Here is a 57268-nt window from a genome sequence, read left to right as displayed (position 1 = left end):
CGGCTGGGAAGGGCGCCGAAACTTACGGGCTGGACGTGTCGAAAGTGGCTATCCGTGCAGCAGCAAAACGCTACTCAGCGGTAACGTTCTGCGTGGCCTCCAGCCACCGCCTGCCGTTTGAGGAAGCGAGTATGGACGCCGTGGTGCGTATCTATGCCCCGTGCAAGGCAGAGGAGCTGGCGCGCGTCGTTAAGCCCGGCGGGTGGGTTATCACCGTTACGCCGGGACCGCGTCATCTGCTGGAGCTAAAAGGGCTGATCTATGATGAAGTTCACCTGCATGCGCCGCACTCTGAACAGCTGGCGGGCTTCGCGTTAAAGCAGACGCAGTCAGTGGCGTATGAGATGACGTTGCAGGGAAGTGAAGCGGTGGCGTTACTGCAAATGACGCCGTTTGCGTGGCGGGCAAAACCAGAGGTGTGGGAAACGCTGGCAGCACAGACAGAATTTCGCTGCCAGACGGATTTCAGCATCCATTGCTGGCAGCGCGAAGATTAACCCGCGAAGTGTGCCCAGAGTATTTGGGCACCAATTCCGATCAACACGATACCGCCCAGAATTTCGGCGCGTTTGCCTAACAGCGGGCCAATGAACCGCCCCACCATCATCCCCAGCGTTGACATAATCAGCGTGGCGCAGCCAATCGCCAGCGCGGTGGCGATAATATTGACCTGCAAAAACGCCAGACCGACACCGACGGCCATTGCGTCCAGGCTGGTTGCGATAGCGGTTGTCACCAGAAGCCAGAAGCCGTGGCGTTGCAGCGGCGCATCATCTTCATCGCTGTTGCCACGAAAACCTTCAATTACCATGCGTCCGCCGAGGAACACCAGCAGCACGAAGGCGATCCAGTGGTTCCACTCCAGCACAAACTGGCTGGCGAGCATCCCCAGACCCCAGCCAATAAGCGGCGTCAGCGTTTCGATTGCGCCAAAGATGAGACCGGTGCGCAGGGCTTCGGAAAATTTAGGTTTATGGAGGGTGGCACCTTTACCGATAGAGGCGGCAAATGCGTCCATGGACATGCCAAAAGCCAGAAGGATCGTAGCGGAGATATTCATAAGTGCGTCCAGACCGGGGATATCCATATGACACATCACTGCCCCCAGTAAACAGCAGTTGATGTATCTATGGTCTCGCCTGATCGCTTTTGGCACAGTAAGTGTGCTGAATACGATCCGTACGCGCCACGTTTTGCAACGAGTATGTTGACACGTACATTTCCCGCAGGCAGGAAATCGGCTACTCCCCAACGACGGGCGCAACCTTAACATATTTTGAGAATATAAAACAACAACGAAGATGGCTTTATATAGCCACTATATTGATAACGATTTTCATTTAGGTTTATGCGTAAAAGTATCGTTAATAAATATAAGTTAATTCGCAGGGGAGATATAGCATCGGCTATATTGCTGGTTTGAGAATAATACAATACATAGCCGATGCTATAAAATTAATTCATTGAGTTTTAAGGAGTAATTTGTAGATTTTTTCCAGGTCGTCAATATTTTTGACGCGAATGAGCAGGCGGCGTTGTTCTAATTGCATCACCAGAACTCCGTCTTCGGATAAATTCATCTCTTTAATGCGGTTATATTCTATCCAGACATTGGCGAAGAAGAATCCGTGTTTTTTAAAAATGAGTTTTGGCGAGCGGATCCAGAACAGGTAAATCGCCATTAATGCCAGCGCACATAATAACCATGTGGTTAATATTGCGCCGTGGCTGGTCACATTATTGTAAATCAGGATGACTACCAGACCGGCGAAGATAAACGCATCAATGCGCCCACGGCGTAAGAGGGGAAGGGTCAGCAGCGTCTCGCCGTGGCGGCGAGGCATAATGAACTCGTCATAGATCGCGTAAGCCAGAAGGGCAACAATAAATAAAACCAGTACGGTGTCCGTGACAGTCATTCATCCTCCAGATAAAAAGACCGGGGGCAAGCCCCCGGTCGGTAACGCATTTTATTACAGACCCAGCAGGCCGACGGCGTAGCCCGCGATACCGATGACGAAGAAGCCAACGATGATCCACAGCGGGTTCACTTTCTTACGCAGCAGCCACATACAGGCGAAGGTTAACAGCAGCGGTACCAGGCCAGGCATCAGCTGGTCCAGAATGGTCTGCACGGTGGTGACGCGCGTCTGACCATCCTGACCGGTGATCGTCGATACCACCAGCGGGATGTTCACGTGCGTCCACTTGTTAACCAAAGCCCCCATTACAAACAGGCCGAGGATTGACGCCCCCTCAGTCAGTTTTTGCAGGAAGCCGCCGCCCATATCCTTAACGATATCCACCCCTTTACGGTAACCGTATGCCACGCCGTAGTAGCGGGTCAGCAGACGCACCGCGTTGAACAGGATAAAGAACAGCAGGGGACCAAGCAGACTGCCGCTCATGGCGATCCCGGCGCCCAGTGCCGCAAAGACCGGACGCACGGTACCCCAGAAGATCGGGTCGCCCACGCCTGCCAGCGGCCCCATCAGACCGACTTTAATACCGTTGATAGCACCATCGTCGATCTCAGCCCCGTTTGCACGCTGCTCTTCCATCGCCAGCGTTACGCCCAGAACAGGCGCCGCTACGTAAGGGTGAGTGTTGAAGAATTCCAGGTGACGCTTAATTGCCTGACGGCGTGCTTCGTTGTTTTCCGGATACAGGCGTTTGATTGCCGGCACCATGGAGAAGCAGAAGCCGAGCGCCTGCATACGTTCGAAGTTCCATGAACCCTGAAACAGGTTAGAACGGATGAACACGCCACGAATATCACCCGGAGTGAGTTTTTTCTCAGTGGTAGTTTTTGTCATATCAACCATTTCGCTCACCTGTTAGTCCAGTTCGTTATCGAGATCGTTGTTACCAGCAGCCTGCGCAGGGGCACCCGCGACACGGTTGTATTTCGGGCTGAGCTGGATATAAAGAATCGCCATCACCGCACCAATCACACCCAGCGCAACCAGGTTGAAGTTGGTGAATGCAGCGGTAACGAAGCCAAGGTAGAAGAACGGCATCAGATAGCCTGCGCGCATCATGTTGATGACCATCGCGTAACCTACGACCACAATCATACCGCCCGCGATATTCAGACCGCCGGTGACCACTTCTGGTATGGCGTTCAGCATACTTTGAACTTCACTGGTCCCAACGGAAATCGCCACGATAACGGCCGGAATAGCGATACGCATCGCCTGCAGGAACAGGGACGAGACGTGGATCCAGGAGAGCGCTGTCAGGTTGCCGTTATCGGCCGCCTTATCCGCCGCGTGCTGGAAGGCAACGGTGATGGTACGAACAATGATGGTCAGCACCTGGCCTGCCGCGGCCAGTGGAATGGCCAGCGCGATACCGGCACCGATACTCTGATGACCGGCGATAACCAGAACGGTCGAAATAATGGACGCCAGCGCGGCATCTGGCGCAACTGCCGCACCGATGTTCATCCAGCCGAGGGCGATCATTTCCAGGGTACCACCGATGATGATACCGGTTTTCATGTCACCGAGAACGGCGCCAATCAACGTACAGGCCACCAGAGGGCGGTGGAACTGAAATTCATCAAGTACGGACTCCATACCCGCAATACACGCGACGATGAACACCAGCACAATCTGAAGAGTAGTAATCTCCATTGCACTTCTCCTATTACATAAGCTCTATATGAAAAACCGGCCCGGGCTTATTTCCCCACTTTGCCGATCAAATCCATCATTTTCAGTTTCTGATCCGTGGAAACCTTACGGGCTTCCAGCTCGATACCGCGTGCATTCAGCTTGTTGAAGGCCTCGATATCTTTCGCATCCACTGAAATCGCGTTGTTGACCTGCGTTTTGCCCTGACGGAAAGCCATACCGCCAATGTTAACGGAGGTGATTTTCACGCCGCCTTCAACAATGCGTTCAACGTCTGTCGGGTTGGTGAACAGAAGCATCACGCGTTCGCCCGCATATTTCGGGTTGTTGTAAACGCGGATCATTTTGGCGACATCCACGACGTGCGCGGTGACGCCCGGCGGTGCAACCTGGGTAAGAAGGGTTTTACGGACAGTGTCGGCGGCCACTTCGTCACTGACCACGATGATGCGTTGTACGTTGGTCTCTTTGGTCCAGCGTGTCGCCACCTGGCCGTGGATCAGACGGTCATCAATACGCGCAAGGCCGATAACCATGTAATCGTTCGGACCCATTGGCTTCGCCGGTGCCGCGGCTTTTGGTGCAGCAGGGGCAGGGGCAGGTTTTTCAACCGGCTGTGCTTTCAGCGCCTTCACGCCTTCGCGACCGGTTTCCACCGCCAGCGCCACCAGCTCGTCAAAGCCTGGGTTGTCGTCACGCGCCATGAAGGTTTCCACCAACATTGGGATATTTACCCCGGCGACGACTTCATAATGCTCTTTATCGACGACAATGCGGCTGGCAGCGTTGAACGGGCTGCCGCCCCATGTATCCACGAGAAACAGCACGCCTTTGCTGGTATCCAGCTTCTCAAGCTGAGCAGTGTACTTTTCAATCAGCGTCTCGGCGTTTTCACCGGGAACGAAATCGATCCAGCCGACGTTTTCCTGCTCGCCCAACAGCATTTCTGCCGTTTTGAGTAACTGCTCCGCAGCCCAACCATGTGTGCCTATGACAATAGCAATGGTCACTTGCTACCTCCTATTATTATCATTTATACGTCTGCCAGGCAGGCGTACTGAGAATCGTATTGGCGAACCGAATCGATTCAGATAAGGGTTAGAGTTCTAAAAAACCAAGACTTCCGCGAATTATTTTAGATAGTGAAAAAATAATTTATGTGATGAAGATCCGTAATTTAGCTACGCCTTACAGATTTTTCTGTAAGATAAACCACGTGTGTTACAGAAGTTTGCAAAGGAACGTAAATCTTTGCTAAAAACCCATTGTCTCTGATATGTTTAGCGTCCGTTTAATTATTCAGGAGTATAGGGCTACAGCCCACTATATGGACCGTCACCGACGTCAGTCATCTTCCAGGCCATCCCGCGCCTTATTCACCGGCGACCATCGCCACGCATCGACCCCCATTCCCTTTGAAATGCCCGAAATTAGCGGGGCACCGTTTTGTCATTCCTTTAGCAGGAGCGTGTCATGGAATTCTTAATGGACCCGTCAATCTGGGTAGGCTTGCTTACGCTGGTCGTGCTGGAGATCGTTCTCGGTATTGATAACCTGGTGTTTATTGCCATCCTTGCGGATAAGCTGCCGCCGAAACAGCGTGATAAAGCCCGTCTGATCGGCCTCTCGCTGGCACTGATCATGCGACTGGGCCTGCTGTCCGTGATCTCGTGGATGGTTACGCTGACTAAGCCTCTGTTCACCGTCATGGATTTCACCTTCTCCGGCCGTGATTTAATCATGCTGGTGGGGGGGCTTTTCCTGCTGTTCAAAGCTACAACAGAGCTGCATGAACGGCTGGAGAACCGGCAGCACGATGATGGCCACGGTAAGGGGTATGCCAGCTTCTGGGTGGTGGTCCTGCAGATTGTGGTGCTTGATGCGGTCTTCTCACTGGATGCGGTGATTACAGCGGTTGGCATGGTGAACCATCTGCCGGTGATGATGGCGGCGGTTGTGATTGCGATGGCGGTAATGCTGCTGGCGTCGAAACCGCTGACGCGTTTCGTCAACCAACATCCGACGGTCGTCGTGCTGTGTCTGAGTTTCCTGTTGATGATTGGTCTGAGCCTGGTGGCAGAAGGTTTTGGTTTCCATATACCGAAAGGCTACCTGTACGCCGCGATTGGCTTCTCGATTCTGATCGAGCTGTTTAACCAGATTGCGCGCCGTAACTTCATTAAGCAGCAGTCGAATCAGCCGCTGCGCGCGCGTACCGCCGATGCGATCCTGCGCCTGATGGGCGGGCGTCGTCAGGTGAACGTGCAGGCGGATAACGAGAACCGTAACCCGGTTCCGGTGCCGGAAGGCGCGTTTGTGGAAGAAGAACGCTACATGATCAACGGCGTGCTTTCGCTGGCCTCCCGCTCCCTGCGCGGCATTATGACGCCGCGCGGTGAAATCAGCTGGGTGGACGCCAACCTGAGCGTCGACGAAATTCGCCAGCAGCTGCTCTCCTCGCCGCACAGCCTGTTCCCGGTCTGTCGGGGCGAGCTGGATGAGATCATCGGTGTGGTGCGCGCGAAAGAGATGCTCGTGGCGCTGGAAGAGGGCGTCAACGTCGAGGCCGTAGCGGCCGCGTCGCCTGCCATCGTGGTGCCGGAGACGCTGGATCCGATTAACCTGCTGGGCGTGTTGCGTCGTGCTCGCGGGAGCTTTGTTATCGTCACCAACGAATTTGGTGTGGTACAAGGTCTGGTAACGCCGCTGGACGTGCTGGAAGCCATTGCCGGTGAATTCCCTGATGCGGATGAAACGCCAGAAATCGTTGCCGACGGTGACGGCTGGCTGGTGAAAGGCACCACCGACCTGCACGCGCTCTCGCACACGCTGGGCGTCGAAAACGTGGTCAATGACGATGAAGACATCGCCACGGTAGCGGGGCTGGTGATTGCCGTTAACGGGCAGATCCCGCGTATCGGTGATGTGCTTGAGCTGCCGCCGCTGCAAATTACCATCGTTGAAGCCAACAACTATCGCGTTGATATGGTTCGTATTGTTAAAGAGCACTCTGTACACGACGAAGAAGAGTAACGCTATCTAGCGTAACGGCAATAAAGGCACGATGTGTCCGTTGTGACGGGCTGGCGGAGGGTTACTTTCCGCCAGCCATTTCGGAAACTCCCGCAGCGGCATCGGCCGCGCATACAAGTACCCCTGCAAAATATGTACGCTGTGGCGGCGCAAATAGCGTGACTGCTCCTCGGTTTCAACCCCTTCTGCAACCAGTTCAATATTCAACCTCTGGCCCAGCGCAATAATAATATCCGTTACCGTTGAGTTCACGGCGTCGGTGCCGATCGCGGTGGTGAAGGATTTATCAATTTTCAGCACGTCCGGGTGAAGTTTTTCAAGCCACGAAAGAGAACTATTGCCCGTACCAAAATCATCAATCGCAAGCTTCACCCCTTTGCGATGCAGCTCCCGCACGATGCGGTAATCCACATCGAGCAACGCATCGCGTTCGGTTAACTCTACAATCAACTTTTGAACAGGGTTCGCCTTAAACCAGATGCGGTTAAGATCCCGGATCAGCGCAGCGCGGCGAAAATGGCTGGCGGCCACGTTGATGCCAATATGGAAATCCCGTGAGGCCGGGAAAAAGCCTATCTGCCGCACCGTTTCGCTGATGACGTAGCGCGTAAGCGGAACAATCAGGCTATGTTCTTCAGCCAGGGGGATAAAGACATCGGGAGAAATCCAGCCCTGACGCGGGTTGTTCCAGCGCAGGAGGATCTCGACGCCAACGCATTCCCGGGTGCGGGCGTTTACCAGCGGCTGGCAGAAGAGTTCAAACTCCCGGGCAGCAATCCCCATATTAATTTCCCAGGTGAAACTTATGCGTCGCGCCGTGGCAAGCCAGGCGATATAGCCCATCAGTAAACTGAGCATCAACGCCAGCGGTAGCTGGGTGGGCAGATTTTTCAATGCCATTTGGCCTGCCCCAGGGCCGCTGACCGTGACGCTGAAAGGGTAGTGCTGTGAAGACTGTTCCAGCAGGGAGGCGTGTTCATCGAAGGTCGGCGTATTCGTCACCTGCTGCCCGTCGCGGAGAAAATTATCGCCTACTCTCAGGACCACGTCGGTGATTTGTGGCCGCTGTGGCTCCAGAATCATTTTGGTGATGAGATCGATATTCACTACCTCCATCAACCCGTCACTGCCGTCGCCCGCAAGGGGTGACCACTGAATCAGTACCGGACTACCCTTTAACAGCCACCGATCGGTCAACAAGATCAGCCTGGGTTCACTGGACGGAAGCATCGGCTCAATGTCACTGACGGGCATATTTCGGCTGCCAAATACGCTCGAGCAATACAGTATTCCGTCTTTGACGAGGGCGATCGAGCGCACGGTCTGGAGGATCGCCGCCTGTTTACGCAGAATCGGATTCGCTTCAGCGCAGGGCATATCAACCAGAAAACGTAGAGTTTCACGCTGGGTTTCTAACGCAAGAAGCACCTTATCAAGCGCACGCACGGTATGGTGAGTAAAGTCGTGGATCCGATCCTGATTTATGTTGCGCTGTGAAATAAAGCGAATGCCCAGCGTCAGGACGAGCGTAACGAGCGCAACCGTAACACAGACGATAACGCGCTTTCGGCGATAGTCTTTAATGATCGTTTGTGCAGTTTGCATGAACGGTCGCCTGATAAGCACCGGCCGGAAAAGCCAGACGCAACAGTGACAGTGTAGTGGGGAATACGTGAAGCGACGAGAGGCGGTGGGAAAATTCGCCCATCTGTTGCAGATGGGCGAAAAGGAAGGTTTAGTCGCACTGCACCTTAATGGCCAGACCGCCGCGCGAAGTCTCACGGTACTTCGCGTTCATGTCCTTGCCGGTTTCGTACATGGTTTCAATAACCTTATCCAGTGACACGCGTGGCTCGCTGGTACGGCGCATCGCCATACGCGAGGCGTTGATCGCTTTGACGGAGGCGATGGCGTTACGCTCAATGCACGGTACCTGCACCTGGCCGGCAACCGGGTCACAGGTCAGACCGAGGTTGTGCTCCATGCCGATTTCCGCCGCCACGCACACCTGCTCAGGGCTTGCGCCCAGCAGTTCCGCCAGACCGGCCGCCGCCATAGAGCAGGCCACGCCCACTTCACCCTGACAGCCTACTTCGGCACCGGAGATGGAGGCATTCATCTTGTACAGCGCGCCGATAGCGCCTGCCGCGAGGAAATAACGGATATAGATCTCCGGTGTCACGGGCTCAATAAAGTGATCGTAGTAGGCCAGCACCGCCGGAACGATACCGCACGCGCCGTTGGTTGGCGCCGTCACCACGCGACCACCCGCTGCGTTCTCTTCGTTAACCGCCAGCGCAAACATGTTCACCCAGTCAACCACATTCATCGGATCATTGGAGAATTTGTCGGTGGTGACAAGCATACGGCGAAGCGCAGAGGCACGACGTGGCACACGCAGTGGCCCAGGCAGAACCCCCTCGGTGTTCATCCCGCGGTCAATACAGGCGCGCATGGTTTGCCACACGTTAGCAAAATAGTCTTCGATCTCTTTCTTGCTGTGCAGCGCCAGTTCGTTCTGCATCACCATGCCGGAGAGGGAGAGACCGGTCTCTTTGCAATAGGCCAACATCTCGGTGGCAGATTTAAACGGATAGGGCACATTCACATCGCCCGCGCTCTCTTTGCCAAAGTGTTCTTCGTCAACGATAAAGCCGCCGCCGATGGAGTAGTAGGTTTTACTGTAGATCTCTTTTTCGCCGCTCCAGGCGTGGATGGTCATACCGTTTTCATGCAGCGGCAGGTTGTCGCTACGAAAACGCATCCCGTCATCCTGCGGGAAGTCCACTTCGTGCTGACCGTTAGCCAGCAGCAGACGACCGCGCGTTTCCACGTCGCGGATAAATGCCGGAATGGCATCAATATCAACTGTGTCCGGCATATTGCCCGCCAGACCCATAATAATGGCGATATCGGTGTGGTGGCCTTTACCCGTTAATGACAGTGAACCGTAAACGTCTACGGCGACACGGGTAACGCTTTCCAGTAATCCTTTTTCGACCAGATCATCGACGAACTGTTTACCGGCCTTCATCGGCCCTACAGTGTGGGAAGAAGATGGACCAATCCCCACTTTGAACATGTCGAATATACTAATCACTTTCACACTCCTGACAGGGTTACTGGGGTTCCAGTAACGATGTTATAACTGCGCATAGTGTAAGAGGGAACACTAACCTCGGCTTAACTATTCACATGAATTAAACTAATGGTTAACGATGGTTTAGCTAATAGCGCGACGCCGATCGCAAACCTGCCAGAAAAGGGTGGAATGTAAAGTATAGTCAAGGCTTCAGGCCGATTTGTAGCGCAAGCTCACGAATGATGCCTGCCGTCATGCCCCAGACAAAATAATGCTGATACCACGACAGCCAGACCCGATGATCGTGCCCGCGGCGGTGAATATCCAGAGGATGATAGCGGCCCAGACGAAGGGCCTCTTCAAGCGGCATTTCGAACACCGCTGAAACTTCATCGACGCTGGCGTGATACTGAAGATCGGGCGGAATAATGCCGACGACCGGCGTGACCTGAAAACCGGTTACGCTGTCCACTGGCGGCAGCACGCCAATTACCTCGACCGCCTCCGGGGGGATCGCCACCTCCTCATGCGCTTCGCGCAGCGCGGCGGCAATCAGGGAAGCATCGGTGCTGTCCACCGCGCCGCCCGGAAACGCAACCTGACCGGCGTGTTTTCGCATATGCGGTGAGCGCTGGGTAAGCAACAGACCCGGCTGTTCACGACGCACGACCGGGATCAGCACCGCCGCCTGACGTTGATTCAGCGCGGCGCGGTTAACCTGGGGCCGCAGAAGCTGAAAACGCGACAGAAAATCATCCAGCGTCAGGTTGTCTTTCTTCACCGTGAGTTCTCCAGTTGTTTCAGGATACGATTCACTTTATCAAAGGTTTCCTGATATTCCGCTCCGGCCTGGCTGTCGGCCACAATGCCGCCGCCTGCGGAACAGTACAGGTTACCGTCGCAGGCCGTCAGGGTGCGAATAGTGATGCTGGTATCCATGGTTCCGCACAGGCTCACATAGCCGATGCTGCCGCACCAGGCGTTGCGGCGATGCGGTTCCAGTTCGTCGATGATCTCCATCGCGCGGACCTTCGGCGCGCCGGTGATGGAGCCGCCCGGAAACGCGGCGCGGAGCAGATCGCAGGCGGTCCGCGAGGCCGGCAGGCGTGCAGTGATAGTACTGACCAGATGATGTACCGCCGGGAAAGGCTCCACAACGAACAGCTCCGGCACGCGCACGCTGCCCGGCTCGGCGACGCGGCCAATATCATTGCGCATCAGATCGACAATCATCAGGTTTTCAGCGCGATCTTTCGGCGAGGCCGCCAGCGTCTCCGCCTGCTGGCGGTCGGCGTTAGCATCGGCAAGGCGCGGCAGGGTGCCCTTGATCGGGCGGGTCTGAATAATACCGTCAGCCAGATGAATAAAACGCTCAGGCGAAAGGCTGAGGATGGCGCCGTGTTCAAGGCGTAAAAATGCGCTAAACGGGGCCTTATTGCTGGCATTGAGGCGGGTAAATGCCTGCCATTCGTCTCCCCGGTACGCCGCCTGGAAACGCTGGGCAAGGTTGACCTGATAACAGTCGCCGCTGTGAAGATACGCCTGCACGCGAGAGAATTTTTCCGCATATTCCGCCGCGCTCATGTTCGAGTGCCAGCCAGAGGTCAGCATAAAGTGTTCCGCTGTGGCGGGCCGTTGCGCCTCAAGCCAGGCCAGACGCGCCTGCACGTCTCGGTGGCTAAGCAGGGAAACCGTCTGCTTACGGTGATCCACGATTAGCGCCCAGTCATACAGCCCGACCGCCATATCCGGCAGGGAAATATCCGCCTGCGCATGCTCGGGCAGCTTTTCGAAACGGCGACCCAGATCGTAACCAAACAGGCCCAGCGCGCCCCCCTGGAAAGGCAGATCCGGATCCGGTGTGGCAGATAAGCCCAGAGCATGGATCTCGTTCTGAAGCCGCATCAGCGGATCGTCCGTGGGTGACAGCGCATCGGTCGTCAGCGTTTTAACCGGGTCGGCCACCAGAATATCAAAGCGGCTGTAGGGGTGATCCGCATGCCCGGAGTGCAGCAGCATGGCAAAAGGAAGGTGGCTCAGACGGGCAAACCAGAACTCGGCGGCGTCTGCACGCCAGGGTAAGGTCATAACAGTGGGGAAGCGCATGTTCATGTATGGCATACTACCGGGTAGCGTGAAATAATTAGCGCGAATAATTTAGCAGGAGTTAACGATGTTTGCAGGTTTACCTTCTCTCAGTCATGACCAACAGCAGAAAGCGGTAGAGCGGATTCAGGAACTGATGGGCCAGGGTATGAGCAGCGGAGAAGCGATCACCGTCGTCGCTCAGGAAATTCGCGCCAGTCATACCGGCGAGCGGATAGTGGCGCGATTTGAAGATGAAGATGAATAACCGGGCTTAAACTGCCGCGATAATCTTAATCTCCACCTTATACTCCGGTTTCATCAGCGTGGCCTGTACGGTGCAGCGTACAGGCGCGTGACCCGCCACTACCCACGCATCCCAGGCTTTATTCATCTCCGCGAAGTCGTCTTTATTCGCCAGGAAAATCGTCGCGTCCAGAATGCGGGATTTATCGCTGCCCTGTTTTTCCAGTACGGCGTCGATCTGCGCCAGGGTGTTAGCGGTTTGCTCGAAGGCGTCGGCGTCCAGATTGGCAGGGACACCGGTGTAGTACAGCGTCTGGTTGTGGATCACCACATCAGACCAGCGGGCTTCGGCATCAATGCGCGTAATTGTCATAAACGTATCCTCGTTATCTTTCATCGTCAGGCGGCAAGACTGCCATATTGTTCCGCCGTCGTCACTATTTGGGGTGGCACCGGAGAGAAGGGGCTGACATAATCCCTGTGCAAAAATACAGTGAGAGAACACCGTGGCAGACGATTTTTCCCCTGAAGGTCAGTTAGCACAGGCAATTCCCGGTTTTAAACCGCGCGAACCCCAACGTCAGATGGCGCATGCCGTCGCGCACGCCATCGACAAGGCGCAGCCGCTGGTTGTGGAGGCCGGCACCGGTACGGGGAAAACCTACGCTTACCTCGCTCCTGCGTTGCGGGCGAAAAAAAAGGTTATCATCTCAACGGGATCAAAAGCGCTCCAGGATCAGCTCTACAGCCGCGACTTACCTACGGTGGCGAAAGCGCTAAAATACAAAGGGCGTCTGGCCTTGCTGAAAGGGCGTTCTAACTATCTGTGTCTGGAGCGTCTCGAACAGCAGGCACTGGCGGGCGGTGACCTGCCGGTACAAACACTCAGCGATGTGATCGTCCTGCGCGCCTGGGCCAACCAGACGGAGGAGGGGGACATCAGCACCTGCGCGAGCGTGCCGGAAGACTCCCCGGCCTGGCCGCTGGTGACCAGCACCAACGACAACTGCCTCGGCAGCGACTGCCCGCTGTATAAAGACTGCTTTGTGGTGAAAGCGCGTAAAACGGCGATGGACGCCGACGTGGTGGTGGTGAACCATCACCTGTTTCTTGCGGATATGGTGGTCAAGGACAGTGGTTTCGGCGAGCTGATCCCGGAGGCGGAGGTGATGATCTTCGATGAAGCCCATCAGCTACCGGACATCGCCAGCCAGTATTTTGGCCAGTCGCTCTCCAGCCGTCAGCTTCAGGATCTGGCGAAAGATATTACTATTGCCTATCGCACCGAGCTCAAAGATACCCAGCAGTTGCAGAAGTGCGCGGACCGCCTGGCGCAATGCGCACAGGATTTCCGCTTACAGCTTGGCGAGCCGGGCTATCGCGGCAACCTGCGCGAACTGCTCGCGGACAAAAATATCCAGCGCGCGCTGCTGCTGCTCGATGATGCCCTTGAACTCTGTTACGACGTGGCGAAGCTATCCCTCGGACGTTCAGCGCTGCTGGACGCCGCCTTCGAGCGGGCCACGCTCTACCGTGGGCGGCTGAAGCGGCTGAAAGAGATCAAACAGCCGGGCTACAGCTACTGGTATGAATGTACCTCGCGCCACTTCACCCTGGCGCTCACGCCGCTGACCGTTGCCGATAAATTCAAAGAGGTGATGGCGCAAAAGCCCGGCACCTGGGTCTTTACCTCGGCCACGCTGTCGGTCAACGACGATCTGCACCACTTTACCGAGCGTCTCGGCATTGAGCAGGCTGAATCCTTACTCCTCCCAAGCCCGTTCGACTATGAGAAACAGGCGCTGCTGTGCGTGCCACGCAATCTGCCGCTGCCTAACCAGCCAGGGGCGGCGCGCCATCTGGCGGCCATGCTAAAGCCGATGATTGAGGCCAACAACGGACGCTGCTTTATGCTCTGCACCTCTCACGCCATGATGCGCGATCTGGCCGAGCAGTTCCGCGCGACCATGACGTTGCCGGTGCTGTTGCAGGGGGAAACCAGCAAAGGCCAGCTGCTCCAGCAGTTTGTCAGCGCCGGTAATGCCCTGCTGGTGGCGACCAGCAGCTTCTGGGAAGGGGTGGACGTGCGCGGCGATACGCTCTCGCTGGTGATTATCGATAAGCTGCCGTTCACATCGCCGGACGATCCGCTCCTGAAAGCACGCATGGAGGACTGCCGTCTGCGGGGGGGCGATCCGTTCGACGACGTCCAGTTGCCGGACGCGGTTATCACGCTTAAACAGGGGGTAGGGCGACTGATACGCGACGTCACCGACCGCGGAGTGCTGGTGATCTGCGACAATCGCCTGGTGATGCGCCCCTACGGCGCCACCTTCCTCGCCAGCCTGCCGCCTGCGCCGCGCACACGGGATATTAAACGCGCGGTCCGCTTCCTGGCGAACCCGACGGCGGAGTAATTCTTCCCGGAGTGTGTTAAGATGCGCGCCATTTTGTGACTGACCATTGCGAGAGCGCGACGACTGATGCGAATTCTGGCTATTGATACCGCGACAGAGGCCTGTTCCGTTGCCCTGTGGAACGACGGTACGACTTTTGCTCATTTCGAAGAGTGCCCACGGGAACACACCCAACGTATTCTGCCCCTGGTAAAAACCATTTTAACCGAGGGCAACACTGCCCTGACTGACCTCGACGCGCTGGCCTACGGCCGTGGCCCCGGCAGCTTTACGGGCGTACGTATCGGGATTGGCATTGCGCAGGGGCTGGCGCTGGGCGCTGACCTGCCGATGATCGGCGTCTCAACGCTTGCGACCATGGCTCAGGGTGCCTGGCGCATGACCGGTGCCAGCCGCGTGCTGGCCGCGATTGATGCCCGCATGGGTGAAGTCTACTGGGCGGAGTACACCCGTGACGAAAACGGCGTCTGGCACGGCGAAGAGTCGGAAGCCGTGCTTAAACCTGATGCCGTCACCGAGCGCCTGAAACAGCTCACCGGTGAGTGGGCGACGGTCGGAACCGGCTGGCCGGCATGGCCTGAGATGGCGAAGGACACCGGCCTTACGCTGGTGGACGGTAACATGCTCCTGCCTGCCGCCGAAGATATGTTGCCTGTTGCCTGTCAGCAGCTTGCCGCAGGAAAAACCGTGGCCGTTGAACACGCCGAGCCGGTTTATTTACGAAACACCGTCGCGTGGAAGAAACTTCCTGGCCGCGAGTGAATCTCAGTAACAGGAACTGAGAAAAAGGAGTCGCATCATGGCGGTTCAGACTAAAGTTGTACGCTTTTTTATGGCAGGCGCGGTTGCCATAGCACTGAGCGGGTGCGTCACCGTTCCTGATGCGATCAAGGGCACCAGCCCGACGCCACAGCAGGATCTGGTACGCGTGATGAATGCTCCGGAGCTGTATGTCGGGCAGGAAGCGCGCTTTGGCGGCAAGGTGGTTGAAGTGCTAAACCAGCAGGGGAAAACACGGCTGGAGATTGCCACCGTTCCACTGGACAGCGGCGCACGGCCTGTTCTGGGTGAAGCCTCGCGCGGGCGGATCTACGCTGACGTCAGCGGCTTCCTCGATCCGGTAGATTTCCGCGGGCAGCTGGTGACCGTCGTCGGGCCGATTACCGGTTCGGTGGCGGGGAAAATCGGCAATACGCCATACAAATTTATGACCATGCAGGTGAACGGCTACAAACGCTGGCGTATCGCCCAGCAGGTGGTGATGCCGCCACAGCCAATCGATCCGTGGATGTGGGGTCCACATCCGTATCGTTACGGCTACGGTGGCTGGGGTTGGTACAATCCAGGCCCTGCACAGGTTCAAACAATTGTAACTGAGTAAGTTACTGTTATTGTTAGGAAAGAGACAGCGGCTCAGCCGCTGTCTCTGTTTTTTTACGGATAAAACGAAAAAAAAGAGTGACGCGCTTCGCAACCTGCAATCTGAACAATTAATAAACTGGTACGCTGAGTTAATATAATGTTAACAAACTGTTTATTATCGGGGCTGTGATGACGACGAACACTCATTTCAGAGGTGATGCATTGAAAAAGGTTTGGCTTAACCGTTATCCCGCGGATGTCCCTGCGGAGATCAATCCTGACCGTTATCAATCCCTGATTGAATTATTTGAACACTCGGTACGGCGCTACGCTGACCAGCCCGCATTTGTGAATATGGGCGAAGTGATGACTTTCCGTAAGCTGGAAGAGCGCAGCCGGGCGTTTGCGGCCTATTTACAGGAAGGGTTGGGCTTGCAGAAAGGGGATCGCGTCGCGCTGATGATGCCAAACCTGCTGCAATACCCGGTGGCGCTGTTCGGGATCCTCAGGGCGGGGATGATCGTGGTTAACGTTAACCCGCTCTATACCCCACGCGAGCTGGAACATCAGTTGAATGACAGCGGTGCGGCGGCGATTGTGATTGTCTCCAACTTTGCCCACACGCTGGAAAAAGTCGTTGAAAGAACCCAGGTTAAGCACGTCATCCTGACGCGCATGGGCGACCAGCTCTCTACCGCGAAAGGTACGCTGGTCAACTTTGTCGTGAAATACGTTAAGCGGCTGGTGCCGAAATACCACCTGCCGGATGCCATCTCTTTCCGCCGCGCGCTGCATGCGGGCTATCGGATGCAGTACGTTAAGCCGGAGATCGTGTCAGAAGATCTGGCGTTCCTGCAATACACCGGCGGTACCACCGGCGTGGCTAAAGGGGCGATGCTGACCCATCGTAATATGCTGGCAAACCTTGAACAGGTGAACGCCACCTACGGGCCGCTACTGCACCCGGGCAAGGAGCTGGTGATCACCGCGCTTCCGCTGTATCACATTTTTGCGCTGACCATGAACTGCCTGCTGTTTATCGAGCTTGGCGGTCAAAACGTATTGATCACCAACCCGCGCGACATTCCGGGGCTGGTTAAAGAGCTGGCGAAATACCCGTTCACCGCCATGACCGGCGTGAACACCCTGTTTAACGCGCTGCTTAACAATAAAGAGTTCCAGCAGCTCGATTTCTCCACGCTGCATCTTTCTGCGGGCGGCGGGATGCCGGTTCAGCAGGCGGTTGCCGAGCGCTGGGTAAAACTCACCGGACAGTATCTGCTGGAAGGCTATGGTCTGACGGAGTGCGCCCCGCTGGTCAGCGTCAACCCGCATGACATCGACTACCACAGCGGCAGTATCGGTCTGCCGGTCCCGTCGACGGAAGCTAAACTGGTGGACGATGAGGGTAACGAAGTGCCTCACGGCGAACCGGGCGAGCTGTGCGTCAGAGGGCCGCAGGTGATGCTGGGCTACTGGCAGCGCCCAGATGCCACGGATGAGATCATCAAAGACGGCTGGCTGTACACCGGCGACATCGCGGTGATGGATGACGAAGGTTTTCTGCGTATCGTCGATCGCAAGAAAGACATGATCCTCGTTTCCGGTTTCAACGTCTATCCGAACGAAATCGAAGACGTGGTGATGCAGCACAGCGGCGTGCTGGAAGTGGCAGCGGTGGGGGTTCCATCCGGCAGCAGTGGTGAAGCGGTGAAGATATTTGTGGTCAAGAAAGATCCTTCTCTTACCGAGGAAGCGCTGATAACGTTTTGTCGCCGGCAGCTGACGGGCTATAAAGTGCCGAAGCTGGTGGAATTCCGCGATGAGCTGCCGAAATCCAACGTCGGGAAGATATTACGACGAGAATTACGTGACGAAGCCCGTGCCAAAGTGGACAATAAGGCCTGAGCTTCACGTTAATCGCCCAGACGCCGGTTAAGCCGGCGTTTTTTATGGGCGCAAACAAAAGAGAGTCCGATTTGAATTACCAGATGATCACTACCAACGACGAGCTGGCTTCGCTGTGCGAGGTGACGCGTGATTTCCCCGCTATCGCCCTGGATACGGAATTTGTACGTACCCGCACGTACTACCCGCAGCTGGGCCTGATCCAGATGTATGACGGCAAACACGTGTCGTTGATTGACCCCCTCGGCATTACCGACTGGGCGCCAATGCGCGAGCTGTTGCTTGATACCGCCGTGACCAAATATCTGCACGCCGGCAGTGAAGATCTGGAAGTCTTTCTCAACACCTTTGGCATCATGCCGCAGCCGCTGATTGATACCCAGATCCTCGCGGCGTTCAGCGGTCGTCCGCTCTCCTGGGGCTTCGCGGCGATGGTGGAAGAGTACACCGGTCTGACGCTGGATAAGAGCGAATCGCGTACCGACTGGCTCGCGCGCCCGCTGACGGCGCGTCAGCTTGAATACGCCGCGGCAGATGTATTCTACCTGCTGCCGATTGCTGGCCAGCTTATGAAAGAGGCTGAGGCGTCCGGTTGGCTGTCTGCCGCCCTGGACGAGTGCCGCATGACGCAGCAGCGTCGTCAGGAAGTGGTTGATCCGAAAGAGGCCTGGCGTGACATCACTAACGCCTGGCAGCTGCGCACCCGTCAACTGGCCTCTCTGCAACTGCTGGCTGACTGGCGGCTGCGTAAAGCGCGTGAGCGCGATCTGGCGGTTAACTTCGTGGTGCGTGAAGAACACCTGTGGGCGGTGGCGCGCTATATGCCGGGTAGCCTTGGCGAACTGGACAGCATTGGCCTTTCCGGGAGTGAGATCCGTTTCCACGGTAAAACGCTGCTCGCGCTGGTAGAGAAAGCTCAGCAGCTGCCGGAGGACGCACTGCCAGAACCACTGCTTAACCTGATGGATATGCCGGGCTACCGCAAGGCGTTCAAAGATATCAAAGCGCTGGTGCAGACGGTGGCGGGGGAAAGCAAACTGAGTGCCGAACTGCTGGCTTCACGTCGTCAGATTAACCAGCTGCTGAACTGGCACTGGAAGTTGAAACCGCAAAATGGTTTACCGGAACTGGTCGCCGGATGGCGGGGGGAACTGATGGCTGAACGCCTGAATACCCTGCTGGAAGGGTATCCGCGCTAAAGAATTGTAGCCCCGGTAAGCGCCGCGCCACCGGGGAAATTGCCGGGCGGTACGATGCTTGCCCGGCCTACAAAACCACAAACGGATTAACGCGACTCTTCCGCTTCCGGAAGCGTCACGTTCAGCTCCAGAATCGAAATATCCCCGTCTTTTTGCTCCAGCTGAACGGTGACCATTTCCGGGTCAATCTGCACGTATTTGCAGATCACTTCCAGAATGTCTTTGCGCAGCTGCGGCAGGTAGTGCGGTTCGGCGTCGCTACGACGACGTTCCGCCACAATGATTTGCAGACGTTCTTTTGCGATGTTGGCGGTGCTTTTTTTCCGCGAGAGAAAAAAGTCCAGTAATGCCATAACTTATCCTCCGAACAGGCGTTTGAGGAAACCTTTCTTCTCTTCTTCAATGAAGCGGAAAGGACGTTCTTCTCCCAGCAGACGGTCAACGGTATCCGCATACGCTTTACCCGCGTCTGCCTGTGTATCCAGGATCACGGGCTCACCCTGGTTAGAGGCGCGCAATACGGACTGATCTTCCGGGATCACGCCAACCAGTTTGATGCGCAGGATCTCCAGCACGTCTTCCATGCTCAGCATGTCACCTTTGTTCACCCGACCCGGGTTGTAGCGGGTTAGCAGAAGGTGCTCTTTGATCGGCTCCTGGCCATTTTCCGCGCGACGAGATTTCGAGGCCAGAATGCCGAGAATACGGTCGGAGTCACGTACTGACGAGACTTCCGGGTTAGTAGTGATGATGGCTTCATCCGCGAAGTAGAGCGCCATCAGCGCGCCGGTTTCGATACCGGCCGGGGAGTCGCAGACCACGAAGTCGAACTCCATCTTTTTCAGATCGTCGAGCACCTTTTCCACGCCTTCACGGGTCAGCGCGTCTTTATCACGGGTCTGGGACGCCGGGAGAATGTAGAGGTTCTCGGTACGCTTATCTTTAATTAGCGCCTGGTTAAGCGTGGCATCGCCCTGAATGACGTTCACGAAGTCATACACCACGCGACGCTCGCAACCCATGATCAGGTCCAGGTTACGCAGACCGATATCGAAGTCGATTACGACGGTTTTCTTTCCCTTCTGGGCCAAACCAGTAGCGATGGCCGCGCTGGAGGTGGTCTTGCCAACGCCTCCTTTACCCGAAGTCACAACAATAATGCGTGCCATAGAAATTCCTTGTTAAAAGGGATCAATTTAACGGTTGAACGGTCAAAGCGTTATCTGCCAGCTGCAGACGAGCCGCTTTGCCATAAAATTCGGCTGGGATTTTATCGCTCAGCCAATATTCACCTGCGATAGACACCAGTTCTGCCGTCAGGTGAGTACAAAAAATTTGTGCTTCTCGATCGCCGCTGGCGCCCGCAAGCGCACGCCCACGCATCATACCGTAAACGTGAATATTGCCGTCTGCAATCAGTTCTGCGCCCGCACTGACGTGGCTTGTAACAATCAGATCACAGTTTGGCGCATAAATGCGCTGACCGGAACGAACCGGCAGATCAATCAATCGCGTTTTTGTGACTGGGGCTACATTTTGCGCCGAAGGCGGGGGAGCGGGAACGGTTGCAGGCGTTGCGCGCGGGGATTTTTCTCTACCCTCGTTTAACAAGGGCAAACCCGCGCGTTCAATTTCGGCTTTTAACTCTGCGTCTTTACAGCCGCTTATACCCACGATGCGCAACCCCGTGGAGACGACGGCCTGCTGGAGTCGCTTCCAGTTAACCGGCCCCTCAAGGTCGCTTACATTGACGACAACAGGAGCATGCTTAAGAAAAGCGGGAGCCTGCGCGATTTTGTCTTCTAACGCCTGACGAATAACCTCGGGTTTTGCATCATGCAAATGAACCACTGATAAGGTGAAGCTACTGCCTTTAAGCTCGATGGGCGTATTTGACATCCTGGCCTTACTCAATTTGCTATTAACCGCAACACATCGCCGCGATATTCCGAAGAGTATCAGGCATGTTATAGTCAGGAGTATATTGAGGCAAGCAACCACCCATTAATTCAGAGTAAAAACATGTTTTGTGTGATCTACAGAAGTACCAGCCGCGACCAGACCTACCTTTATGTCGAAAAGAAAGACGATTTTTCCCGCGTGCCTGAGGAATTAATGAAAAGCTTTGGCCGACCGCAACTGGCGATGCTGCTGCCGCTGGACGGCCGTAAGAAGCTGGTGAACGCCGATCTGGAGAAAGTCAAAAAGGCGTTAACCGAGCAGGGCTATTATTTACAGCTTCCGCCGCCACCGGAGAATTTATTAAAACAGCATCTTGAGGTGAGCGGAAAGAAATAAGCCCGGGTCACTCCGGGAACAACTCATCAACCGATTAGGGGTCGACCATGTATCAACATCATAACTGGCAAGGTGCATTACTGGATTATCCCGTCAGCAAAGTGATCTGCGTGGGCAGCAACTATGCAAAACATATTCAGGAGATGGGCAGCGCCGTGCCGGATGAGCCGGTTCTGTTTATTAAGCCAGAAACCGCACTGTGCGATATTCGCCAGCCGCTGGTTCTGCCGCAGGGGCTGGGCTCGGTGCATCATGAAGTGGAGCTGGCGGTGCTGATCGGCGCGACGCTGCGCCAGGCGACCGAAGAGCATGTAGAGAAAGCGATTGCGGGTTACGGTGTCGCGCTCGACCTGACCCTGCGCGACGTCCAGAGCAAAATGAAGAAAGCGGGGCAGCCGTGGGAAAAAGCCAAGGGCTTTGACAATTCATGCCCGATTTCCGGTTTCGTTCCGGTGAGTGAATTTACCGACGATCCGCAGAATACGCCCCTCAGCCTGAAGGTCAACGGCGAGATTCGCCAGCAGGGGACGACCGCTGACATGATCCATAAGATCGTTCCGCTGATTGCCTACATGAGCCGCTTCTTCACCCTGAAACCCGGCGACGTGATCCTTACCGGCACTCCGGAAGGTGTGGGGCCGCTGCACAGTGGCGACGAGCTGGACGTCAGTTTTAACGGCCTGTCGCTGAAAACCCGCGTGCTGTAAAAGCACCTTGCCGCCTGAAAAGGGCGGCAAAACTTGCATCAACGTGCCAGACTCGTTATAAGGTGCGCTCTATTTTGACGTGTGGACATCCCGATGAACGACATTCCTTTCTGGCAAAGCAAAACTCTCGACGACATGACCGACGCGGAGTGGGAATCGTTGTGTGACGGCTGTGGGCAGTGCTGCCTACATAAGCTGATGGATGAAGATTCGGATGAGATCTATTTCACCAACGTAGCCTGCAAGCAGTTAAACATCAAAACCTGCCAGTGCCGCAACTACGAGCGCCGTTTCGACTATGAGCCGGACTGCATCAAGTTAACCCGTGAAAATCTGCCGACCTTTGAGTGGCTGCCGCATACCTGCGCGTATCGCCTGCTGGCGGAAGGTAAAGATCTGCCCACATGGCATCCGCTGTTGACGGGGTCGAAAGCGGCGATGCACGGCGAGCGTATTTCCGTGCGCCACATTGCGGTGAAAGAGTCCGAGGTGCAGGACTGGGAAGACCACATTATGAATCACCCTAATCGGTGATAATAAAAAACCCGCCGAGGCGGGTTTTTTATTGTGCGCAATTTTGTCGGGTGGCGCTGCGCTTACCCGACCTACAAAACTGACGTTGCCGTTTTGCTTTTACCTTCCAAAAAGATCGCGTTTCTTTGGCTTGAACGGCTGGGCAATCAGCACCAGCAGCGCTACCACGAAGTAGGCGACAAAAATGCCCACCAGCCACTGCGGCATCTCCAGCGTCAGAAACTCCCACTGGCGTACAGAGCAGTCACCGGAGGCCACAAACACCTGCGGCAGCCATTTATCAAGCGGCAGCCAGCTCGGGAAGCGGGCGGCAAAGTCGCAGGTCATAAACGGCGACGGGTGAAGCTGCATCTGGGTGTGCTCCCAGGCAAGCGCAATCCCTTTCCCGGCGCTGTACAGCCAGATGGCAATTGCGGCATAGCGTAACGGTGTTTTAGGTGCAATCGCACCTACCAGACCCGCGCCCATAATGCCGAACAGCGCACAACGCTCATAGATACACAGGACGCAAGGTTTCAGCCCCATCACATGCTGAAACCACAGCGCGACCATTTCCAGCGCAAAGGCGGTCAGGGCCATCAACAACCACGCTCCGCGACCGCGTGAGCACTGGTTCAAAAATCGCAACATAATCATTTCCCTGGAACATGCTTAGACAGCGCAGTGTAAACGAATTTTAATGCGCCGCAAGTATACCTGCTTGCAACAACCATTGCGTACAGGGAACGAGAGTAATTTTGATGCACAGCAAACCAACAAGGGTAAGCACCAGCGTGTACGGCAGCGCCATCCAGACCATTCTTCCATAAGAAAGTCGTATGAGTGGCGCCAGCGCCGAGGTCAGCAGGAAGAGGAAGGCCGCCTGACCGTTCGGGGTTGCCACGGAGGGGAGGTTGGTTCCAGTGTTGATCGCCACCGCCAGCAGCTCGAACTGTTCACTGCTGACAATCCCTTGCTCCATCGCGGCTTTGGCCTCATTGATGTATACCGTCCCGACAAAGACGTTATCGGATATAGAAGACAACAGACCGTTAAACAAATAGAACAGCGTTAGCTGAGAATCTGGCGTGGCCTGAAGCACAAACGCGATGATTGGCGCGAACAGATGTTGGTCAATAATCACCGCCACGACGGCGAAAAACACCGCCAGCAGGGCGGTAAACGGCAGCGCTTCGGTAAAGGCTTTTCCGATAGCATGTTCGTCCGTGACGCCGCTCAGGCTGGTTGCAAGAATAATTACCGACAGACCAATCAGCCCCACCTCGGCAAGGTGGAAGGCCAGCGCAGCGATAAGCCACACGCCGATGATGCCCTGTGCAATCAGGCGCAGCGTCTCCTGGCGCGTGCGTTGTTTGCGGCTCTGCTCGTCAAACTTATGCAGCTCCTGACGGACCTGATCGGGCAACTTCGCGCCATACCCAAAAAGGTTGAATTTTTCGACCAGCACGCAGGTCGCTAAGCCGCAGATCAGAACGGGCACGCTGACCGGCGCCATGCGCAGGAAAAATTCGCCAAAATGCCACTCAGCCGCTTTGGCGATAATCAGGTTTTGCGGCTCTCCGACCATTGTCATCACGCCGCCCAGCGCCGTCCCCACGCCCGCATGCATCATCAGGCTGCGCAGAAACGCGCGGAACTGCTCGAGCACATCGCGGTTGTGCGCCTCAACGTGGCTGTCGTCCTGTAAGTTATCGCCAGGACGAGACGAGGCGACCCGGTGGTAAATACCGTAAAAGCCGACGGCGACGCTGATCACCACCGCCACAACCGTCAGCGCATCCAGGAAGGCAGAGAGGAAAGCCGCGGCGAGGCAAAACGCCAGCGAGAGCAGCGTTTTCGACGGAATGCTCAGCAGCAGACGGGTGAAGATAAACAGCAGAAGCTGCTTCATAAAGTAGATCCCCGCCACCATGAAGATCAGCAGTAGCAGGACTTCAAGATTCGACGCAATCTCGTTTTTAACATGCTCCGCGCTGGTCATTCCAATGACCACGGCTTCCAGAGCCAGCAGCCCGCCGGGCAGCAGCGGATAGCACTTCAATGCCATCGCCAGGGTAAAGATAAACTCGGCGACCAACATCCACCCGGCAACGAAGGGATCCAGCAAAAAGATAACGGGATTAACGACCAGGAATACCAGTAGAGTGAGTTTGTACCAGTCAGGTGACTGACCTAAAAAGTTGCGCCACAGCGCGCGCCCAAATGAAATTTCCACGACAGACGTCCTTTCCCCGTCAAATAAGACAAGACATCAGTATACGCAAAAACGGCGGCGGAGAGGGGGGATAAAGCCATTTTGTAAATTTCATAAAAATGAAACGGCGATCCCTCTTTTCTGTCTCTGCTGCGCTATCTGCCTCTGCGCGCCTCTGGTATGATGAGTGCAATTTGCTAAAGCTGTGTAATGGAAATCTCACTATGGTCATTAAGGCGCAGAGCCCGGCGGGTTTCGCGGAAGAGTACATCATTGAAAGCATCTGGAATAATCGTTTCCCTGCGGGATCAATTCTACCTGCTGAACGTGAACTCTCTGAACTGATTGGCGTCACCCGTACCACGCTGCGAGAAGTGCTCCAGCGTCTGGCGCGCGATGGCTGGTTGACGATACAGCATGGCAAACCCACTAAAGTGAATAACTTCTGGGAAACGTCCGGGCTGAATATTCTGGAAACGCTGGCGCGTCTCGATCACGAAAGCGTACCGCAGCTGATTGACAATCTGCTTTCGGTGCGCACCAACATCGCTACCATTTTCATCCGCACCGCGTTTCGTCAGCATCCTGAAGATGCGCTGAAGGTGCTTGCCACCGCCAATGAGGTGGAAGACCACGCGGACGCCTTTGCGACCCTCGACTACAACGTGTTCCGCGGTCTGGCGTTTGCTTCCGGCAATCCGGTTTACGGTCTGATCCTGAATGGAATGAAAGGATTATATACACGCATTGGTCGTCACTACTTTGCCAACCCTGAAGCCCGCAGCCTGGCGCTCGGCTTCTACCATAAACTGAGCAAGCTCTGCACCGAAGGGCTGCACGATCAGGTCTATGAAACGGTGCGTCGTTATGGCCACGACTCCGGTGAAATCTGGCACCGAATGCAGAAAACCCTGCCGGGTGATTTAGCGATTCAGAGTCGCTGAAATAAAAAACCTCTCGATTGAGAGGTTTTTTTCGCCCGGTGGCGCTTCGCTTACCGGGCAAAAAAACTACAACGTATTCAACCGCGCCGGACACCGCTCCAGCAGCTCCACGCTGCCATCTTCATTCTGCTGCTCCAGCGACACGTCAAATCCCCACAGGCGATGCACATGCTTCAGCACTTCCTTACGCCCCTTATCCAGCGGCGCGCGGTTGTGAGGGATATAGCGCAGCGTCAAAGAGCGGTCACCGCGCAGATCCACATTCCAGACCTGAATGTTCGGTTCAAGATTGCTCAGGTTGTACTGAGACGACAGGCGCGAGCGGATCTCACGATAGCCCTCTTCGTTGTGGATCGCAGAGATCTCCAGGTAGTTGTTGCGGTCATCATCCAGTACGGTGAAGAAGCGGAAATCACGCATGATTTTCGGCGACATGAACTGGCTGATAAAGCTCTCATCCTTAAAATCACGCATCGCGAAGTGCAGCGTTTCCAGCCAGTCAGAACCGGCAATATCCGGGAACCAGTATTTGTCCTCTTCGGTGGGCGACTGGCAGATACGCTTGATATCCTGGAACATGGCAAAGCCGAGTGCGTAAGGGTTAATGCCGCTGTACCACGGGCTGTTATACGCTGGCTGGAATACCACGTTGGTGTGGCTGTGCAAAAACTCCATCATAAACCGCTCGGTGACTTTTCCTTCGTCATACAGGTGGTTAAGAATGGTGTAGTGCCAGAAGGTCGCCCAGCCTTCGTTCATCACCTGGGTCTGCTTCTGAGGATAGAAATACTGGCTCACCTTGCGCACGATGCGCAAGATCTCACGCTGCCACGGCTCCAGCAGTGGGGCGTTCTTCTCCATAAAGTAGAGCAGGTTTTCCTGCGGCTCGGAAGGGTAACGACGCGCCTCGGCGACGGTTTTCTCCTCCTCACGTTTCGGCAGGGTGCGCCACAGCATATTCACCTGGCTTTGCAGATACTCCTCGCGGCTCTTCTGCCGGGCTTTCTCTTCCTGCAATGAGATCTTCTGCGGACGCTTATAGCGGTCAACGCCGTAATTCATCAGCGCGTGGCAGGAGTCCAGTAGCTTCTCTACCTCGTCCACGCCGTAGCGCTCTTCGCAGTCGGTAATGTATTTGCGGGCGAAGATCAGGTAATCGACGATGGAGCTGGCGTCCGTCCAGCTGCGGAACAGATAGTTATTTTTGAAGAACGAGTTATGTCCATAGCAAGCGTGCGCCATCACCAGCGCCTGCATGGTAATGGTGTTCTCCTCCATCAGATAGGCAATACACGGGTTAGAGTTAATAACGATTTCATACGCCAGCCCCTGCTGTCCGTGCTTATACAGTCGCTCCGTTTCAATGAATTTTTTACCAAACGACCAGTGCGGATAGTTAATCGGCATCCCGACGCTGGAGTAAGCGTCCATCATCTGTTCCGAGGTGATGACTTCAATCTGATGGGGATAGGTGTCCAGACGATAGAGTTTGGCCACCCGGTCGATCTCCGCCAGGTAGACATCCAGCAACTCGAAGGTCCAGTCGGGTCCATCGCTCAGACGGGTGCTGTCCCTTGACATGGAATCTAGTGTAGCCATTAGCGCGCCCTCGTTGTTGGTCGCTCTCTCTGACTGGAGAGCCTCCTTTCAAGCATAGATCACCCCATTCAAATACGCGGGGCGCAGAAATTTTTTCTTTGCGATTTCCCGTTTTCGATACGGCAAAAAAAGCGGTGCTCGCAGAATTTTCTACTGGTTAAAAATAACGCGCAGCAGGAGATCCCAAATAAGCGCTATCCCCTGATACAGCGGGATATGTGAGTTGAGTCACCATAAAAAAGTCATATGTTGAATAATATTTTCAGCTAGGTTATCAATCTGTAATTAGATGATTGTTCTTTTGCTCATAATGGAGTGGCTATGCGTGTTGTCATACTGGGAAGTGGTGTCGTTGGCGTAACCAGCGCCTGGTATTTAAGTCAGGCGGGACATGAGGTTACCGTTATCGATCGCGAATCCGGTCCGGCGCTGGAAACCAGTGCGGCGAATGCGGGGCAGATCTCCCCGGGCTACGCTGCGCCGTGGGCGGCCCCGGGCGTTCCGCTGAAGGCGATCAAATGGATGTTTCAGCGACATGCGCCGCTGGCGATAAGCCTTGACGGCACGCAGTTCCAGCTTAAGTGGATGTGGCAGATGCTGCGCAACTGCGATACCCGCCACTACATGGAAAACAAAGGGCGCATGGTGCGCCTCGCAGAATACAGCCGCGATTGCCTGAAAGCGCTGCGTTCCTCAACGGGGATCGAATATGAAGGGCGCCAGGGCGGCACACTTCAGCTGTTCCGTACCGCGCAACAGTATGAAAACGCGACCCGCGATATCGCCGTGCTTGAAGATGCGGGCGTACCCTATCAGCTGCTGGAAGCCAGCCAACTTGCCCAGGTGGAGCCAGCACTTGCCGAGGTCGCGCACAAGCTGACGGGCGGCCTGCGTTTACCGAACGATGAAACTGGCGACTGCCAGCTTTTCACCCAGCGTCTGGCGCGCATGTGTGAGCAGGCCGGGGTGAAATTCCGCTTCAACACCTCTGTCGACAAGCTGCTGTCGGAAGGGGAGAAGATTTACGGCGTGAAGTGTGGAGAAGAGGTAATCAAAGCCGATGCTTACGTGATGGCGTTCGGATCCTATTCTACCGCGATGCTGAAAGGGATCCTGGATATCCCGGTCTATCCGCTGAAAGGCTACTCCCTGACCATTCCCGTGAAAGAGGACAGCGGCGCGCCAGTATCAACCATTCTTGATGAAACCTACAAAATCGCCATCACCCGTTTCGATAACCGGATCCGCGTCGGCGGCATGGCGGAAATCGTGGGCTTCAATACCGAACTGCTCAAACCACGTCGTGAAACGCTGGAGATGGTCGTCGGCGATCTCTTCCCGCGCGGCGGTTTCATTGAGCAGGCGACGTTCTGGACCGGCCTGCGTCCAATGACCCCGGACGGCACGCCGATTGTGGGCCGTACGCCATACAAAAATCTGTGGACAAATACCGGCCACGGTACGCTTGGCTGGACCATGGCCTGCGGTTCGGGCCAGCTGCTTAGCGACCTGATTTCCGGGCGGACGCCGGCAATTCCGTTTGACGATTTAAGCGCCGCACGCTATCAATCAGGGTTTACCCCCTCGCGTCCACAACACCTGCACGGCGCGCATAATTAAGGAGTCGTCATGTCCCGTCCCATTCTGGCCCAGCTGGATTTGCAGGCGCTGAAGGATAACCTGCAAATTGTTCGTCGTGCTGCGCCGGGTTCTCGTGTCTGGTCGGTGGTGAAAGCCAACGCCTACGGTCATGGTATCGACCGTATCTGGAGTGCGCTCGGCGCCACCGACGGTTTTGCCTTGCTGAATCTGGAAGAGGCCATCCTGCTGCGTGAGCGCGGCTGGAAAGGACCGATCCTGCTGCTGGAAGGATTCTTCCATGCGCAAGATCTGCCTCTGCTGGATAAGTACCGCCTGACGACCAGCGTTCACAGTAACTGGCAGATCAAGGCCATTCAGGACGCGAAGCTGCATGCCCCGCTGGATATCTATCTCAAAGTGAACAGCGGTATGAATCGTCTGGGCTTCCAGCCTGAACGTGTGCACACGGTCTGGCAGCAGCTTCGTGCGCTGAAAAACGTCGGTGAGATGACGCTGATGGCGCATTTTGCCGATGCGGAAAAGCCGGACGGCATTGCCGATGCTATGGTCCGCATTGAGCAGGCGGCAGAAGGGCTGGACTGTCCGCGCTCGCTGTCGAACTCAGCGGCAACGCTCTGGCATCCCGAGGCGCATTACAACTGGGTGCGCCCGGGGATCGTTCTGTACGGCGCGTCACCCTCAGGTCAGTGGCAGGATATCGCCAACAGCGGCCTGAAGCCGGTGATGACGTTACGAAGCGAAATTATCGGCGTGCAAACCCTGAAAGCGGGCGATACGGTGGGCTATGGCAGCCGCTATCGGGCAGCGGGCGAACAGCGTATCGGTATCGTGGCGGGGGGCTATGCAGATGGTTATCCGCGCATCGCCCCGAGCGGCACGCCGGTGTGGGTCGATGGCGTGCGTACGGGCACGGTAGGCACCGTCTCAATGGACATGTTGGCTATTGATTTGACGCCATGTCCTCAGGCGGGGATCGGCTCACCGGTTGAGCTGTGGGGCAACGAGGTTAAAATTGATGATGTGGCCGCTGCGGCGGGCACTGTCGGGTATGAACTGATGTGCGCGCTGGCGTCAAGAGTGCCTGTTGTGACGGTGTAACATGTGTGTGCCGGGTGGCGGCTTCGCCTTACCCGGCCTACAAAAGCCCGAACGTAGGCCGGGTAAGCGTTAGCGCCACCCGGCAAAAAAGCAGCTACTCCGCCTCCTCCTCCATCGGCCTTACGCCGACTTTGCGCACCGCGTTATCCTCTTTCTCGGCCACCGTCCAGACCATCCCGGCAAACTCCACCTGGTCACCGACGACCGGTGCAGCCCCTAATAATTGCTGAATAATCTCGCCCAGTGTTTGCTGGTTATCGCGATTCTCCAGTCCTCCCTCCAGGCCATAAATCAGCGCCACATCCGCAAAGCGGGCGCTGGCTTCGAGGATAAAATCGCCGAAGAAACGCTGATCCAGCGCCACCGGGGGCGACTGGCTGAACAGCTTGCCAAGGGCAGGCAGGTCGCGCTCGCGGCCAATCACGCAGAGGATATCGTTCTCTCGCAGCCGCGTGCTGCCGGTCGGGTGAAGCAGGGCGTTATCCCGGAACAGGGCGGCAATACGCGTTTCAGCGGGCATATGCAGATCGCGTAGCGAAGCACCCACGCACCACTTATCGGCGCTTAGCTGATAGACAAACTGTTCCCACGGGTTGTCTGGGTGAATATCCAGCCCCACGCGGGAGACCGGCCAGCCAACGGGCGGTACCACCACTTTGGCTTTTTTCGCCGCCCAGCCCAGCGACGTCCCCTGGAACAGCAGCGATACCAGCACCACAAAGAAGGCGACGTTGAAGAACAGACGAGCGTTGTCCAGCCCGGCCATCATCGGGAAAACCGCCAGGATAATCGGCACCGCGCCGCGCAGCCCCACCCAACTGATAAATATCCGCTCACGCAGGTTAAACCCGCGGAACGGCAGCAGCCCGGCAAACACCGACAGCGGACGGGCGATGAAGATCATCCAGGCCGACAAAAGCAGCGCTGGCACGACGATAGGCAGCAGGTCGGAAGGCGTCACCAGCAGGCCCAGCACCAGGAACATGGCGATCTGTGCCAGCCAGGCCAGCCCGTCAAAGTTTTGCAGTATCGCATAACGGTTACGAATCGGTCGGTTGCCCAGCAGGAATCCACAGAGGTAAACCGCCAGAATACCGCTGCCGTCCAGCGCGGTGGTGACGGCAAAGATCAGGATCCCGCCGCTCAGGGCCAGCAGCGGGTAAAGGCCGGAAGGCAGCGTAATACGGTTGATTGTCTGCTGTAACAGGTAACCGCCGCCGAGACCAATGATAATCCCGAGGCCAAACTGCTGGAGGATGTGCCAGGCGAACATCCAGCTCAGGCCAGTTTCGTGCTGCTGGATCATCTCAATCAGGGTGATGGTCAGGAACACCGCCATCGGATCGTTGCTGCCGGATTCAATCTCAAGCGTGGAGCCAACGCGCTCGTTCAGCCCCTTGCCGCCGAGCAGCGAGAACACCGCCGCCGCATCGGTAGAGCCGACAATCGCGCCAATAAGCAGGCCTTCCATCATATCGAGGTTAAACAGCCAGGCTGCCATCATACCGGTCAGGCCGGAGGTGATTAGCACGCCGACGGTAGCCAGAGACAGCGCCGGGCCTAAGGCAACGCGAAACGAACTTGCCTGGGTGCGCATGCCGCCGTCCAGCAAGATCACCGCCAGCGCGAGGTTACTTACCATATAGGCGAAAGGGTAATTATCGAAGGGGATACCGCCGATTCCGTCAACCCCCGCCAGCATGCCGATAGCCAGGAAAATGACAAGAATAGGTATGCCAAGGCGCGATGAAAATGAACTTAATAAAATGCTGAAGGTTACCAGGATGGAACCCAGAATGAAAAGACTGATTATCGCTGTGGCACTCAATGTCGTCTTACTCCCACCTCAATGTGAACGCTGTTATTAAAACCCTAACATATTAACAACTGTATCTGCGTTTTATTGAGGGGGAATAACGGCTTTTTTATGCCTTTAAGACCGGATGACCGCTGATTGTTAACCGACTGCCTGAATTACCGTGTGCAAGGTGCGCCCGGGCACCCAGTGGCAAGGTAACGGTTTGCTGCTCATGGCCGAAATTCAGACCGGCGATCACCGGAATATCCAGCCGGGAACGAATGAAATCGACCATCGTCTTCAGCGTGTAGCCCGCGTCGTAATCGTTGGGGGCTGACCCGCTGAAACTGCCCAGCACAATGGCCGACTGCCGATCCAGGATCCCGGCGTGATAAAGCTGTAACAGCATGCGTTCGACGCGGAACGGGTGTTCGTTGATATCTTCCAGCACCAGAATGCCGTCCTCGATCTGCGGCAGCCACGGTGTCCCAATCAGCGATACCAGCATCGCGAGGTTTCCGCCCCACAGCTGCCCTTCACATTCCCAGTGCGGTCCGTTGCCTTGCCACTCGACGGTAAACGTCGGGTTTTGCAGGGCGCGCCAGAAATGGTCCTGCGTAAACGCATCCAGCTCCGGCGCACCAAAGTTGCCGGCCAGCATCGGGCCGCTAAAGGTAATGACGTTATGCAACGCCAGCAGGCCGAGCTGGATCGCCGTGAAATCGCTGTGTCCGCAGATTAACAGCGGATCCTGCTGCTGGCGTGCGGCTAGCCCGGCCCAGTCGATGCTCTCCAGCAGCCGGCTTGCGCCATAGCCGCCGCGCACGGCCAGCACAATGGTGTTTTCACCTTCCAGCGTTGCCAGGCTGTTGATATCGCTCAGTCTCTGCGCCTCCGTACCGGCAAAACGCTGCATGCGGCGGGGGATAATTGTCTGATTTTCTACCTGATGGCCCATTTCCAGCAGGCGCTGAACGCCCCGCTGTGCCGCCTCCTGGTTGATGCAGTAGCCCGACGGTGCAATGAGATGAAACTGAGGCATGGCAATTCCTTGCTGAATGAGAATCTAATTGTCTATATCATGCCGCTTATACGCCGCCTGCTTCAAGGGGCGACGTACCGCGATGACCGGCTATAAGGATAGATGACGTGAAATTGAGATGGTTTGCTTTTTTGATTGTGTTGCTCGCTGGCTGTAGTTCAAAACATGATTATAAAAATCCCCCCTGGAATCCTGAAGTCCCGGTAAAGCGGGCCATGCAGTGGATGCCGATCAGCGAACAAGCCGGGAAGGCCTGGGGCGTGAGCCCGCGCCTGATCACCGCGATCATCGCCGTGGAGTCCGGCGGTAACCCGACGCTGGTGAGTAAATCGAATGCGGTGGGGCTGATGCAGTTAAAAGCCTCTACGGCGGGAAGAGAGGTCTATCGCTACATGGGCTGGAAGGGACAGCCATCCACCAGCGAGCTGAAAAACCCGGAACGTAATATCTCTATGGGAACCGCTTACCTGAGCATTCTGGAGCATGGCATTCTGAAGGGGATTGACGATCCGGAAGTGATGCAATATGCGCTGGTGGTGTCGTACGTTAACGGAGCTGGCGCGCTGCTCCGAACCTTCTCATCCGATCGCAAAGAGGCGATAGAAGAGATTAACGATATGGATAAAGATGAATTCTTCGAACACGTTGTGAAGAATCATCCGTCAGCACAGGCTCCACGTTATATCTGGAAAGTACAGAAAGCAATGGACGCCATGTAACGTCTTTGTCGGGCGGCAGCACGCTGCCCGACGCCTTTCAGCGCACTTTATTCGCGCGTTCCCGCGCTTCACGCTCCAGTGAAAAAATGATGCGCTGTAGTTCGCGCTCGGCGCCTGGCCCGACATTCAGAAAGCGAAAACTCAATCGCGGCGTGGTAATGGTTTCGTTTTTGCCGTCCACCACCTTGCGCTCGCTGATGGCAATCAGCTGGGCGTCAAACCAGAAGCGTCCCCATCCGCCCATATCCAGCTCGATCTGACTAAAACGCATACCTTCCACCAGCCCTTCCGGCTTCGGCATATCCATCAACGCTCCCATGCCGCCCAGCGATAGGTCAAAGAGACGAAAGCGGATCTCTTTTTTGTCCGGCATTTTTGCCTTACAGAAGTAGGCCGGGTGAAGCGGGGCGCTGATGCGAAAATACTCGCGGCGCTGCACGAACCAGAGATTAGCGGGCAGGGGGGTGATAAACGCAGGCAAACCCTGGTACACGATCGTGGTCAGGCGAGGCAGTATAAACTCGACTTTAGCCCCCTGCGTTTCGGCCATCACCGAGAGGTTTTCTGCCTGTAGCGCGGCACGGTTTTCATCGCTCTGGCTACCCAGATCGACGATCAGGTGCTCTGCCGTCACGTCCAGGATCTTGCTGATAAACTGGCTGGTTGACCAGTTGATGCGCAGCGGCACCTCGCCCTTTTTCAGGTCGCGTAACACCCCTAATACAGCCAGCGGATTTTGTTTCAGGAACTGCTCACTGTAGCTACTCACGCCAGATGGCTCCTCGATAGATGACAGACTGTCTCTGGGTTATCGGCACGCTGGCATGAAACTTAATACAAACGATCTGTTTTTCTCCGCTGATATTGATTCGGTAATAAAAATGATAATAATTGTCGTTCCCAATATCATCTAATAATAAGACGACACTATGAGCACCTCACGTTTTGCGTTATGCGCGTTGGCAGGCGCCGTTACGCTGGCATTGCAGACACAGGCTTTCGCAGAAGAACCCACCATCGTGGTAACCGGTACAGAGCAGGGCAGCGCGCTCCCTGCCTGGACCAATAGCGCCACGAAATCAGCCGTCGCGGAAAGTAAAACGCCGCAGGTGATCAACACCATCGCCTCTAAAGAGATTGAGCAGCGGCACGCCAGTTCGGTAAACGAGATCCTGCGCTATGCGCCGGGCGTTTCCACGGAGGTGCGCGGGAGCACCTCTTACATGAGCGAGTACAAAATCCGCGGGTTCAACGTTGATCAGGAGTTCTACAACGGCCTGCAACTTCCCTATAACGTCACCGGGAACACCAAAGCGCGAATCGATCCGCTGCTGATTGAGAGCGTCGATATCCTGAAGGGGCCGTCATCCGTGCTGTATGGCGGCGGCTCCCCGGGCGGGCTGGTCAATATTCAGAGTAAAAAGCCGCAGAAAGAGGCGAAAACGGAACTGGGCTTTAATACCGGAAACCGCAATCTGAAAGAGGGGTACCTGGATTCCACGGGGCAGATCGCGAACAGCGACTGGAACTATCGTCTGCTGGGCAAAGCGACGGAAAGTGACGAACAGGCGCACACCACGCGCTATGAAAACTATCTGGTGGCCCCCTCCGTGACCTGGCAGCCGGATGACAAAACGCGCCTGACCATTGACGCGCTGGCGCAAAATACGCCGAGCCTGACGCCGTCTGATCCGATGCCGCTAAGCTATCTGCGGTCTAAATACGCCGATCGTCGTGACTATGCCGGGGATGAGTGGAGCGGCTTCAAACAGCGCCAGTGGATGCTGGGCTACAGCTTTGAGCATGAGTTTGACAGTGGCTGGGGCTTTAACCAGAAAGCGCGCTACTTTGACGTGGATACCCACCAGCGCAGCGCCTATTCCACCGGGACGGGCAGCGAGGTCTACCAGCTTAACCGCTTCGCCTATACCACGGATGAAGATTTGCAGAGCTTCAACATTGATAACCAGGTTACCCGAACCGTCGCGCTGGGGGACTGGCAACATCATCTGCTGGCGGGCTTTGACTACCAGAAGCTGAACTCTCACTTCCATTATCGTTACGCCTCGTCCACACCGGGTATCGATATGCGCAATCCGGATCACTCGCAGATCGATAACGATGCGCTGGGGCTTGAAACAGCGCAGAAAAACCGTCTCGGCTATCAGCAGAATGGCTATTACCTTCAGGATCAGATTGCGTTTGGCGGGCTTAACGTGCTGGCCAGCCTGCGCTTTGACGACTACCGTTCCGTCACCACCAACTATCTGCAAAACGGTGACAAAGCCTGGGTATCGCAAGATCGCCTCACCAAACGACTGGGGGCGCTTTATGCCTTCGACAATGGTCTCTCGCCGTTTATCAGCTATTCGGAAGGCTTCGCACCGGTATCGCCGCAGGGTACGCTGACCGCGAAAGACGTTAAGCCCACCACCAGTAAGCAGGTGGAGGGTGGGGTGAAATATCTGCTGGCGGAATATGCAACTACCTTCACCGCCTCGGTGTTTAACATTCGTCAGAAAAATGTGGTGACCAGCGATCCGGGCTTCCTCAACTACCGACAGACCGGGGAAGTGGAATCGAAAGGCGCGGAGCTTTCCGCTATTAGTCGTCCAACGGATAACCTGACGCTGATTGCTAATTATGCCTACACCCACGCCATCAATACTGAAGATGACAAGTACCAGGGCAAACGACCGACGCAGGTCCCTGAGAACGCCTTTAATCTGTGGGGAGATTTCACCTTTGACAGCACGCCGCTGAGAGGGTTAACGCTGGGGGCTGGTGCACGCTACACCGGGCCGATGGAGATCTCGCCAGCCAATGATGCAGGCAAGCTGGGCGGTACGACGCAGTACGATCTGGCGGCATCTTACCGCATGGGCGAACTGGCGCCATCGCTGGAGGGGCTGACGCTGAAAGCGAGCGCGCAGAACGTCACCAACAAAGAGACGCTCACCTGCTATGACGCGACCAACTGCTGGATAGGCCGCGACCGCACCTTCCAGGTCGGGGCGAGCTACAGCTTCTGAAAAAAGCCCGGTGGCGCTACCGCACTGAACAGTCCCCTCGCCCCTTTGGGGAGAGGGTTAGGGTGAGGGGCGCTACTGCGCCGCCTGTTTAGCAGGTGCAACATCATCGTTTGCCGCAGACTGATTCTCCGGTACGCTGTCGCACGGCTTCTCTTTCGGGCAGACCATGTCCAGCATCCTGAGCGTCACACCGTTACTCCAGCCGAAACCGTCCTGCAACGGATACTCACCGCCGCCACCGCCGGTACCGGTCGAAGAGACATCGTACTTCTCAACCAGTTTCTTCTCGCGATTGTAGGTATGCTGAACGTTTTTCAGGAAACGCCAGGTCACGTCCATCGCCACTTTCTGCTGACCATAGTTCTGCAACCCTTCCACCGCTACCCACTGCAACGGCGCCCAGCCGTTCGGCGCATCCCACTGCTGCCCGCTGTTGATGGTGGTGGTAGAAATACCGCCCGGTTTCAGCAGGCGCGACGATGCGGCTGCGGCCACTTTATCGGCGCGATCCTGTGATGCGGCCTTCACATACAGCGGGAAGAGGGCCGCGGCAGTCAGCTGATTACGCACCTTCCTGGTTTTCAGATCGTAATCCGCATACCAGCCCTCTTTATCGTTCCACAGGTGGCTCTCCATGGCTTTCTGACGTGCGGAGGCCAGCGCGTCATATTTACTTGCGCTTGCGGTATCCCCGTCTTCCTGGCTGGCACGGGCCAGCAGTTTTTCCATCTTAAACATCAACGCATTCAGATCCACCGGCACGATGCTGGTGGTGCGGATGGTACCCAGCTTCTGGGGATCGTCCATCCAGCGGGAGCTGAAATCCCAGCCCGAGGCCGCGGCAGAGCGCAGATCACGGTAAATCTCGGTGGCCGGACGGTTAGGGTTATTTTTGGCGGTGGTCACGTCATCCAGCCACGACTCAGGGCGTGGCGTGTCCAGATCGTCCCAGTAGCGGTTGAGGAGGGAGCCGTCATCCAGCTTCACTACGCGTTTGTTTGCCTGACCAGGCTGGAGTCCATCAGCCCCCTCCATCCAGTAGGCATACTCCTTCTCCATCTGCGGACGGTATTTCTTCAACGCGTCGCTGTCATGCGTGGCCAACAGTTCCACCATCAAAGAAAAGAACGGCGGCTGAGAGCGGCTCAGGTAGTAACTGCGGTTACCGTTAGGGATATGGCCCCAGGTATCAAGCTCGTATGCGAAGTTGTCCACCATGTCGCCGATCTTATCCCAGTGGCCGCTCTCGGCCAGCCCCAGCATGGTGAAATAGCTGTCCCAGTAATAGACTTCGCGGAATCGTCCTCCCGGCACGACATAGGGTTTTGGCAGAGGCAGGAGGGAGTCCCATTTGTTCGCTTTGTCGGTGGTGCGGGTCAGCACAGGCCACAGATCGTCTATGTGTTCCCGCAGGCTCTGGCCCTCAGGGGGAACATATTTCTCACCCTCCTTCGGCAGGATAAAGTTCATCTCCACGAAGTGACGCAGGTCAAAACCGGACTGGGTATGCTGCATCCGGTAATCCGCCAGGATCATCAGCGGGTCGCTTTTGGGAACGGCATCCGCGAAGGTTTTCTGATCCGGGAACAGTTTGGCGCTCTGAACGTCATTAAAGAGGGGGCCAAGAAGAATATCAGGTGAGCTTTGCTGGCTCGTTGGCTGGTCTTCAGCATAACCAAATGCGGTAACACCGAGTAGTGCGCCTGCCAACGCAAGGGGTAAAAAAGCGGGGCGTCGTGCGCGAGGTCTTATCATCGGTTCGTCTCCTGTCTTCGCTGAGCAGCGTGACCGCTGTTGTCAATTACCTGAAAACCTTAGACGAATATCGATAACTTCGCGTGTTGAATGTCCCATTTTTCGCATAACCAGAAAATTCGGGTGCGCTTTCACTACACCAGGGTTGGATTACTTAATTTTTAACCACACCACGGAAAGGCCGGGTAAGCTTCACGCCACCCGGCTTAAGCCCTACAACCCTTTCTTATCCATCAGCACCGCCAAATCCACCAGACGGTTTGAGAAGCCCCACTCGTTGTCATACCACGACAGGATCTTCACCATATTCCCGCCAATCACCAGCGTTGAAAGCCCGTCGATAATGGATGAGCGCGGGTCGCCCTGATAATCACTGGAGACAAGCGGTTCATCGCTGTAGCCCAGGATGCCTTTCAGCGGCCCGCTACCGGCAGCCTGACGGAACGCGTCATTCACCTCTTCGGCGGTCACGTTGCGGCTCAGCGTCACCGTCAGATCGACAATCGACACCACTGGCACCGGCACGCGCAGGGAATACCCGGTGAGTTTACCGTCCAGTTCGGGGATTACTTTCCCGAGCGCTTTTGCCGCGCCGCTGGAATAAGGCACAATCGATAATGCTGCCGCACGCGCGCCGCGTAGATCTTTTTCTGGCTGGTCATGCAGCGCCTGGCTGTTGGTGTAGGCATGCGTGGTGTTCATCAGCCCGTGTTCAATGCCAAACTGCTGGTGCAGCACCTGCGCCGCTGGCGCCAGACCGTTAGTGGTGCAACTCCCGTTACTGACCACAAAATGCTGGGCCGGATCGTACAGCGTGTGGTTCACGCCCATTACCACCGTAAGATCATCATTTTTAGCCGGGGCGGAAATAATGACGCGTTTTGCGCCGCCGCTCGTGATATGCACCGCCGCTTTATCACGTTCGGTGAAGAAACCGGTGGCTTCGATTACCACCTCAACGTCAGCGTCTTTCCACGGAATGTTTGCCGGGTCGCGTTCACTGAATACGGTGATGCGTTGCCCGTCAACCTGTAGCGCGCCGTCCGCCGCTTCCACAGGTACCGGTAGCGTGCCGAGCAGAGAGTCATATTTCAGCAGATGGGCGAGGGTTTTACTGTCCGTCAGATCGTTAATGGCCACAATCTGGAGATCCGGATTGCCCAGCGCCGCGCGCAGGAAATTACGTCCGATACGGCCGAAACCGTTAATACCGACCTTAACCATGATGCACTCCTTATCTGTGTTGTCTGGAGTTACTGTAGGTGTCAGGTCGGTTGGCGTAAATGACAAAAAAGGATCAGATTACGCCATTCTGCGGCAGTGGAAACGCTGGCGATATTCGCCCGGCGTGAGATGAAGCTGCTTTTCAAAAACGCGGCGCAGGTTGATGCTGGTCCCAAACCCGCTTTTTTCGGCAATGACCTCAAGCGGATACGGGGTCTGCTCCAGAAGCTGTCGTGCGGCGGCCAGGCGCGCTTCGGTGACATAACGGGCCGGAGGTACACCGACGTCACGCGTGAACACGCGGGTGAAATTGCGCGGACTCATGGCGACCCGTTCGGCCAGCCTTTCGACGCACAAATCTGCGGTGAGGTTTTGCAGGATCCAGCTTTGCAGTTCGCTAACCGGTCCGGTCGCGCCGGACTGCTCCAGATTATAGCGGCTGAACTGTAGCTGGCCGCCAGGCCGACGCAGGTACATCACCATATCCTGCGCCACGTTGCGGGCGAGGGTGAAGCCGTAATCATCCTCCACCAGCGCCAGCGTCAGATCAAACCCGGAACTGACGCCGCCGGACGTCCAGACGGGACCATCCTGAACATAGAGCGGGCCGCCCTCAACGTTGACCGCAGGATAGCGGGTTTTCAACGTTTCCAGAAGCCGCCAGTGGGTCGTTGCCCGGCGCCCATCGAGCAGTCCGGCCTGTGCCAGCAGCAGGGCCCCGCCGCAGACAGAGGCGACGCGTCGTGCATGCGGCGCGGCCAGGTGCAGCCAGTCCACCACCGCAGTGCTTTCCTGCTCATTCATGCCACGGCCGGTGATGATAATCGTGTCCAGCGGCTCGCGCGGATCCAGCTCCGGCAGGCGATAGTCCGCCAGCAGATTTAAGCCGGATTGGCCATGGATCACCAGGTGAGGCTGGGTAGTGGCAATAATGATGCGGTAGCGGGGCTGCGCCAGACCGTCCGGGTGCAGACGGTTGGCCTGCATCAGAATGTCGGCTATACCGGCGGCTTCAAACAACATGCCACCATCAGGAACAATTATCAGGATCTTCTTCATGTCCTGAAAAGTACCTTCCTTACAATATAAGTCAAGTGGAGGACGTTGACAGTTACCGAGCACGGTTATGGTCAACCCCGATGCCGGCAACGGCACATATTTTGATACCCACTTAACCTGTTTCTACCGCTCGGCCTGTAAGTTATGGTGCGGGAAAGCAAAGAACTCATAACAAATTTTCATCATGTTTGTAATAAATCGTCGGAGTGGTGGAAAGCAAGCAATAGTGTAGTGACGGTAAAATGCCAAATGAAGTTCGCCTGTCGAAAGCAGCGTCTTTATTCATTACCTGGAAAGGGTGGGTTATATTTTGAGCAATGCTTTGGCGAGCAAGAGTGTAGTCAGGCTTAATTATTCATACGGCCCAGACGAAAGAAAATTATCTTAAGAAGGGGGAGAACATAAAGTTAATTTGCGGCGTGAAATTAATTTTTTCATCCTTACTGTGTTTTCTTAATTTGATGGGACATCGTCCTGAGTATTGACGATTTGCTATCGATACAACAAATAATTCGTGTGAGATATATTCATATGCAACTGAAAAATTCTCCGTTCTACTAATTATGGTAGTGGCAGGAATAGTGGTATTACGTTAGTGATAATGGTTCTCTTTTGGATTTTTTTGTCTTTAAATCAGTTAATTGCGTGATTTTTCTATTTTTCAGATTAATCTCAGAGTGAGGCGAATGCGTCATGAATCAGCAGTAGCGAAAAAGGAAATATTGAAAAGGTGATAAGCTCATGTAAACTTGTTTACCGTTTGTCAAAATATGTCAGGATTACGCTGGGCCTTATTCTCGAAGGCTCGTGCGGTAGCTATGCCCAAATAATAGTAACGCCCCGGAAAAACCTGACTATTTTTAACAATAGCACCTAAGTCAAATTTTATCCCCTCTCTTCATCCTCTAAATATCGCTACGGAAAAGCATATGAAACTGCGTGTATTGTTATCACTTCTGTTTGTTATGGCGGTGGCGGGCTGTAAGGCGCCGCAAAAACCAGCGATCACCGATGATACGATTGTGACCAGCCAGGTTAATGGCATCACGCTGACGCACCGTCACGCTGTTACCCCTCCGGCGGAGTTCACTCAGGTGAATGAACCGTATCGTGCTATGTACCCGGCATCCCTGATGAGCCGTCCTGACTACGGTGGAAAAGTGATCCGTACGCTTGAGACCGGAAAAACTTACGTCGTGCTGGGGCAGGTTGAACATTTCTGGATGGCGCTGGCCGATGAAGGGAGTGAACAGCTGATTGGTTACGTGCCGATGCGTGCCGTAATCAAGGCCGACCAGTACGAAGCCACCGTGCGTAAACAGGCACTGCGCCCTAAAGCGCGCAAGAAAACCACCTGTGTTGATGTCGATGGCAACAGCAAAGCCTGCAAAGACAGCGCGAACGGTACCTGGATCCTGAACTAAACGGGTTTCACGAGCATATTTTTATGAATAATAAAAATTTCCATCGGATGTGGTTCCCTTTTTTTGCGTTGATTCTCGCGCTGATCGGTGGTTGTACGTCGTCTTCACACAGCGACCCCTCCCGCTACAATCTTCAGTTTCAGGCTCATCCTCAAATCAATGATTCTGCACCGCTTAAGGTCAGAGTATTGCTGCTGAAATCCGATGCGGATTTCATGTCCAGCGACTTCTACTCCTTACAGAACAACGCGTCAGCCACGCTTGGCGCGAATCTGCTGAACAGCGATGTGTTCTTCCTGATGCCGGGCCAGCTTTCGAAAACCCTGAGCGGTCAAAGCTCACCGGAAGCGCGCTATATCGGCGTAATGGCGGAATACCAGGCACTGGACGGCAAAAAATGGCGCGTCTCACTTCCTTTGCCTGTTCCCGGCGAAAACGCGATTTACCAGTTCTGGAAATGGTCCGCAGAAGAACTCCAGGCCAGCGTCTTCCTTGACGTAAATGGTATCCGGGTCATCAGCCAGTAACGCCCTTCATAACAGGAAAGAGATCATCATGACGAAAGCAGAAAAGGTCGTCTGGACCGAGGGCATGTTCCTGCGTCCCCACCATTTTCAGCGGACAGAAAGTTACCTCCTCAACCACGTTCGTGAGTGGGGGGCCTTGCAGCGTTCGTATCTCTGGGGCTTTCTCGACCTTGAGCTGGATGAAGCGATGCTTCGCCAGGGCTGTATTGCCCTGAGCTACTGTAGCGGTTTGCTGCCTGACGGCACCTTTTTCCAGGTGCGCAGCGACCGCAACGGTCCGGCCCCGCTAAAAATTCCCGATAATCTTACCAATGAAAAGGTGGTGCTTGCGCTGCCGGTTCGTCGCGGTGGACGTGAAGAGGTGATTTTCAGCGAGGAGCACTCTTCTCTGGCGCGTTTTATTACGTTTGAACAAGAGGTAGAAGACGACAACGCCATGTCGGTCGGGGAAGCGACGGTTCAGTTTGGCCGCCTGCGTCTGACCCTGATGCTGGAGAAAGATCTGACGGCAGAATGGACCGCCATCGGCGTGGCGTGCGTCGCTGAAAAGCGCAACGACAACCACGTGCGGCTGGATAACAGCTACATCCCACCAATGCTGAACGCCAATAACAGCCCGCAGCTGTACGGCATGATCAATGACCTGCACGGCCTGCTGGTGCAGCGTAGCCAGCAGATCGGCGGCCGCCTGCGTCAGCCGGGGCGTTTCAATACGTCCGAGATGGTTGAGTTCACGCTTCTTTCGCTGATCAACCGCCACCTTGGCGACATCTCACATTTAAAAACGCTGCCGCTGCTTCACCCTGAAGCGCTCTGGCGAAGCTGGCTGCCGTTTGCCACGGAACTCGCCACCTGGACGCCGCAGCGTACCGCAGAGAGCGTACTGCCAGTATACGACCATGACGATCTCGCCCTTTGCTTCGGCAAAATGATGCTGATGCTGCGTCAGGGGCTGTCGCTGGTCATGGAAGATCATGCCATCCAGCTGCCGCTGCACGAACGCTCTCACGGACTGAACATCGCCACCGTACCGGAGACCAGCATGGTCCGCGAATTTGGCTTCGTGCTGGCGGTAAAAGCCAATGTCCCCGGCGAACACCTGCAAACCCATTTCCCTGCCCAGATGAAGGTTGCGCCAGTCTCGAAAATTCGCGATCTGGTTCAGCTCCAGCTGCCGGGCATCATGCTTCGGGCAATGCCCGTCGCGCCGCCGCAGATCCCGTGGCATGCAGGCTACAGCTATTTCGAGCTCGAGAGGGGCAGCGAACTGTGGCACGAGATGGACAAGTCTGGGGCATTCGCGCTGCATCTCGCAGGGGAATTCCCGGGTCTCGATATGGAGTTCTGGGCCATCCGTAGCCCGACAGAATAATAAAGCGAGCGCTTAATATGCAGGAACGACAGGATACCGGCAGTGATGCCCTGTTTACCGGAGCCAGTGGGAACAATCAGCTGGTGGCGGCCGCCAATCCGCTGCTCAATGCGATTCCGCAAATCCGTCATTCGGTTTCCCACGACGATCAGGTCGGGCTGCGCCAGCGCCTGATTGACGAAATTCGCCGTTTCGAGGTGCGATGCCAGCAGGCGGGCTTACCATATGAAGTGATTGTCGGCGCGCGCTACTGCCTCTGCACGGCGCTGGACGAAGCCGCCGCTCTGACCCCCTGGGGAAGCAGCGGCGTCTGGTCAAGCAATGGTCTGCTGGTGACGTTTCATAACGAAACCTGGGGTGGCGAGAAGTTTTTCCAGCTGCTGGCACGTCTGTCTCAGAATCCGCGCGAACACATTCTGCTGCTGGAGATGATCAACTACTGTCTGCTGCTCGGCTTTGAAGGCCGCTACCGCGTGCTGGACAATGGCCGGACCCAGCTTGAAACCATCAAACAGCGCCTGTGGCAGATGATCCGTGGCGTTCGCGGCAGCTACCCGCCGCCGCTCTCGCCGCACCCGGAAGATCGCCCCGTTCTGCGCAAGCTCTGGCGGCCGATGATTCCACTCTGGGCGTGCGTGGCGCTGGTCGGCTTTATCGCCTGCCTGTTCTATATCGTGCTGAACTGGCGTCTCGGTGATAACACCAGCCCGGTGCTGGCGAAAATTTACCAGTCCCAACTGCCGGAAACCACGATCCGGCAACCTGCACGTCAGCTACCGGCGGTACTGAACCTGCGCGGCTTCCTGAAACCGGAAATTGATGCCGGTCTGGTGGCCGTTAAGGATGAGGCGGATCGCAGCGTGGTGATCCTGAAAGGGGACGGACTCTTTGCCTCGGCCTCAACGGTGGTGCGCGATCGCTATGAGCCGGTCATCGACCGCATCGCCCAGGCGATGAATAACGTCAGCGGCAAAATTCTGGTGGTGGGGTACAGCGACAACGTGCCGATCCGCAGCGCACGCTTCGCCTCTAACTATGAACTCTCGCTTGAGCGCGCCCGTTCGGTGCAAAAACAGCTCCAGGGTAGCCTCTCGCAGCCTGAGCGCGTCAAAGCCGAAGGGCGGGGCGAGATCAACCCGGTAGCGCCTAACACGACGCCTGAAAATCGCGCCCGTAACCGCCGCGTGGAGATTACGCTGCTGGTATCGCCTGACAATACCCAGGCCGAGCTGAACGGATTGCCGCAAGGAAACTAAGGATGCTGACTACTCTACTTTCTATACTGACCAATCGCATTCTGTGGAGCTTCCTGGGCGTAACGGCGCTCGCGGCGGTCATCTGGATGATTGGCCCGCTGTTGTCCATCGTGGACACCCGGCCCCTTGAATCAGAGCAGAACCGCGTCATCAGCATTGCGGTGGTCTACCTGATTTGGGCTCAGAGCCACATTCTGCCGCGGCTGTATAACGCCTGGCTGAACCGTAAGCTGATGGACAAGCTTAACGAAAATACCACCAGCCCGGAGGCGGCCGATCCGCAGAAACGTCTGAACAGCGAGGAGCAGATCCTTGCCGGGCGTTTCGATGAAGCCGCCCAGATGCTGAAAAAAGCCCACTTCAGCAAAGCGGGACATGGCGCGCAGTGGACGCAGCGCTTCAGTACGCAGTACCTCTATCAGCTGCCGTGGTACGTCATTATTGGCGCGCCGGGTTCAGGTAAAACCACCGCTCTGGCCAACTCCGGGCTGCAATTCCCACTGGCGGACCGCTTCGGTAAAACCGCGCTGCGCGGCATTGGCGGCACGCGCAACTGTGACTGGTGGTTTACCAACGAGGCGGTTCTGCTGGATACCGCGGGGCGCTACACCACTCAGGAGAGCGAGCAGGTTCAGGACGCCGGGGAGTGGCTGGAATTTATCAACCTGCTGCGTAAATACCGCCGTCGCCAGCCCATCAACGGCGTGATTATCACCATCAGCATTTCCGACCTGCTTTCGCAGTCCGCTGAGGCCTCCCGCCAGCAGGCGGTCAACCTGCGCCAGCGTCTCTCCGAGCTGCATGAACAGCTGGGTATTCGCTTCCCGGTGTATGTGATGGTGACCAAAGCGGATCTGCTTAAAGGCTTCCGCGCCTGGTTTGCGGATTACGACAAAGCCCAGCGCGATCAGATCTGGGGCTTTACGCTGCCGTGGGAGCAGACCAAACACGCCGATTACGACCTGATGGGCAACTTCCAGCAGGAATTTTCCCTGCTGCAACAGCGTCTGGATGCTGGCCTGCCGGAAACCATGCTTAAAGAGCATGACGCCAAAACCCGTGCGGAAGCCTATCTCTTCCCGCAGGAGTTCGCCGCGCTGCGTCCGCTGCTGGCAGACTACCTGAGCACGGTCTTTGCCCGCTCAAACTTCGAAACCGAATTTTCGCCGCGCGGCATCTACTTTGCCAGCGGCACCCAGGAAGGGATGCCGTTTGACCGCGTGATGGGCGAGCTGAACCGCGCGCTCTCCTTACCTGAAGGGGAGGAAAGCACGCGCTGGGATTCGGTAAGCAAAGAGGCGCCGATCCCGGGCGCGAAGGGCCAAAGCTTCTTCATTAAAAATCTGCTGCAAAACGTGATTTTCCAGGAAGCGGGCATCGCCGGGGAAAACCGCTGGTGGGAGCTGCGCAACCGCGCCGTGATGTGGTCCGGCTACGCGGCGCTGCTGGCCCTGCTGGTGATCCTGGGTGGTCTGTGGCTGACCAGCTACGCCAAAAATAAAGCTTATCTGGAAGAGGTAGATGCAAAAGTGCCGATGCTGGAGCAGCAGAGCAAGGCGCTGCAAAACCAGCCCCAGCGAGATCTGTTTGCGCTTCTGCCGCTGCTTAACAGCCTGGTGGATCTGCCGAAAAGCGATGCCTTCGACGTTAACAACCCGCCGGTTTCCCGCCGCATGGGGCTTTATCGCGGGGATGACGTCAGCGATGCCTCGCAGTCTCTGTATCAGAAGGCGCTGGATCAGATGCTGCTCCCCGCCGTGGCGATGCACATTACCACCTGGCTGCGCAACGACAACGGCAGCGACGTGGAGTACAGCTATGAGGCGCTGAAAGCCTATCAGATGCTCTACCAGCCTAAGCATTATGACGGTAAATTCCTGCACTCGTGGGTGATGCTCAACCTGCAACGCAACCTGCCGCAGAACGTGACGCAGGCGCAGCTTCAGGAGCTGGAATGGCACCTGACGCAGCTGCTGGAGCCAAAAATTCAGGCTTCACCGTATGCGCAGGATGAGGATCTGGTGGCCCGCGAGAGGGCGCTGATCAACCAGCAGCCGCTCTCAACACGCGTATATGGGCGCCTGAAACGTCTGCTGGAGCATGATGAGAACCTGAAGCCGGTTTCGCTTTCTGATCTCGGCGGCCCGCAGAGCGAGCTGGTGTTTTCGCGCAAAAGCGGCAAGCCGGTGAGTGAGGGCGTACCGGGCCTCTACACGCCGGACGGCTACTGGAAAAGCTTCAACGACCAGATCGACAGCGTGACCACCGCCCTGCACGAGGACGATGCCTGGGTACTGGGAGCGACCACTGCCCAGGAAGATAAACAGCAGATCGACAACGCCGTGCGTCAGCTCTACATGCGCGACTTTATCGTTAACTGGGATCGCTTTCTCGCTGATATTCAGCTCAACAACAGCGCCGATCTTTCCCAGCGTATCAACACCGCGCGCCTGCTTTCAGGCACCAATTCGCCGCTGCGCCGTCTGGTACTTAACCTGAGCAAGGTGCTGACCCTGTCGCGCACTGCGCCTGCGCCGGAAGATGCGCAGAAAGCGGAAGACCAAAGCAACCGCGCCACCCGCACGCTGGAAGCGCTGTTCAGCAACGGTGACAATGCCCCGACGCAGGGCGCGGTTGTGACGCAGGCGCCTGAGCAACTGGTGACCGACCACTATGCGCCGATGATTGAGCTGGCGCAGCCGCTGGAGAAGGGCGGCAAGACCATCGTCTTTGATGATTTTCTTAAGCAGGTTGACGAGCTTTATCGCTACCTGACCGCCGTTCAGGATGCAGCCAACAGCGGTATGCCCGCGCCGGGCGGCGATGCAATTAGCCGCCTGCAAGCCAGCGCGGGACGTCTGCCGGGCGGGCTGCAAACCATGTTCAGCAATATGGCCGTCGGCGCCAGCAGCGACACTCAGCGTCGCGATCTGGAGAACGTGCGTAAGCGCATTAACGTGGAAGTGGGTGGGTTCTGCCGTCAGGCGATTGCCGGGCGTTATCCGCTGGTGCGCAGCGCCAGCACCGAGGTGACGCCGGACGATCTCGCCCGCATGTTCGCGCCGGGCACCGGACTGATGGACGCCTTTTTCCGCGACAACCTGACCAACAAGGTGGACACCACCCAGGCGAACTGGCGCTTTATGCCGGGCATCGACGGTAAAACGCTGCCGGGCAGTGAAGGGCTGCTGCGTCCGTTCCAGCAGGCGCAGTCTGTCCGCGATGCCTTCTTCGCAAACGGCGCGACCACGCCATCCTTCAAGGTGACGGTGCGCACCGTGCGTATGGACAATACCATTCTGAACCTGACGCTGGACGTGGACGGCCAACTGCTGCGCTACAGCCACGGTCCGCAGGCGGTGCAGATCATGACCTGGCCGGGGCCGGGCGGGACGAACCAGGTGCGTATGCAGCTCGGTCTGGCCAATGGCAGCACCGCAACGCTGGTGACTAACGGTTCCTGGGCGCTGAACCGCTTTTTCGACAAGTCGCGCACCAGCCCTGGCGCGGGTAGCCTGAGCCGTCAGGCCACCTTCAACGTCGACGGACATCAGGTCACGCTGGAGTTTGCCCCGAACAGCATCCGTAACCCGTTCCAGCTTCCCCGTTTCTCATGCCCATAACCGCAAGGACAGCCGTATGACGAATACCCCTGCGATGAACCGTTATAGCTGGTATGGCAAATTACCCAGCGCCGGAGATTTTTTGCAGCGTCGCTTTCCGGATACCCTGCAACGCCAGTGGTCGCACTGGTTTCAGGTCGGCCTGCTGGCCTGGCAACAGGAAGAGCAGCGCAGCGGTGAGCGCCCGTTTTCTAAAGCCCCGGTGTGGAACTTTGTCGTCCCGCCGATGCTTGGTAGCCAGATGATTCAGATGGGCTGCCTGCTGCCGGGCCGTGACAGCGTAGGCCGCCACTATCCGGTATGCCTGCAACTGAGTTTCACCCCGACCGAGTGGTCATCCCGTCTGCTCGGGCAGGCTGAAAGCTGGTACCAGCAGCTTGGCCGTCTGGGGCTGCACGCGGTGCGTAACAGCTATTCTGCCTCCCAGCTGGATGAAATGCTGATGACCATCCCGGCGCCCCAGCCGGTTGAGCCGCAAAAGCGTTCCGACATTCTCGACGTGATTGGCTATGACGACGAGGGTCAGAGCACGCTGGGCTGGCCGCAGGCGGCGGAGTGTTTTGATCCGCTGCGCCAGACCAGCTACTGGTGGACAAACCGCTGCGACGGCTATCCGCTTTACACCCACGTCCACAGCGGAAACTTTACCGGGCAGCTCTTTACGCTGCTGTTCGATCCGGCAGGCGGCGCCCGTCCGGGCCGCCACGGTCTTTACCCGCCTATGTTTGAATAAGCAGGGATCTTATGAATATCGATGAATTTCTCGCGCCGATAAGCCCCGATAACCCCTGCGGTGAAAACCTGGAGTACGACGCTGATTTCCAGGCCATGGGGCAGGCCAGTCAGGGCAAAGCCGAACAGCAGTTTGGCGACACCATCATTCCGGCAGAGCCTGCCGACTGGAACACGGTGGAAAGACTCGCCACCAGCCTGCTGGGCCGCACCAAAGATCTTCGCGTCATGCTGGCGTTAACCCATGCCTGGACGCGTCGTCGCGGGCTGGCAGGTTACGCCGACGGGCTACTGCTGGTGCAGGAAGCCCTGTCCCGTTACTGGGAGCAACTTTACCCGCTGCTGGAAGAGTATGGCGAAACCGATCCGTTCTACCGCATTAACGCCCTCGCCGGGCTGAGCGATAAATCTGACCTGACGGTCGCGGTGCGTAACGCCTCACTGCTCCGCTCTAACGGCGATGAGATTTCGCTCCGTGACGCCCAGGCGCTGCTTGACGGCAGTAAAACAGAGTGTCCGGATTATCCGGGCGGTCGTCCACGATTAATAGATGAGCTGGCCCGGGGCGATCAGCCAGGTACCGAAGCGGTAATCGTGATCAACGAACGCCTGCTCGCCATCCGCGAACTGCTTACCGGCTATCTCGGGGAAAGTGGCGTACCGGAGATGGAACAGCTGCTGAAAACCGTCGGGCTGGTTTCCAGCGCCTGTCAGGTGACCGATATCAGCAAGTTGCTGCCGAACCGTGACGCGCAGGCTGAGCAGCACGCCGAGCCGCAGCCGGTGACCGCGTCGCCCGTTCAGCAGGTGACGGACTGGCGCAGCGTGCAGGTGACCAGCCGCGCCGACGCGCAGCTGATGCTGGAAAAAGCGAAACAGTATTTTGCGCAGTACGAACCCAGCCACCCCGCACCGCTGATGATTGAACGGGTGCAGCGGCTGTCTGAACTCAACTTTATGGACATTATTCGCGACCTGGCGCCAGACGGCGTTAACCAACTGGAAAACATCTTTGGACGCCGCGAATGACGCGTCCTGGCATTATGACGACAGGCATGGAGTCTGCCGTTTCACCTTCACCGCGCATCTTTGATGGAGAACATCATGGCAATGAGTAACAGTGGACAGAAATTCATCGCACGCAACCGTGCTCCCCGCGTGCAGATCGAGTACGACGTAGAGATCTACGGCGCAGAACGCAAAATTCAGCTGCCGTTTGTGATGGGCGTTATGGCCGATCTGGTTGGCAAGCCGGTGGAAAACCTGCCAGCCGTCGACGAGCGTAAGTTCCTTGAAATCGACATCGACAACTTCGACGAACGCATGAAGGCGCTGAAGCCGCGCGTGGCGTTCCAGGTGGATAACACCCTGACCGGCGAAGGTAAGCTCAACGTCGATCTGACCTTTGACAGTATGGACGACTTCCTGCCGGACGCGGTAGCCCGCAAAGTAGAGCCGCTGAACAAGCTGCTGGAAGCGCGCACCCAGCTCTCTAACCTGCTGACCTACATGGACGGCAAAAACGGCGCGGAAGAGCTGATTGCAAAAATCCTTCAGGATCCGACGCTGCTCAAATCCCTGAGCCAGATGCCAAAAAATGACGAAAGTGCGAAAGGTAGCGAGGAATAATCGATGAGCAACCAGACTCAACAACACGATCAGCAGGCGGGCCAGGCCTTCAGCCAGGACGAGTTCAGCGCGCTGCTGAATAAAGAGTTCCGCCCGAAAACCGATCAGGCGCGCTCTGCCGTAGAAAGCGCGGTAAAAACCCTGGCGCAGCAGGCGCTGGAAAACACCGTGACCTTTTCAAACGATACCTACCGCACCATTCAGAACCTGATTGCCGGTATTGACGAGCAGCTTTCACAGCAGGTGAACCAGATCATTCACCACGAGGAGTTCCAGAAGCTGGAGAGCGCCTGGCGCGGGCTGAGCTATCTGGTGAACAACACCGAAACCGACGAGATGCTGAAGATCCGCTTTATGAGCATCTCCAAGCAGGAGCTGGGCCGCACCCTGAAGCGCTACAAGGGCGTGGGCTGGGACCAGAGCCCGATCTTCAAAAAAATCTACGAGCAGGAGTACGGCCAGTTCGGTGGCGAGCCGTTTGGCTGCATCGTAGGCGACTACTACTTCGACCACAGCCCGCAGGACGTTGAGCTGCTGGGCGAGATGGCGCGCATCGGCTCTGCGGCCCACTGTCCGTTCATCACCGGCACCGCGCCGGGCGTGATGCAGATGGAGTCCTGGCAGGAGCTGGCTAACCCACGCGACCTGACAAAAATCTTTCAGAACACCGAATACGCCGCCTGGCGTTCACTGCGTGAATCGGAAGATGCCCGTTATCTGGGCCTGGTCATGCCGCGCTTCCTGTCGCGTCTGCCGTACGGCATTCGCACCAATCCGGTCGACAGCTTTGACTTTGAAGAGCAGACCGACGGCGCGAACCACAACAGCTACTCCTGGGCGAACGCGGCTTACGCGATGGCCGCCAACATTAACCGTTCCTTCAAAGAGTACGGCTGGTGCACCTCGATTCGCGGCGTGGAGTCCGGCGGGGCGGTGGAAAACCTGCCGTGCCACACCTTCCCGAGCGATGACGGCGGCGTGGACATGAAATGCCCGACCGAGATCGCCATCAGCGATCGTCGTGAAGCCGAGCTGGCGAAAAACGGCTTTATGCCGCTGGTTCACCGCAAAAACTCCGACTTCGCCGCCTTCATCGGCGCGCAGTCCCTGCAAAAACCGGCCGAGTACCACGACCCGGATGCCACCGCTAACGCGCGCCTGGCCTCCCGTCTGCCTTACCTGTTCGCCTGCTGTCGTTTTGCTCACTACCTGAAGTGCATCGTGCGCGACAAAATCGGCTCCTTCCGCGAGCGCGAAGAGATGGAACGCTGGCTGAACGACTGGGTGATGAACTACGTGGATGGCGACCCGGCTAACTCCTCCCAGGAAACTAAGTCCCGCAAACCGCTGGCGGCTGCGGAAGTGCAGGTGCAGGAAATTGAAGACAACCCGGGCTACTACGCCGCGAAGTTCTTCCTGCGTCCGCACTACCAGCTGGAAGGCCTGACCGTTTCCTTGCGTCTGGTATCTAAACTGCCGTCGCTGAAGACGAAGGACGCGTAATGATGATTGCCGGCCCGAAGGGGCCGGCAATTTGAGCGGAAGAGCTTAGCTTGTTTCTGTCAGTGAATAAGGATAGACGGTGAAACATATACTTTTGATCGCGACCAGTTTGCTGGCAGTTTCTACTCTCGCAAGCGCGGAGGCAGGAAATTACAAATACCCTCAAGCGGAAGCATTGCCTCAGGATGACACATCAAACTTCCAACGCGATCCGACGCTGTTAACAGGGTACGATTTAAATCTGAGTGCAGAGCGTTTTGCTAAAGCCTGGCTGTCGAAAACGAATGAACGTGAACGCATTAAGGCAAATATGTATCTTCTCGGCGTAGTCGACGCGTCTGAGGGCACTGCATGGTGCAAGGGCAGGCCTTTTTTGCCAAATACAATACATGAGTTTCTCTATTCTCGTTTTGCGAACTTATCGAAACAGAAAGGCGAGGAGCGCGCTTCAAAAATCATCATTGACGGCATGAAAGAATTACGCCCGTGCAAAAAAGGAGAGTGACAAATGAGACCATTATACGAACAACTTAAACGTCAGCATTACTCTTCAAATCACACACGCGCGGGTTTTGCCTCGGGTGAACAGGTTTTTTCAGAAATTGGCTACGATTATTCGACGATTATCAAGCAACAACCGGCATACGAAAATACCTGTGCGGTAAGAATGAGCCTGGCATTGTTAAAATGCAATGTTGAATTTACAGGGCGTTTACCCATAAAGACCGGTCCCTATAAGGGAAAAACAATCGAGCCTGGCGCAAAATTACTTGCCGATCAGCTTTATAAATCCCATGTGTTTGGCAAGGCAGAAATCTTTAAAGACCGCGAGGCTGGTGCACGCTCAATGTTGGGCCGAAAAGGTGTTGTTTTCTTCAATAAAATTGATGGGTATGGCGGTGGTCATATCGACCTTATCGAGCCTCTGAGTAATAATTCGTTTATATGTAACTCCGATTGCTTTCCGTACTGTCAGGAAATCTGGTTTTGGGAATTAAAATAATTATATTCAGGTGTTTAAAGACCGTATTTCTTTTGCTCACTTGCTTATCTTTTTCTGCTCGCGGTGACAACCCTTACGTTGATTTTTATCAGCAGCAAACATACCGGCAGGTGGTAAAAGATTTGGTCCTGGCGCGCTGCCTTGCGCAGGTTGCAGATAAAGGCAGTCAATTTTCTGCTGATGCGGCCCGCAGTGCGAGTGCATTTATTGAGTGGATGCCGTTTGATGCTGAAAACGGTACTGACAAAGTTAACGCCATTATTGGGAAGTATAAAAACCAAATTAATGGTTTCCACTCGGAGCGTAAACCTGATGTAAAAGGCGTAACCTTAAATTGTCTACGTCTTTATCATAGCGACGAACTGAATAAACTGGTTCCGCAGCTCATCATTGGCGATCCTGATCGTACCTGGATTCAGGATAATCCGCCGTAGTAAAAGACTTCACATTCTTTCCGTTCATTCAGGGGGAATGTAAGACTGTCAAATGACACGGGTCGTTTGATATGAGGCAGAGGTAAAATATGGACGGTTTTATTCAGCCCCATGCTTTCCTGTTTGCCATATAAGGGCTTTTTCGAAAGCAATATTGTTCATCCACGAAGAGTAGATATTATGGCTATTGATATGTTTCTGAAGGTCGAGGGTGTTACGGGCGAATCTAAAGATTCTAACCACACCGGCTGGACTGATATTACCTCCTTCTCCTGGGGCGCGTCCCAGCCGGGTAATATGAGCGTTGGTGGCGGCGGCGGTGCCGGTAAGGTTAACTTTAACGATCTGCACGTTAACGCTCTGATCGACAAATCCACTACAGCAATCCTGAAACACTGCGCAAGCGGTAAGCACCTGACCAAAGTTGAACTGTCCGTCTGCAAAGCGGGTGGTCAGCAGGTTGAATATACCCGCATCACCCTGGAAGACGTTCTCGTGACTTCCGTTCAGTACACCGGTGCCGACAACGGCGATACCGTTGGCGTGACCTATGCATTCCAGGCTGCGAAAGTGAAACAGCAGTACTGGGAGCAGACCACTGCCGGTGGTAAAGGTGCTGAAAGCAGCGCTGGCTGGAACATCAAAGAAAACAAAGAAGCGTAACAGGAGTGGGCCCGAAAGGGCTCACTTTATCCTGTGCTTTTTTAAAAGGGAAAATACTTATGCGTCCTGCTTTTGGTGCCGCCTGGAACAGATTCAGAGAGGTTAATGTCAATGTCGAGACGGTGGGTAAATTATTGGGTGGAAAAGTCCAGCACAATATCGAAGCCGGAATTTTTCAGAATGCATGCCCCATTCGTATGAGCTACGTTTTAAATTATTGTGGCGTTCCAATTCCCGCCAACAGTAGATATGCGACGGTTACGGGGAGTGATAAAAAACGTTACATGTATCGCGTAAAGGATATGATTGCTTTTCTGCCAACTGTACTGGGTAATGCAGATCTGACGGTGACGTCTCCAACACCAGGCCAATTTGCAGGTAAGCAAGGCATTATCATCTTTACCGGTCATGGCTGGAGCGATGCCACTGGACATGTCACGCTCTGGAATGGGAATATTTGCTCCGATGATTGCCATTTTCTGGGTTCTCCCGGTAATGGTTCGTTTATTCCTGGCAGCGCTACGCTCTGGAGCCTGAAATGAAACATTTACTCGCTTTCGTGCTGGCGTTGAATACCTCATATACCTTCGCCCAAACTCTGCCGGACGTTAATACCTTTTCTCAGCAACAGATTTTTGAAAACTGGGTGCAAAATCGCTGTATCGGAAAGATTGCGGATAGTACGACACTGAAAAATGATGCAAAGGCAAGCGCCGCAGCATGGCTGGAAGCCAGTAACCTGCCTGCCGAGAATTTCGAAAAGGCCGACGAGGTTATTAACACCTTACTGAAACAGAAGCTAGGTGGTACAGCACCGGTAAACTATGAGGTTTTAAAGTGCAGCCTAATTTCCCATAGCGATGCGATTCGCCAACTCAGTGTGCAAAAATAAATCTTCTGCAAAAGCTAAAAAATTAAAAAAGAATACAAGGAGTTTCCATGGCAAGTCCGTCAAACGTTGCTCCAGGTTACTGTGTTGTTCAGCAACCCGGCACTCTGGATTTTCAGGCAAGACAGCTATTTGGCAATGTGCGCAATGAAAAATCCGAGTATTTTATGCAATTGAATAAAGACACTGCGTGGCTCAAGCCTGGACAAATATTAATTGTCGCTGATCCACGTAGCGATAATCAAACACAGCAGATTAATAGTTTAGCCATTGCGAAAAAGAAGGTAACCAACGCGCTTGCGACTTTGGACGTGGTCACTGCTGAATTTTTGAAAAATAATTATGATAATATAAAAGCCATAACAGGCTGGGGCGATACAATCGTCGGTGGTGTGAGTGGTGCTGGTGAGTCATATTTTAAGCAAATAGAAAATATTTTAATTAAAATTGAAGCTACCTATCAAAATCAGTACAGAACACAAGGTGCGCTTTTCGGCCAACAGTTTTATGCTGAGCGCAATGCGCTTTTCGCACAATTGAAACCCTTGTTAAATAAAATAACTAAAAAACAGCTTAAGTTTAAAGATTATGCGGATCTTAAGAGAGCATTAGGGCTTTCCACGAAATCAATTGTCCATGAATGGAGTACTGTTGGGATTGGCGCAATCCCAGGTTACTCAACATATATTGACAGAACTGCCAAAATCACCTCTTATCTGAAAGCAGGCGGATGGGTTGCTTTAGGTTTTTCTTTTGTGAACACGTCTAACGAAGTTTATCATGCCTGCACCACTGGAAGAGAAAATGAGTGCAGCAGGGTTGCAGTGACTGAATATAGCAAATTTGGAGGCGGTGTCGCTGGTGCTGCATTAGGCTCATCCCTGGCGGCTCCCATTTGTCTTGCATTAGGTGTACCCACAGCGGGGACAGGAACACTCATCTGTGGTTTAGTGGTTGGTGCAGTCGGGGCTGCGGGTGGAACACAAATCGGTGGGTTTGCAGGAGAACAGCTCAATAACTTAATTTTTAGCGGAGAATAAAGTGATTTTTAATAATATTTACTCTGCTGTTATTATATGTCTTTTTGCTGCCTTTATAATCCTGGTTATTTCATTTTATATAGACTATCGAAAAAAACATCGCCAGGTTAACCAAATATATTCGATATTCACAAATCAACAGTTGCTCAAAAAAGAAGATTATCAAACCTGGCAAAATCTTGGATTCTGGGGGTTTGGTTTTCTCACCACAATTTTATCACGGATCTTACAGGGTAAGCGTGTGAGACTCACTGAGTGTCGTTGGCTTGAGCCACAGTCGTGCAATGAAATTTTGTGTGCCTTTGAGTTATCATGGGTTAAGTCGTACAGAAGAAAAATCATTATTGCCACTATTATATTTTTAGTGCTGTTAATTCTTTCCATCGTTAATAATATGTAATCCTACTCTGAAATTTAAATGATGCCTTTCTGAATTAACCCCCAAACCCCGCCGTTCTCACCCCCGAGAGCGGCAGCGTTTGAGCGCTAATCATACCAGCAGGAATACGCCATGCGATTCACGATTATTTCTACGAAACCCGGTCATCAGCCGCCGCAAAGCAGCTGTGATTTTTATGCCCCGGGCGGCACCATTGGG

General features: G+C 55.5%; 54 protein-coding genes and 1 pseudogene (2 of these 55 cut by a window edge). 33 read left to right on the top strand and 22 right to left on the bottom strand.

Annotated features, from left to right (window positions below):
• Positions 1–497, top strand: the 3' portion of a protein-coding gene (rlmA, locus tag ACOTXC_RS05470) for a 23S rRNA (guanine(745)-N(1))-methyltransferase (protein ID WP_022648451.1). 319 nt of this gene lie to the left of the window's left edge; only the last 497 of its 816 coding nucleotides appear in the window; the start codon falls outside the window, past its left edge; the stop codon is at positions 495–497.
• On the opposite strand, the gene mntP is transcribed toward rlmA, so the two are convergent.
• The 5 genes from mntP to manX form a co-directional block, all read right to left on the bottom strand.
• Positions 494–1060 (bottom strand): manganese efflux pump MntP, encoded by a 567-nt coding sequence (gene mntP / locus ACOTXC_RS05465; RefSeq protein ID WP_032622454.1) that lies wholly within the window; start codon positions 1058–1060, stop codon positions 494–496. The genes rlmA and mntP overlap by 4 nt on opposite strands.
• 400 nt (positions 1061–1460) lie before the next feature.
• Positions 1461–1919: a DUF986 family protein gene (locus tag ACOTXC_RS05460; protein ID WP_022648449.1), complete on the bottom strand. Its 459-nt coding sequence runs from the start codon at positions 1917–1919 to the stop codon at positions 1461–1463.
• Positions 1920–1973: 54 nt separating this feature from the next.
• Positions 1974–2825: a PTS mannose transporter subunit IID gene (locus ACOTXC_RS05455; RefSeq protein ID WP_006810994.1), complete on the bottom strand. Its 852-nt coding sequence runs from the start codon at positions 2823–2825 to the stop codon at positions 1974–1976.
• A 12-nt stretch (positions 2826–2837) separates the two neighbouring features.
• Positions 2838–3638, bottom strand: a complete 801-nt coding sequence (gene manY / locus ACOTXC_RS05450; protein WP_022648448.1) for a PTS mannose transporter subunit IIC — start codon at positions 3636–3638, stop codon at positions 2838–2840.
• Between the two features lie 47 nt (positions 3639–3685).
• Positions 3686–4648 (bottom strand): PTS mannose transporter subunit IIAB, encoded by a 963-nt coding sequence (manX, locus tag ACOTXC_RS05445; RefSeq protein ID WP_022651434.1) that lies wholly within the window; start codon positions 4646–4648, stop codon positions 3686–3688.
• 463 nt (positions 4649–5111) lie between these two features.
• On the opposite strand from manX, the gene yoaE reads away from it, so the two are divergent.
• A complete protein-coding gene (gene yoaE / locus ACOTXC_RS05440; RefSeq protein ID WP_228338620.1) occupies positions 5112–6671 on the top strand; it encodes a TerC family protein in 1560 nt (519 codons plus the stop codon).
• A gap of 6 nt (positions 6672–6677) precedes the next feature.
• Here the strand turns inward: yoaE and ACOTXC_RS05435 are convergent, their stop codons facing one another.
• The 4 genes from ACOTXC_RS05435 to pabB form a co-directional block, all read right to left on the bottom strand.
• Positions 6678–8276, bottom strand: a complete 1599-nt coding sequence (locus ACOTXC_RS05435) for an EAL domain-containing protein (protein ID WP_023300353.1) — start codon at positions 8274–8276, stop codon at positions 6678–6680.
• A gap of 130 nt (positions 8277–8406) precedes the next feature.
• Positions 8407–9771, bottom strand: a complete 1365-nt coding sequence (gene sdaA / locus ACOTXC_RS05430; protein ID WP_022648444.1) for an L-serine ammonia-lyase — start codon at positions 9769–9771, stop codon at positions 8407–8409.
• Between the two features lie 184 nt (positions 9772–9955).
• Positions 9956–10534, bottom strand: a complete 579-nt coding sequence (locus tag ACOTXC_RS05425; protein WP_022648443.1) for a CoA pyrophosphatase — start codon at positions 10532–10534, stop codon at positions 9956–9958.
• Entirely contained in the window at positions 10531–11865 is a 1335-nt protein-coding gene (gene pabB / locus ACOTXC_RS05420) for an aminodeoxychorismate synthase component 1 (protein ID WP_032622420.1), read from the bottom strand. The genes ACOTXC_RS05425 and pabB overlap by 4 nt, the downstream gene beginning before the upstream one ends.
• A 61-nt stretch (positions 11866–11926) precedes the next feature.
• Here pabB and ACOTXC_RS05415 point away from each other — a divergent pair, with 61 nt between their 5' ends.
• Positions 11927–12106 (top strand): YoaH family protein, encoded by a 180-nt coding sequence (locus tag ACOTXC_RS05415; protein ID WP_022648441.1) that lies wholly within the window; start codon positions 11927–11929, stop codon positions 12104–12106.
• Between the two features lie 6 nt (positions 12107–12112).
• On the opposite strand, the gene ACOTXC_RS05410 is transcribed toward ACOTXC_RS05415, so the two are convergent.
• On the bottom strand, positions 12113–12457 hold the full coding sequence (locus ACOTXC_RS05410; RefSeq protein ID WP_022648440.1) for a RidA family protein: 345 nt from the start codon (positions 12455–12457) through the stop codon (positions 12113–12115).
• A gap of 133 nt (positions 12458–12590) precedes the next feature.
• Between ACOTXC_RS05410 and ACOTXC_RS05405 the strand changes: the two genes are divergently transcribed.
• The 5 genes from ACOTXC_RS05405 (at position 12591) to rnd (ending at position 18970) form a co-directional block, all read left to right on the top strand.
• A complete protein-coding gene (locus ACOTXC_RS05405) occupies positions 12591–14501 on the top strand; it encodes an ATP-dependent DNA helicase (RefSeq protein WP_421767469.1) in 1911 nt (636 codons plus the stop codon).
• A 66-nt stretch (positions 14502–14567) separates the two neighbouring features.
• The gene (tsaB, locus tag ACOTXC_RS05400; RefSeq protein ID WP_022648438.1) at positions 14568–15263 is read left to right on the top strand and encodes a tRNA (adenosine(37)-N6)-threonylcarbamoyltransferase complex dimerization subunit type 1 TsaB; all 696 of its coding nucleotides are present in this window, start codon (positions 14568–14570) and stop codon (positions 15261–15263) included.
• A 37-nt stretch (positions 15264–15300) separates the two neighbouring features.
• The gene (locus tag ACOTXC_RS05395; RefSeq protein ID WP_023300347.1) at positions 15301–15882 is read left to right on the top strand and encodes a Slp family lipoprotein; all 582 of its coding nucleotides are present in this window, start codon (positions 15301–15303) and stop codon (positions 15880–15882) included.
• A gap of 203 nt (positions 15883–16085) precedes the next feature.
• Positions 16086–17771: a long-chain-fatty-acid--CoA ligase FadD gene (gene fadD / locus ACOTXC_RS05390; RefSeq protein WP_072201026.1), complete on the top strand. Its 1686-nt coding sequence runs from the start codon at positions 16086–16088 to the stop codon at positions 17769–17771.
• Positions 17772–17854: 83 nt separating this feature from the next.
• The gene (gene rnd, locus ACOTXC_RS05385) at positions 17855–18970 is read left to right on the top strand and encodes a ribonuclease D (protein ID WP_421767511.1); all 1116 of its coding nucleotides are present in this window, start codon (positions 17855–17857) and stop codon (positions 18968–18970) included.
• 86 nt (positions 18971–19056) lie between these two features.
• Here rnd and minE read toward each other — a convergent pair whose 3' ends face one another.
• Genes minE through minC form a run of 3 tightly spaced genes read right to left on the bottom strand, consistent with a single transcriptional unit; the run spans position 19057 to position 20869 of the window.
• Positions 19057–19323, bottom strand: a complete 267-nt coding sequence (gene minE / locus ACOTXC_RS05380) for a cell division topological specificity factor MinE (RefSeq protein WP_003859937.1) — start codon at positions 19321–19323, stop codon at positions 19057–19059.
• A 3-nt stretch (positions 19324–19326) separates the two neighbouring features.
• Positions 19327–20139 (bottom strand): septum site-determining protein MinD, encoded by an 813-nt coding sequence (minD, locus tag ACOTXC_RS05375; protein WP_003859938.1) that lies wholly within the window; start codon positions 20137–20139, stop codon positions 19327–19329.
• A 22-nt stretch (positions 20140–20161) separates the two neighbouring features.
• Positions 20162–20869, bottom strand: a complete 708-nt coding sequence (minC, locus tag ACOTXC_RS05370) for a septum site-determining protein MinC (RefSeq protein WP_023300345.1) — start codon at positions 20867–20869, stop codon at positions 20162–20164.
• A 123-nt stretch (positions 20870–20992) separates the two neighbouring features.
• On the opposite strand from minC, the gene ACOTXC_RS05365 reads away from it, so the two are divergent.
• From ACOTXC_RS05365 to ACOTXC_RS05355, 3 genes are all read left to right on the top strand, one after another.
• A complete protein-coding gene (locus ACOTXC_RS05365) occupies positions 20993–21268 on the top strand; it encodes a YcgL domain-containing protein (protein WP_006810982.1) in 276 nt (91 codons plus the stop codon).
• Positions 21269–21315: 47 nt separating this feature from the next.
• Positions 21316–21975, top strand: coding sequence for a fumarylacetoacetate hydrolase family protein (locus ACOTXC_RS05360; protein WP_022648433.1), 660 nt, complete (start codon positions 21316–21318; stop codon positions 21973–21975).
• Positions 21976–22068: 93 nt separating this feature from the next.
• Complete coding sequence (locus tag ACOTXC_RS05355) at positions 22069–22509, top strand: YcgN family cysteine cluster protein (protein ID WP_022648432.1); 441 nt, start codon at positions 22069–22071, stop codon at positions 22507–22509.
• Positions 22510–22608: 99 nt separating this feature from the next.
• On the opposite strand, the gene dsbB is transcribed toward ACOTXC_RS05355, so the two are convergent.
• Both dsbB and nhaB read right to left on the bottom strand, forming a co-directional pair.
• A complete protein-coding gene (gene dsbB / locus ACOTXC_RS05350) occupies positions 22609–23139 on the bottom strand; it encodes a disulfide bond formation protein DsbB (protein WP_032622423.1) in 531 nt (176 codons plus the stop codon).
• Positions 23140–23185: 46 nt separating this feature from the next.
• Positions 23186–24724: a Na(+)/H(+) antiporter NhaB gene (gene nhaB, locus ACOTXC_RS05345; protein WP_045308313.1), complete on the bottom strand. Its 1539-nt coding sequence runs from the start codon at positions 24722–24724 to the stop codon at positions 23186–23188.
• 203 nt (positions 24725–24927) lie between these two features.
• Here nhaB and fadR point away from each other — a divergent pair, with 203 nt between their 5' ends.
• Positions 24928–25647 carry a fatty acid metabolism transcriptional regulator FadR gene (gene fadR / locus ACOTXC_RS05340; RefSeq protein ID WP_015570315.1) on the top strand — a complete coding sequence of 240 codons (720 nt, stop codon included), beginning with the start codon at positions 24928–24930 and terminating at the stop codon, positions 25645–25647.
• Between the two features lie 66 nt (positions 25648–25713).
• Here fadR and ACOTXC_RS05335 read toward each other — a convergent pair whose 3' ends face one another.
• Entirely contained in the window at positions 25714–27246 is a 1533-nt protein-coding gene (locus ACOTXC_RS05335) for a SpoVR family protein (RefSeq protein WP_022648429.1), read from the bottom strand.
• Positions 27247–27567: 321 nt separating this feature from the next.
• Here ACOTXC_RS05335 and ACOTXC_RS05330 point away from each other — a divergent pair, with 321 nt between their 5' ends.
• Positions 27568–28866: a D-amino acid dehydrogenase gene (locus ACOTXC_RS05330; RefSeq protein ID WP_022648428.1), complete on the top strand. Its 1299-nt coding sequence runs from the start codon at positions 27568–27570 to the stop codon at positions 28864–28866.
• Positions 28867–28875: 9 nt separating this feature from the next.
• Positions 28876–29946: a catabolic alanine racemase DadX gene (dadX, locus tag ACOTXC_RS05325; protein WP_022648427.1), complete on the top strand. Its 1071-nt coding sequence runs from the start codon at positions 28876–28878 to the stop codon at positions 29944–29946.
• Positions 29947–30106: 160 nt separating this feature from the next.
• Here dadX and ACOTXC_RS05320 read toward each other — a convergent pair.
• A pseudogene (locus ACOTXC_RS05320) lies at positions 30107–31774 on the bottom strand (potassium/proton antiporter); the annotation flags it as partial.
• Positions 31775–31871: 97 nt separating this feature from the next.
• Entirely contained in the window at positions 31872–32786 is a 915-nt protein-coding gene (gene ldcA / locus ACOTXC_RS05315) for a muramoyltetrapeptide carboxypeptidase (protein ID WP_421767468.1), read from the bottom strand.
• A 107-nt stretch (positions 32787–32893) separates the two neighbouring features.
• Between ldcA and emtA the strand changes: the two genes are divergently transcribed.
• On the top strand, positions 32894–33505 hold the full coding sequence (emtA, locus tag ACOTXC_RS05310) for a membrane-bound lytic murein transglycosylase EmtA (RefSeq protein ID WP_022648424.1): 612 nt from the start codon (positions 32894–32896) through the stop codon (positions 33503–33505).
• Positions 33506–33542: 37 nt separating this feature from the next.
• Here emtA and ycgR read toward each other — a convergent pair whose 3' ends face one another.
• Positions 33543–34274 carry a flagellar brake protein YcgR gene (ycgR, locus tag ACOTXC_RS05305; RefSeq protein ID WP_022648423.1) on the bottom strand — a complete coding sequence of 244 codons (732 nt, stop codon included), beginning with the start codon at positions 34272–34274 and terminating at the stop codon, positions 33543–33545.
• A gap of 160 nt (positions 34275–34434) precedes the next feature.
• On the opposite strand from ycgR, the gene ACOTXC_RS05300 reads away from it, so the two are divergent.
• A complete protein-coding gene (locus ACOTXC_RS05300) occupies positions 34435–36537 on the top strand; it encodes a TonB-dependent siderophore receptor (RefSeq protein ID WP_421767467.1) in 2103 nt (700 codons plus the stop codon).
• Between the two features lie 72 nt (positions 36538–36609).
• On the opposite strand, the gene ACOTXC_RS05295 is transcribed toward ACOTXC_RS05300, so the two are convergent.
• The 3 genes from ACOTXC_RS05295 to ACOTXC_RS05285 form a co-directional block, all read right to left on the bottom strand.
• On the bottom strand, positions 36610–38292 hold the full coding sequence (locus ACOTXC_RS05295; protein WP_421767466.1) for an alpha,alpha-trehalase: 1683 nt from the start codon (positions 38290–38292) through the stop codon (positions 36610–36612).
• A 213-nt stretch (positions 38293–38505) separates the two neighbouring features.
• Positions 38506–39516, bottom strand: coding sequence for a type I glyceraldehyde-3-phosphate dehydrogenase (gap, locus tag ACOTXC_RS05290; RefSeq protein ID WP_421767465.1), 1011 nt, complete (start codon positions 39514–39516; stop codon positions 38506–38508).
• A gap of 78 nt (positions 39517–39594) precedes the next feature.
• A complete protein-coding gene (locus ACOTXC_RS05285; RefSeq protein WP_023300337.1) occupies positions 39595–40575 on the bottom strand; it encodes a GlxA family transcriptional regulator in 981 nt (326 codons plus the stop codon).
• 929 nt (positions 40576–41504) lie between these two features.
• Between ACOTXC_RS05285 and ACOTXC_RS05280 the strand changes: the two genes are divergently transcribed.
• The 17 genes from ACOTXC_RS05280 to tagH form a co-directional block, all read left to right on the top strand.
• Positions 41505–41999: a hypothetical protein gene (locus tag ACOTXC_RS05280; protein ID WP_006810964.1), complete on the top strand. Its 495-nt coding sequence runs from the start codon at positions 41505–41507 to the stop codon at positions 41997–41999.
• A 23-nt stretch (positions 42000–42022) separates the two neighbouring features.
• Positions 42023–42526 carry a type VI secretion system lipoprotein TssJ gene (gene tssJ, locus ACOTXC_RS05275; protein ID WP_421767464.1) on the top strand — a complete coding sequence of 168 codons (504 nt, stop codon included), beginning with the start codon at positions 42023–42025 and terminating at the stop codon, positions 42524–42526.
• A gap of 28 nt (positions 42527–42554) precedes the next feature.
• A complete protein-coding gene (gene tssK, locus ACOTXC_RS05270) occupies positions 42555–43898 on the top strand; it encodes a type VI secretion system baseplate subunit TssK (RefSeq protein ID WP_023300335.1) in 1344 nt (447 codons plus the stop codon).
• Between the two features lie 17 nt (positions 43899–43915).
• The gene (locus ACOTXC_RS05265; RefSeq protein ID WP_022648416.1) at positions 43916–45154 is read left to right on the top strand and encodes a DotU family type VI secretion system protein; all 1239 of its coding nucleotides are present in this window, start codon (positions 43916–43918) and stop codon (positions 45152–45154) included.
• Positions 45155–45156: 2 nt separating this feature from the next.
• A complete protein-coding gene (gene tssM, locus ACOTXC_RS05260) occupies positions 45157–48777 on the top strand; it encodes a type VI secretion system membrane subunit TssM (protein ID WP_421767463.1) in 3621 nt (1206 codons plus the stop codon).
• A gap of 16 nt (positions 48778–48793) precedes the next feature.
• Positions 48794–49510: a type VI secretion system-associated protein TagF gene (gene tagF, locus ACOTXC_RS05255; protein WP_045308303.1), complete on the top strand. Its 717-nt coding sequence runs from the start codon at positions 48794–48796 to the stop codon at positions 49508–49510.
• An 11-nt stretch (positions 49511–49521) separates the two neighbouring features.
• Positions 49522–50538, top strand: a complete 1017-nt coding sequence (tssA, locus tag ACOTXC_RS05250; protein ID WP_284097813.1) for a type VI secretion system protein TssA — start codon at positions 49522–49524, stop codon at positions 50536–50538.
• Between the two features lie 75 nt (positions 50539–50613).
• Positions 50614–51138, top strand: a complete 525-nt coding sequence (tssB, locus tag ACOTXC_RS05245) for a type VI secretion system contractile sheath small subunit (RefSeq protein WP_022648413.1) — start codon at positions 50614–50616, stop codon at positions 51136–51138.
• A 3-nt stretch (positions 51139–51141) separates the two neighbouring features.
• A complete protein-coding gene (gene tssC, locus ACOTXC_RS05240) occupies positions 51142–52641 on the top strand; it encodes a type VI secretion system contractile sheath large subunit (RefSeq protein ID WP_006810956.1) in 1500 nt (499 codons plus the stop codon).
• A gap of 79 nt (positions 52642–52720) precedes the next feature.
• A complete protein-coding gene (locus tag ACOTXC_RS05235; protein WP_032624078.1) occupies positions 52721–53146 on the top strand; it encodes a Rap1a/Tai family immunity protein in 426 nt (141 codons plus the stop codon).
• 3 nt (positions 53147–53149) lie between these two features.
• Positions 53150–53644, top strand: a complete 495-nt coding sequence (locus ACOTXC_RS05230; RefSeq protein WP_022648411.1) for a T6SS effector amidase Tae4 family protein — start codon at positions 53150–53152, stop codon at positions 53642–53644.
• The gene (locus tag ACOTXC_RS05225; protein WP_050595054.1) at positions 53629–54078 is read left to right on the top strand and encodes a T6SS amidase immunity protein Tai4 family protein; all 450 of its coding nucleotides are present in this window, start codon (positions 53629–53631) and stop codon (positions 54076–54078) included. The genes ACOTXC_RS05230 and ACOTXC_RS05225 overlap by 16 nt, the downstream gene beginning before the upstream one ends.
• Positions 54079–54258: 180 nt before the next feature.
• Positions 54259–54741 carry an Hcp family type VI secretion system effector gene (locus ACOTXC_RS05220; RefSeq protein ID WP_014884229.1) on the top strand — a complete coding sequence of 161 codons (483 nt, stop codon included), beginning with the start codon at positions 54259–54261 and terminating at the stop codon, positions 54739–54741.
• A gap of 59 nt (positions 54742–54800) precedes the next feature.
• Positions 54801–55283, top strand: coding sequence for a type VI secretion system amidase effector protein Tae4 (locus ACOTXC_RS05215; RefSeq protein WP_023300327.1), 483 nt, complete (start codon positions 54801–54803; stop codon positions 55281–55283).
• Positions 55280–55633, top strand: coding sequence for a T6SS amidase immunity protein Tai4 family protein (locus tag ACOTXC_RS05210; protein ID WP_038416232.1), 354 nt, complete (start codon positions 55280–55282; stop codon positions 55631–55633). The genes ACOTXC_RS05215 and ACOTXC_RS05210 overlap by 4 nt, the downstream gene beginning before the upstream one ends.
• Before the next feature lie 47 nt (positions 55634–55680).
• Positions 55681–56670, top strand: a complete 990-nt coding sequence (locus tag ACOTXC_RS05205) for a hypothetical protein (RefSeq protein ID WP_048965779.1) — start codon at positions 55681–55683, stop codon at positions 56668–56670.
• Positions 56671–57181: 511 nt separating this feature from the next.
• Positions 57182–57268: the 5' end (the start) of a type VI secretion system-associated FHA domain protein TagH gene (gene tagH / locus ACOTXC_RS05200; RefSeq protein WP_421767462.1), read on the top strand. Its footprint extends 1689 nt past the window's final position; the window shows 87 of its 1776 coding nt (coding positions 1–87); its start codon is at positions 57182–57184; its stop codon lies beyond the right edge, outside the window.

It is taken from the genome of Enterobacter cloacae complex sp. IR5428 (assembly GCF_049238585.1).
GTDB classification, from domain to species: Bacteria; Pseudomonadota; Gammaproteobacteria; order Enterobacterales; family Enterobacteriaceae; genus Enterobacter; species Enterobacter intestinihominis.
Note: the sequence above shows the minus strand (reverse complement) of the source record. Positions and strands in the feature narration are given on the sequence as shown.

What these genes read in the sequence shown, in the direction of transcription:
- rnd (WP_421767511.1), top strand. Translation starts at nt 17,855, where the DNA reads ATGATCACTACCAACGACGAGCTGGCTTCGCTGTGCGAGGTGACGCGT.
- ACOTXC_RS05415 (WP_022648441.1), top strand. Translation starts at nt 11,927, where the DNA reads ATGTTTGCAGGTTTACCTTCTCTCAGTCATGACCAACAGCAGAAAGCG.
- tssC (WP_006810956.1), top strand. Translation starts at nt 51,142, where the DNA reads ATGAGCAACCAGACTCAACAACACGATCAGCAGGCGGGCCAGGCCTTC.
- ACOTXC_RS05210 (WP_038416232.1), top strand. Translation starts at nt 55,280, where the DNA reads ATGAAACATTTACTCGCTTTCGTGCTGGCGTTGAATACCTCATATACC.
- ACOTXC_RS05335 (WP_022648429.1), bottom strand. Translation starts at nt 27,246, where the DNA reads ATGGCTACACTAGATTCCATGTCAAGGGACAGCACCCGTCTGAGCGAT.
- dadX (WP_022648427.1), top strand. Translation starts at nt 28,876, where the DNA reads ATGTCCCGTCCCATTCTGGCCCAGCTGGATTTGCAGGCGCTGAAGGAT.
- tssJ (WP_421767464.1), top strand. Translation starts at nt 42,023, where the DNA reads ATGAATAATAAAAATTTCCATCGGATGTGGTTCCCTTTTTTTGCGTTG.
- ACOTXC_RS05205 (WP_048965779.1), top strand. Translation starts at nt 55,681, where the DNA reads ATGGCAAGTCCGTCAAACGTTGCTCCAGGTTACTGTGTTGTTCAGCAA.
- ACOTXC_RS05455 (WP_006810994.1), bottom strand. Translation starts at nt 2,825, where the DNA reads ATGGTTGATATGACAAAAACTACCACTGAGAAAAAACTCACTCCGGGT.
- ACOTXC_RS05410 (WP_022648440.1), bottom strand. Translation starts at nt 12,457, where the DNA reads ATGACAATTACGCGCATTGATGCCGAAGCCCGCTGGTCTGATGTGGTG.
- ACOTXC_RS05215 (WP_023300327.1), top strand. Translation starts at nt 54,801, where the DNA reads ATGCGTCCTGCTTTTGGTGCCGCCTGGAACAGATTCAGAGAGGTTAAT.
- ACOTXC_RS05220 (WP_014884229.1), top strand. Translation starts at nt 54,259, where the DNA reads ATGGCTATTGATATGTTTCTGAAGGTCGAGGGTGTTACGGGCGAATCT.
- tssM (WP_421767463.1), top strand. Translation starts at nt 45,157, where the DNA reads ATGCTGACTACTCTACTTTCTATACTGACCAATCGCATTCTGTGGAGC.
- tssB (WP_022648413.1), top strand. Translation starts at nt 50,614, where the DNA reads ATGGCAATGAGTAACAGTGGACAGAAATTCATCGCACGCAACCGTGCT.
- minE (WP_003859937.1), bottom strand. Translation starts at nt 19,323, where the DNA reads ATGGCATTACTGGACTTTTTTCTCTCGCGGAAAAAAAGCACCGCCAAC.
- ACOTXC_RS05355 (WP_022648432.1), top strand. Translation starts at nt 22,069, where the DNA reads ATGAACGACATTCCTTTCTGGCAAAGCAAAACTCTCGACGACATGACC.
- dsbB (WP_032622423.1), bottom strand. Translation starts at nt 23,139, where the DNA reads ATGTTGCGATTTTTGAACCAGTGCTCACGCGGTCGCGGAGCGTGGTTG.
- ACOTXC_RS05295 (WP_421767466.1), bottom strand. Translation starts at nt 38,292, where the DNA reads ATGATAAGACCTCGCGCACGACGCCCCGCTTTTTTACCCCTTGCGTTG.
- minC (WP_023300345.1), bottom strand. Translation starts at nt 20,869, where the DNA reads ATGTCAAATACGCCCATCGAGCTTAAAGGCAGTAGCTTCACCTTATCA.
- gap (WP_421767465.1), bottom strand. Translation starts at nt 39,516, where the DNA reads ATGGTTAAGGTCGGTATTAACGGTTTCGGCCGTATCGGACGTAATTTC.
- ACOTXC_RS05230 (WP_022648411.1), top strand. Translation starts at nt 53,150, where the DNA reads ATGAGACCATTATACGAACAACTTAAACGTCAGCATTACTCTTCAAAT.
- ACOTXC_RS05435 (WP_023300353.1), bottom strand. Translation starts at nt 8,276, where the DNA reads ATGCAAACTGCACAAACGATCATTAAAGACTATCGCCGAAAGCGCGTT.
- manY (WP_022648448.1), bottom strand. Translation starts at nt 3,638, where the DNA reads ATGGAGATTACTACTCTTCAGATTGTGCTGGTGTTCATCGTCGCGTGT.
- ACOTXC_RS05360 (WP_022648433.1), top strand. Translation starts at nt 21,316, where the DNA reads ATGTATCAACATCATAACTGGCAAGGTGCATTACTGGATTATCCCGTC.
- tagF (WP_045308303.1), top strand. Translation starts at nt 48,794, where the DNA reads ATGACGAATACCCCTGCGATGAACCGTTATAGCTGGTATGGCAAATTA.
- fadR (WP_015570315.1), top strand. Translation starts at nt 24,928, where the DNA reads ATGGTCATTAAGGCGCAGAGCCCGGCGGGTTTCGCGGAAGAGTACATC.
- tsaB (WP_022648438.1), top strand. Translation starts at nt 14,568, where the DNA reads ATGCGAATTCTGGCTATTGATACCGCGACAGAGGCCTGTTCCGTTGCC.
- ACOTXC_RS05395 (WP_023300347.1), top strand. Translation starts at nt 15,301, where the DNA reads ATGGCGGTTCAGACTAAAGTTGTACGCTTTTTTATGGCAGGCGCGGTT.
- minD (WP_003859938.1), bottom strand. Translation starts at nt 20,139, where the DNA reads ATGGCACGCATTATTGTTGTGACTTCGGGTAAAGGAGGCGTTGGCAAG.
- mntP (WP_032622454.1), bottom strand. Translation starts at nt 1,060, where the DNA reads ATGAATATCTCCGCTACGATCCTTCTGGCTTTTGGCATGTCCATGGAC.
- ldcA (WP_421767468.1), bottom strand. Translation starts at nt 32,786, where the DNA reads ATGCCTCAGTTTCATCTCATTGCACCGTCGGGCTACTGCATCAACCAG.
- ACOTXC_RS05330 (WP_022648428.1), top strand. Translation starts at nt 27,568, where the DNA reads ATGCGTGTTGTCATACTGGGAAGTGGTGTCGTTGGCGTAACCAGCGCC.
- yoaE (WP_228338620.1), top strand. Translation starts at nt 5,112, where the DNA reads ATGGAATTCTTAATGGACCCGTCAATCTGGGTAGGCTTGCTTACGCTG.
- ACOTXC_RS05300 (WP_421767467.1), top strand. Translation starts at nt 34,435, where the DNA reads ATGAGCACCTCACGTTTTGCGTTATGCGCGTTGGCAGGCGCCGTTACG.
- ACOTXC_RS05285 (WP_023300337.1), bottom strand. Translation starts at nt 40,575, where the DNA reads ATGAAGAAGATCCTGATAATTGTTCCTGATGGTGGCATGTTGTTTGAA.
- tssK (WP_023300335.1), top strand. Translation starts at nt 42,555, where the DNA reads ATGACGAAAGCAGAAAAGGTCGTCTGGACCGAGGGCATGTTCCTGCGT.
- tssA (WP_284097813.1), top strand. Translation starts at nt 49,522, where the DNA reads ATGAATATCGATGAATTTCTCGCGCCGATAAGCCCCGATAACCCCTGC.
- ACOTXC_RS05460 (WP_022648449.1), bottom strand. Translation starts at nt 1,919, where the DNA reads ATGACTGTCACGGACACCGTACTGGTTTTATTTATTGTTGCCCTTCTG.
- ACOTXC_RS05365 (WP_006810982.1), top strand. Translation starts at nt 20,993, where the DNA reads ATGTTTTGTGTGATCTACAGAAGTACCAGCCGCGACCAGACCTACCTT.
- ACOTXC_RS05280 (WP_006810964.1), top strand. Translation starts at nt 41,505, where the DNA reads ATGAAACTGCGTGTATTGTTATCACTTCTGTTTGTTATGGCGGTGGCG.
- ACOTXC_RS05265 (WP_022648416.1), top strand. Translation starts at nt 43,916, where the DNA reads ATGCAGGAACGACAGGATACCGGCAGTGATGCCCTGTTTACCGGAGCC.
- pabB (WP_032622420.1), bottom strand. Translation starts at nt 11,865, where the DNA reads ATGAACATGCGCTTCCCCACTGTTATGACCTTACCCTGGCGTGCAGAC.